Origin of the sequence: Microbacterium sulfonylureivorans, from assembly GCF_003999995.1 — a bacterium.
Taxonomy (GTDB): Bacteria; Actinomycetota; Actinomycetes; order Actinomycetales; family Microbacteriaceae; genus Microbacterium; species Microbacterium sulfonylureivorans.
The window spans coordinates 565,356-621,213 of the sequence record NZ_RJAD01000002.1 but is presented as its reverse complement, the minus strand read 5'-3'; the positions used below and the strand labels follow the sequence as shown (position 1 = coordinate 621,213).

Sequence of the window (55,858 nt, the reverse complement as noted above, 5' to 3'; positions counted from 1 at the left end):
AACCAGACGATCGCCGAGGTCGAGACGGCCAAGGCCGTGGTCGAGCTGCCGTCGCCCTACGCGGGCACGGTCACCGCCCTGCACGCGGGCGCAGGCGACGTGGTCATGGTCGGCTCGGTGCTGATCTCGTTCGACATCGGCGGCGATGACGCTCCGGCGCCCGCTCCGGCGGCGGAGTCGGCGGAGGAGTCGGCCAAGGCCGAGCCGAACCTCGTCGGATACGGCGCCGCGCCGCGCGGCAGCGCTCGGCCGCAGCGCCGATCGCGCGCCGCGGCCGGAGCGCACGTGTCGTCGTCATCCGACACCGCGGTGCTCGAGGCCGCGCCGCACGATGCCATCCATCTCGCCGAACCCGATCGGCCGCTGGAGCGCCCGCGCTCGACGCCCCCGGTGCGACTGCACGCGAAGCAGCTCGGCGTCGATCTCGCGCTCGTCGAGGCGACCGGAGCGAGCGGGCTCATCACGCGTTCCGACGTCGACGCCTACGCGACGCGGGTCGGGGCATCCCTGACCGCTGCGGTGCCGACTGCTCAGCCGGAGCCCATCTCGGATCTCCGCCAGCCGTCGACCCCGGGGGAGCGCACGACGCGCACGCCGATCCGCGGGGTCCGCAAGCACACTGCGGACGCGATGGTGCGCAGCGCCTTCACCGCGCCTCACGTGACCACGTTCCTCACCGTCGACGTCACGGCGACGACGGAGCTCATCGCATCTCTCAAGGCCGACCGTTCGCTCCAGGAGCACAAGATCGGCGTCATGGCCGTCGCCGCGAAGGCCGTGTGCCTCGCTCTGGCGCGGCACCCTGGCCTGAACTCGCGCTGGGATGACGCCGCGGGCGAGATCGTGGAGCACCACTACGTCAATCTCGGGATCGCGGCGGCGACCGGGCGCGGCCTCGTCGTGCCGAACATCCGCGACGCGCAGGATCTCACGCTCGTCGAGCTCGCCGACGCCATCCGCGGCCTCGCCGAGACGGCGCGCGCGGGCAAGACCTCGCCCGCCGAGATGATGGGCGGTACGTTCTCGATCACGAACGTCGGCGTCTTCGGCGTCGATGCCGGCACGCCGATCCTCAACCCGGGCGAAGCGGGCATCCTCGCTGTCGGCGCCGTGCGCCGGCAGCCGTGGGAGCACCGCGGCGAGATCGCGCTGCGCGATGTCATGACGCTCGCTCTGTCGTTCGACCACCGCCTGGTCGACGGCGAACAGGGGTCGCGGTTCCTCGTCGACGTCGCGGACGTGCTGCGCGAGCCCGGGCGCGCGATGCTGCTGCGCTGACCCGCACACGATCCACGGTCGAAGGCCGGGCGGAGCATCCGTCCGGCCTTCGCCGTCCTCAGACGCACCCGAGTCAGTCGCGCTTGGGATAGAACAGCCCGAGCCCGTGCTTCTGGAGGGCGGCGTACGCCTGCGCGTACGTGATGGGCTCGGGATGCCCCGGTTCGGCATAGCGCGCGAGGAGCAGCCCGAGCATTCCGCGTCCGGGCGGACTCAGTGGCTTGTCCTTGTGCTCGCCCTGCTCGAGGTCGCCGAGCGAGTCCTCGTGCGGATTGGGCGGCACGTACATCGGGTGCACCACCGGCCAGGTCGACGGGTCGCGGGGCGTGTCGAGGTTGACGACGGCGAAGAGGTCATTGGCCTCGGCATCGCGTCGCGTCAACGGGCGGAGCCCGTGAAGGCGGGTCAGCGTCGCCACCACGGCAGCGTGGTGGTACTCGTCGTGCACGATCGTTCCGGCGCGGGTGTACGCCGAGACGGCGATCGTCGGCACGCGCAGCCCCAGGCGGTCGAAGCCGAACCCCATCTCGCCGGGCGCGTCGTCGGCGATCGGGGGCGTCGCGGCAGGCGGGGCGACGTGGTCGTATGTGCCGCCGTGCTCGTCGAAGGTGATGAGCAGCAGCGTGTTGAGCGCGTTCGACCCGTCGGGCGATGCGCTGTCCTTCACGGCGTTGTAGATGTCGGCGATGAGCTTCTCGCCGGCACGGACGTCGGAGACCGCGGAGTCGAGGACGAGCTCGCCGTCGACGTCGCTCGCACGGTAGATGCCGACCGGCGGGTGGAAGTCGTTGTGGTTGTACACGAGCCGCGGCTCGATGAACGCGTACGCGGGAAGCGTCCCGGCCCTCGCCTCGTCGTAGAACTCGGACATGTGTCCGAAGCGCCCGGTGCGCCAGAACCGCTCGAGCGCAGGGGCGTGGAGGATGCCGGTGAGGGAGACGAGCTGGATCTCGTCGAAGTAGACCTTCCAGGAGATGCCCGCCTCCTCGAGGCGGTTGAAGATCGTCGGCGCAGCCTCGGCGTCGAGCCACTTGATGTACCCGCCGTCGTGGCGGTTGGTGACGAACCCATGCGAGGTCGACGCGTGGAAGAACGAGCGGTTGCAGTACGTCTGCGAGGGCACGGCTGCGAACCATGCGTCGAAGACCGCGAATCCCTTGGCCAGTGTCGAGAGCACCGGGAGCTGCTCGGGGGAGAAGCCGCCCATGATGTGGCCGACCTCGTCGAGCGTCGGCTTCCCGCCCCGGCGCTCGCGGACGAAGCTGTTCCAGTAGTCGCGGACGAAGCCCTCGTTCGTCGGCTTCGTCCTCGGGGGCGGAGCGTTGAAGGGCGGGGACATGTCGCCGATCCCGACCGTGGCGTTCGACGGCGGGTCCACCCTCCCGAAGAGCTGGGTGTTGACGTGGGGGAACTCCTCACCCGGGTCGGGGTTGGGACGGCCCATCACCTCGTCGGTCGGTCCGCTGTACGTGTGGGCGGCGATCCGGTCGCCGGACGGCGCGATGTTCGCGTAGTCGCCGAAGGCGAGACCGTCGAACGTCTCGCCTTCGGGCACGGTGTCGGGGGTGTAGAGCCAGCCCAGCAGGTTGTCGAAGGACCGGTTCTCTCCCATCACCACGACCACGTGGTCGAACCCCGGTTCGGATCGTGCCGGGAGGGCGGCGAAGTCGACCGAACCCTCGCGGAGGCCGGCTTCGTGGCCCATCGACGCCCCCGCGGCTGCGCCGACGCCTCCGCCGACGACGAGACCGGCCGCGGCGATGCCGCCGAACTTCAGGAAGTCGCGCCGCGAGCTCGCCTCGTCGGAGGCCGTCTCATCGGCACGACGACCGCGGGGCGCGTCGGAGCCGTCAGCGCAAGCCGCCCCGTCTTCGTCGCTGTCCCGGCCGGATCCCGGCATGGTCCGACCAGATTAGGGCACTCGGGACGCGATCAGTCGGTCAGCGCCGCCAACGCCATCGATTCGAGGATGCCGCGCACCGTTCCGTCCGTCGGATGGGTGCGGAGTGCCCGGACGCTGTGGGGCGTGGAGTTGATGAGTCCGAAGCACGCGTGCGCGCGCACCCGCAGCTCGCCGTCGGGGCGGCCGGGGTGGAGCGCGGACAGGATTCCGATCCAGACCTCGACGTACTCGCGCTGCAGGCGCCGGACGGCGTGCCTGTCCTCGTCGGCGAGGCTCGCGAGATCGCGGTCCTGCACGCGGATGACGTCGGCATCGGTGAGGGCGAAGTCCACGTGAAAGGCGATGATCGCCTCGAGCTGCGCCAACGGCGTGCCGCCGTCGGCCACCACGCGCTGTCCGCCGGCGAGGAGCCGCTCGCTCACGCCGACGAGGATCGCGCCGAGGAGCGCCTGCTTGTTCGCGAAGTGGCGATACAGGGCCGGGCCGCTGACGCCGACCGCCGCACCGAGGTCTTCGAGGCTCACACCGCTGAAGCCGCGGTCGGCGAACAGACGCGCGGCCTCGTGCAGGATCGCCGCCTGGCGGTCGGCCTTGGCGCGATCGCGCTCGGTGACACCGCTTGTCATCTCAGTTAATCCTCGCTAACCTGGACTCCAGTTAGTGAACACTAACCAATTCGGTCCCGCCGACTCAACAGGCGTGACCCGATCGTGACGTGACCCGACAGGGCCGCGCCGAGACGCCGCACGTGAGCGCCGCGTCCGAACAGCATCGACGGAGATGACATGGGTACGCTGACGACCGCGGCCGTGCACGACGACGCCTTCGCGCGGACGCGAGAGGCGCAGGCACAGCTCGCCGCCGGCCTTCGGGAGCGACTCGCCACGGTCGCGCTCGGCGGGCCCGAGGCATCCCGCACCCGTCACGTCGCGCGCGGCAAGCTGCTGCCGCGCGACCGTGTCACCCGGCTCCTCGACGAGGGGAGCCCGTTCATCGAGGTCGCGCCCCTCGCCGCCGAAGGGCTCTACGGCGGGGATGCCCCGGCAGCGGGCGTCATCGCGGGCATCGGGCTCGTGCACGGCCGGCAGGTGATGGTGGTGTGCAACGATGCGACGGTCAAGGGCGGCACGTACTATCCGCTCACCGTGAAGAAGCATCTCCGCGCCCAGGAGATCGCGTTCGAGAACCGGCTGCCGTGCGTCTACCTCGTCGACTCCGGCGGCGCGTTCCTTCCGATGCAGGACGAGGTCTTCCCCGACCGCGACCACTTCGGCCGCATCTTCTTCAACCAGGCGCGGCTGTCGGCCGCCGCCATCCCGCAGATCGCGGCCGTGCTCGGCTCGTGCACCGCGGGCGGAGCGTACGTGCCCGCCATGAGCGACGAGACCGTGATCGTGCGCAATCAGGGCACGATCTTCCTCGGCGGACCGCCCCTCGTGAAGGCCGCGATCGGCGAGGTCGTGACCGCCGAGGAGCTCGGTGGGGGAGAGCTCCACGCGAGGCGCTCGGGGGTCGTCGACCACCTCGCCGAGGATGACGAGCACGCGCTCGAGATCGTGCGAGACATCGTCGCCACGCTGCCGCTGCCCGCAGCACCCGCCTGGGACGTGGTGGCGAGCATCCCACCCGCCGTCGACCCGTCCGATCTGTACGGCGTGGTCCCCGTCGACGTGAACCAGCCGTACGACGTGCGCGAGGTCATCGCCCGGCTCGTGGACGGCAGCGAGTTCCACGAGTTTAAGCGCGAGTACGGCGAGACATTGGTCACCGGCTTCGCCCGCCTCCACGGTCACCCGGTCGGCATCGTCGCGAACAACGGCGTGCTGTTCGGCGAGTCGGCGCAGAAGGGCGCGCACTTCATCGAGCTGTGCGATCAGCGCGGCACGCCGCTGCTGTTCCTGCAGAACATCTCCGGGTTCATGGTCGGACGCGACGCCGAGGCCGGGGGGATCGCGAAGGACGGGGCCAAGATGGTCACCGCCGTGGCGACGACTCGGGTGCCGAAGCTCACGGTCGTGATCGGCGGTTCGTTCGGCGCGGGCAACTACTCGATGTGCGGCCGGGCCTACTCGCCCCGGTTCCTCTGGACATGGCCGGCGAGTCGCATCTCGGTCATGGGCGGCCCTCAGGCGGCATCCGTCCTCTCCACCGTCAAGCGCGACCAGATGGAAGCCCGCGGCGAGGACTGGTCCGAGAGCGCGCAGGCCGAGTTCGAGGCCCCGATCCGCGCGCAGTACGAGGAGCAGGGGAGCCCCTACTACGCCACCGCCCGGCTCTGGGACGACGGCGTCGTCGACCCGCTCGACACCCGTGACCTCCTGGGACTCGCGCTCGACGTCGTCTCCCGCACGCCCCTGCCCGAACCGCGCTTCGGCGTCTTCCGGATGTGATCCCCGTGACCGACCTCCCACCCCCGCCCTTCTCGACGGTCCTCGTCGCCAATCGCGGCGAGATCGCCCGTCGCGTCATCCGCACGCTGCGGCGGCTCGGCATCCGCTCCGTCGCCGTCTACAGCGATGCCGACGCCGACGCGCCCCACGTGCGCGAGGCCGACGTCGCCGTCCGCATCGGACCGGCCGCGGCATCCGCCTCCTACCTCTCCATCGACGCGGTGATCGCCGCCGCCCGCGAGACGGAGGCGGACGCGATCCACCCCGGGTACGGCTTCCTGTCGGAGAACGTCGCGTTCGCCCGCGCCTGTGCCGACGCGGACATCGTGTTCATCGGCCCGGGGGAGCGTGCGCTCGAGGTCATGGGCGACAAGATCCGCTCGAAGGAGCACGTCGTCGCCCACGGCGTCCCGACCGTCCCGGGGTTCAGCGCAGCCGGGATGACGGACGCCCGCGTCGCCGAGGCGGCCGCAGCGACCGGCTACCCGCTCCTCGTGAAGCCGTCCGCCGGCGGCGGGGGCAAGGGGATGCAGGTCGTCCGCTCGGCGACCGAGCTGCCCGAGGCGCTCGCGACGGCGCGGCGCGTCGCCGCGGCCGCGTTCGGCGACGACACGCTGCTGCTCGAGCGTCTCATCGAGCGCCCCCGCCACATCGAGGTGCAGGTGCTCGCTGACGTCCACGGGAGCGTCGTCCACCTCGGCGAGCGCGAGTGCACGCTCCAGCGCCGGCATCAGAAGGTCATCGAGGAAGCGCCGTCGCCGGTGGTGGATGCCGCGACCCGCGCGCGCCTCGGCGCCGCCGCGTGCGCCGCGGCGGCCAGCGTCGACTACCGCGGGGCAGGAACCGTCGAGTTCCTCGTCGCCGGCGACCGCCCCGACGAGTTCTTCTTCATCGAGATGAACACGCGTCTGCAGGTGGAGCATCCCGTCACGGAGCTCGTGACCGGCGTCGATCTCGTCGAGCAGCAGCTGCTCGTCGCCGCCGGGCGGCCGCTCGCCCTCACGCAGGACGACATCCGCCTGGACGGGCACGCGATCGAGGCGCGCGTGTACGCCGAGAGCCCGGAGCGCGGCTTCCTCCCCGCGACGGGCGCCGTGCTCGCCTGGCGGCCCGCCGACGACGTGCGGACGGATGCCGCGGTGGAATCCGGCAGTGTCGTCTCGGCCGACTACGACCCGATGATCGCGAAGGTGATCGCGCACGGCGCCGACCGCGACGAGGCGATCGAGCGGCTCGACGCCGCTCTCGCCGACACCGTGCTGCTCGGCCTCGACACGAACATCGGCTTCCTGCGCGAGCTCCTCGCCGACGAGGGCGTGCGAGCGGGCGCGATGGACACAGGGCTCATCGATCGGATGCCGCCGTACACGTCGCCCGAGCCAGGGCAGGCGGCGCTCGGCGCCCTTGCCTTCGCCGGCGAGCTGGCCCGGGTCAGAGCCCGCCCGCCCGCCCGCTCCGCCGCCGGAGGGATGTGGCTCGCCGGTTCGGGCTGGCGTGCGAGCGCCGCGCCGGTCGGCCGCTCGGTCGCGGTCGAGTCCGAGAACGGCGCGATCGTCGTCGTCGCCGCTCCCGACCTCCCCGCTGCGCCGCTCATCACCATGGAGTCGCGACCGCGCGAATCCGCCGAGCCCGGCGGCGACGCTCCCACCCGCGGAGGGCGATGGGGCTCGCGCCCGGCCGGACGCGCGCTTGCCCGCGGGGTCATGGTCGCGACCGATGGCGACGGCTGGACCTGGGTCCACGCCGAAGGCGCCACCCATCGCCTTCGTCCCCTCACGCGTCGGCAGGCGATGGAGAAGCGCCTCGCCGCGCGCGAGCGCGACACCGCTGCGACGGACCCTGAGCTGCGTGCGCCGATGCCGGGCGCCGTCGTCGCTCTCCACGTCTCCGACGGCGCGACGGTGGCAGCGGGCGACCGCATCGTCACGATCGAGGCGATGAAGATGGAGCACCCGGTGGTCGCCCCGCACGCAGGCGTCGTCCGCCTCGATGTCGCCGCGGGGAACCAGGTGCGCCGCGATCAGGTGCTCGCCCACGTCGCCGCCCCGGCAGAACCCGCCCACGAGGCATCCGAAACCCCCTCCTGAGAACCCGAGGAAGCCATGGACCACTTCAACCTGACAGACGACGAGCGCGAGCTCGCCCGCATGGTGCGCGACTTCGCCGACGAGGTCGTCGCCCCGCAGGCCTACGAGGCCGACCGCACCAAGACGCTGCCGATGGACGTCGTCGCCCAGATGGGCGACCTCGGCCTCTTCGGCCTGCCGTTCCCCGAGGAGTACGGCGGCCAGGGCGGCGACTACTTCGCACTGTGCCTCGCGATCGAGGCGCTCGGCCGCGTCGACCAGTCCCTCGCCATCACGCTCGAGGCAGGCGTGAGCCTCGGCGCGATGCCGGTGTTCCGCTTCGGCACCGAGGAGCAGAAGCAGGCGCTGCTTCCCGACCTGCTCGCGGGGAAGGCGCTGGCCGGCTTCGGTCTCACCGAGCCCGAGGCGGGCTCCGACGCCGGAGCGACGCGCACCACGGCGAAGCTCGACGGCGGGGAGTGGGTGATCAACGGCTCGAAGCAGTTCATCACCAACTCGGGCACCGACATCACGCGCTTCGTCACCGTCACCGCGGTCACGGGGGAGCGGGACGGCCGCAAGGAGATCTCGACGATCATCGTGCCCTCGGGTACACCCGGCTTCACGGTCGAACCCGGGTACGACAAGGTCGGCTGGCACGCCTCCGACACGCACCCGCTGACGTTCCAGGACGCGCGCGTCCCCGAGGCGAACCTGCTCGGCGAGCGCGGCCGCGGCTTCGCGAACTTCCTCCACATCCTCGACGAGGGCCGCATCGCGATCGCGGCTCTCTCGACCGGTGCCGCGGAGGGATGCCTGGAGGCCGCCGTCGACTACGCCAAGAAGCGCATCGTGTTCGGAGACGCCCTCTCCACACGCCAGGGCATCCAGTTCCTTCTCGCGCGCATGCAGCTCCGCGTGCACAACGCCCGCTTGGCGTGGCACCACGCCGCGCGCCTGCGCGACGCCGGCAAGCCGTTCAAGACCGAGGCCGCGATCGCGAAGCTCACGGCGAGCGATGCCGCGATGGACAACGCCCGCGACGCCACCCAGGTGTTCGGCGGCAACGGGTTCATGAACGAGTACCCCGTCGCCCGCCACTACCGCGACTCCAAGATCCTCGAGATCGGCGAGGGCACCACCGAGGTGCAGCTGCTCGTCATCGCCCGGGCGCTCGGAGTAGCGTGACGGGTGTGGACGGCACGGACGAGGCGCGCGAGATCGTTCAGCGCGGGCTGTACTTCGACGAGCTCGAGGTCGGCGCCCGCTACGCCCATCGACCGGGTCGCACCGCGACCGAGGCCGACAACGTTCTCTTCTCGTCATTGACGATGAACACCCAGGCGCTCCACCTCGACGCCGCCTTCGCCGGGGGTCAGCCGTTCGGGCAGCGGCTGATGAACTCGATGTGGACGCTCTCGACGATGGTCGGGGCATCCGTCTCGCAGATCACCCAGAGCACCCTCGTGGCGCAGCTGGGTCTCAGCGACATCGCGTTCCCCGCTCCGCTGTTCCACGGCGACACGTTGTACACCGACACAGAGGTCGTCGACAAGCGCCTGTCGTCGTCGCGGCCCGGTCAGGGGATCGTGACGCTCCGGCACACCGGGCGCAACCAGCACGGCGACGTCGTCGCGACCGCCACTCGGGTCGCGCTCATGTGGTGCGCGCCCGCCGAGCCGGCTCCGGATGCTTCGTCCCCGGCCGAAGGAGAGTCATGACGTCCTCGCACGGACGCTTCGCCCTGGGCCCCGCGATCCTGTTCTGCCCCGCCGATCGTCCGGAGCGCTTCGCGAAGGCGCTCGAACGCTCGGACGCGGTGATCCTCGATCTGGAGGACGCCGTCGCCCCGCCCGCGAAGGCGGCCGCGCGGGGTGCGCTGATCGAGTCCGAGCTCGATCCCGACCGCGTGATCGTGCGCGTGAACCCTCCCGAGACCGACGACTTCGCGTCGGACCTCGCGACCCTCTCGCAGACCGACTACCGGCGGATCATGGTGGCGAAGGCGGAGTCGCCCAAGCGCCTGCGCAAGATCGATCAGCGCTTCGACATCGTCGCGCTGTGCGAGACGGCGAAAGGCGTCGCGCAGGCCGATCGCATCGCCGCGCTCGACAATGTCAGCGCGCTGATGTGGGGGGCCGAGGATCTCGTCGCGAGCATCGGGGGCACGTCGAGCCGCACGCCGAACGGTCGCTACCGTGACATCGCCCGCTACGCCCGCGCCCGCGTGCTGCTCGCAGCAGGAGCGAGAGGCAAGGCCGCGATCGACGCCGTGCACCTCGACATCGACGACACGCAGCGCCTGGCCATCGAGGCCGCGGATGCTGCGGCATCCGGATTCGCGGCGACGGCGTGCATCCACCCGAGCCAGGTCGCGATCATCCGCGACGCCTACCGGCCGAGCGCCGAGTCCCTCGCGTGGGCGAACGGCGTCCTGGCCGCCGCCGAGGGCGAGCGGGGCGTGTTCACGTTCGACGGGCGCATGGTCGACGAGCCGGTGCTCCGGCATGCCCGGGCGGTGCTGCGACGAGCGGAGCGATGACCGGCGGGTCGGACGAGCTCGCCGAGCGGGGTCAGTCGTTCGCCGCCACCCGCTGAGCGGCGATCTCGCGTGCGACCCGCCCGATCAGGTCGTACGGCACATCCCGGGTGTGGGGGAAGACGACGGAGTCCTTCTCCGCACGGTACGGGGCGATCTCGGATTCGAGCGGCTCGGGGAGGGCCGGAACGGGGTAGAGGCCGATGTGCTTCTTCCACCCGGCGAGGTGCAGCGCGTACCGTCCGCCGAGCATGACGGCGGCGATGCCGTACCGGACCTTCTCCTCGGGCCGGGCGCCCGATGCGGTCGCCACGGCGTCGACGATCTCGCCCCGGACCCTGTTCAGTCGCTGCGCGACCTCGGGCGGGAATCCCGCGATGTACTCGTCGACGGTGGTGGGACTCGGCATGAGGCAGAGCCTAGGCGACGGCCCCCGCGTACGACAGCAGACGCAGGCGATCCCGCTCGTAGAGCATCTCGTGCGCGGACCCGTTCGCCAGGCGCTCGCCCTCTGGTGGCAGCTCGCCGCCCGACGCGTGTCGGATGAGCTCGCGGATGAGTCCGCCGTGCGTGACGACGACGAGGGATGCCGCCGCCGGCGCCGTCGCGCGACGATGATCGCGTACGGCGCGGCCGAGGGCGGCGAGCGCGCGCTGCCGCAGGACGGGCCACGGCTCGGCGCCGGGAACCTCGGCGTTGCCCCAGCCGCCGAAGCGCTGGAACATCTCGTCGGCGTCGAGTCCCTCCGCCTCTCCGTACGCGCGCTCACGCAGCCCGGGATAGATCCGCGGCGAGGCGGCCCCGAGCACGTCGGCGATGATCTCCGCCGTCTCACGGGCCCGTGACAGGTCGCTCGCGACGACGGTGATCGGAGCCGCGGCATCCCGCGCCTCGCGCAGCGCGGTGCCGGCGGCTCGAGCCTGGTCCCGGCCCGTGTCGTTGAGGGGGATGTCCGTCGAGCCCTGGATGCGTCGCGCGAGGTTCCAGTCGGTCTCGCCGTGGCGGATGAGCGTCAGCGTGGTCACCCCCCGAGCCTACGGGGACGGCGCTGTCAGGCCGCTGTGGACAGGGCGTCGGCGAGGGCGCGGAGGACCTCGCTCGTGCCGGCATCGATCTTCACCGTCGCGCGCGCATCCGCGCGCGTCTCGCCGCGATTGACGATGACGACCGGGAGGCGTCGCCGGCGGGCCCGCTCGAGGAGCCGGATGCCGGAGTTGACGACCAATGACGAGCCGGCGATCACGAGCCCTTCGCTGGTCTGCACCAGCTGCTCGGCCTCGCGGAACTTCTCGGCGGGGATGAACTCGCCGAAGAAGACGACGTCGGGCTTCAGCATCCCTCCGCAGACGGTGCACTCGGGTATCACGAACCCGTCGGTGCTCTCGGGGAGCACATCGCCGTCGGGGCCGAGCGGGACGTTCTCGGGTGCGACGATCCACGGATTGTCGGACTCGACCCGGTGCGCGAGGTCGCGCCGGTCGAACACCTGCCCGCAGTGGGTGCAGAACACCCGGCGCATCGTGCCGTGCAGCTCGACGACGCGCCGGCTTCCGGCGCGCACATGGAGGCCGTCGACGTTCTGCGTGACGACACCCGTCGCGATGCCGTGCTGCTCGAGATCGGCGAGGGCCCGGTGGCCGGCGTTCGGCTCGGCCGCGGCGAACGCCCGCCAGCCCAGATGACTGCCCACCCAGTATCGGCGGCGGGCCGCATCGCTCGCCAGGAACTGCTCGACGGTCATCGGAGTGCGCACGGGGGCGCCCTTGCCGCGGTAGTCGGGAATGCCGGAGTCCGTCGACACACCCGCGCCGGTCAGCACCGCGATGCGGCGGCCGGCGAGCGCCGAGGCGGCTCTCGACACGGCTTCGATCGCTCCGGCGTCGAGTTCGGTCACGGTGGTCACACGATCACACCCCTTCGGGGGAGAGTGTAGGCCGCGCGGTTTACCGGGATGTTACGGGCCGTGCGAGAGTGGACGCGTGGCGATCGAACGGATCACGTCGGCGGACGACACGCGGCTGGCCGACTACCGCGATCTGACCGATGTCGCGCTCCGCCGCATCCTCGAACCGGCGGGCGGGCTGTACATCGCCGAATCGTCGAAGGTCATCGGCCGGGCCATCGCGGCCGGCCACACGCCGCGATCGATCCTCGTGCAGGAGAAGTGGCTGCCCGACCTCGAGCCCGTCCTCGCCTCGCACCCCGCGACGCCGGTCTACGTCGTCGACGCGTCGATCGCCGAGCGGCTCACCGGGTACGCCGTGCACCGGGGCGCCCTCGCGGCGATGCACCGCCCCTCGCCGCGACCGGTGGGGGAGGTGATCGCGGATGCCCGGCTCGTCGTCGTCCTCGAAGACCTGGTCGACCACACCAACGTCGGGGCGATCTTCCGCGCCGCTGCGGGGCTCGGCGCGGACGCCGTGCTCGTCAGCGCGCGGTGCGCCGACCCCCTCTACCGGAGGAGCGTGCGCGTGAGCATGGGCACCGTGTTCCAGGTGCCGTGGACGCGGCTGCCGACGTGGACGGAGGCCCGCGGCATCCTCCACGACGCCGGATTCCACCTCGCGGCGCTCGCGCTGTCGGACGACGCCGTCGCACTCGACGCGTTCCGCGAGGCCGTGCCGGGACGCGTCGCGCTGATGCTCGGCGCGGAGGGTGACGGGCTCAGTCGCGCCGCCCTGGCCGCAGCAGACACGGTCGTGACGATCCCGATGGCAGGCGGCGTGGACTCGCTCAACGTCGCCGCGGCCTCCGCGGTGGCGCTGTGGGAGCTGCGGGTGCGCTGATCCCTCGGCGGCTCAGGCCGGGCTGCCCGGCTTCACGGCCGGATCGCTGCCCGGTGCGATCGTGATCACGGGGAGCGGGTCGGGTCGCTTCGCGGTGATGTCGTCGCCGGACGACTGGTGGCGCAGGCGCCGGAGCACCCACGGCACGAGGAACTCGCGCGCCCACACGAGATCGACCGTTCGCGCCTCGCGCCACGTGCGTCGGGGGAAAGGGTCGGGCTGCATCGGCTGGAGATCGTTGGGCACGTTGAGGGCGCGGAGGACCATGCGCGCGATCTCATGGTGGCCGAGCCGGTTGTAGTGAAGGCGGTCGTCGTCGAAGAAGCGCATGTCCTGCACCTCCTTGAGCGCCCACTGGTCGGCGACGATGCAGTCGTGGCGATCGGCGATCGCCCGGATGTTCTCGTTGTAGATCGCCACCTTGCCGCGGATGCCGCGGAACACGGGCGTGAAGTTGGTGTCGATCCCGGTGAACACGACGACGGTCGCGCCGTCGCTCCCGAGGCGCACGACCGCGTCTTCGAACAGCTGCGCCACCGCGTCCGGGTCGGAGCCGGGGCGGATCACGTCGTTGCCGCCCGCGGAGAACGTCACGAGGTCGGGCTTGAGCGCCAGTGCGGGCTCGACCTGCTCGTCGACGATCTGCCCGATCAGCCGGCCGCGGATCGCGAGGTTGGCGTACGCGAAGTCGTCGACCTGCGTCGAGAGCACCTCGGCGACCCGGTCGGCCCACCCGCGGTGGCCCCCGGGCGTCGACGGGTCGGGGTCGCCGATTCCCTCGGTGAACGAGTCGCCGACGGCGACGTACCGGCGCCAGGGGTGCGGGTGCGCGTTGGGAATGTACGGAGTGCGGTTGTCGTCGCTCGGTGTCATGATTCCTCGGTTCGTGGCCGGGTCCAGGCTATCGCGGGCCTCGGACGGCAGCGGATGCCCGCGCCCGGGGTGCCGCGGCGGTCGCATGTCGCCGTGCTCGTTTAGGGTGGTGAGTCGTTGTGCGCGGCAGTCGGGGAGGTGCGATGGACGACGAGGCGGTCCTCGACGCCACCCGTGAAGAAGCCCACTTCGGCAGCTTCGCCGCGGAGCATCTGTCGCCGACGTACCCGCAGCGAGCACCCTGGGGAACGGCCCAGCGTCTGCGTGCGTGGCAGGCCGAGGCCCTCGACCTGTACTTCGAGCTCGACGGTCCCGACGGACCCGGCGGCGGCCCTCGCGACTTCCTCGCCGCGGCGACGCCGGGCGCCGGCAAGACGACGTTCGCCCTCCGCCTGGCCAGCGAGCTCCTGCGCCGGCGGATCATCGACCGCATCGTCGTCGTCGCTCCGACCGAGCACCTCAAGACGCAGTGGGCGGATGCCGCGGCCCGCGTCTCGATCCGTCTCGACCCTGCCTTCAGCAACCGTCACTCCGTCCCGGCGAGGCAGTACCACGGCGTGGCGGTGACCTACGCGCAGGTGGCGGTGAAGGCATCCGTCCACCAGCGCCTGATCATGGACGCCCGCACGCTCGTGATCCTCGACGAGGTGCATCACGGCGGCGACGCGCTGAGCTGGGGCGACGCGCTGCGCGAGGCGTACGCCCGGGCGACCCGTCGGCTGCTGCTGTCGGGCACGCCGTTCCGCAGCGACACGGCCCCGATCCCGTTCGTCGAATACCATCCCGACGAGCACGGCATCCGCCTCTCGCGCACCGACTACGCCTACGGCTACCGCCGCGCCCTCGAGGACGGCGTCGTCCGCCCCGTGATCTTCATGGTCTACGCCGGGCAGATGCGCTGGCGCACCAAGACCGGCGACGAGATGGAGGCGCAGCTCGGTCAGGACAACACGAAGGACATCACGTCGCAGGCGTGGCGAACCGCGCTCGCCCCCGAGGGGGAGTGGATCCCCGCCGTGCTGCGATCGGCCGACCGGCGCCTCACCGAGGTGCGCGAACAGGTTCCGGATGCCGGAGGCCTCGTGATCGCGACGGATCAGACCGCCGCGCGCGCCTACGCCGAGATCCTCCGCGAGATCACCGGCGAGGCGCCCACGGTCGTGCTGTCGGACGAGGCCGAGGCCTCGTCGCGCATCGAGACGTTCTCGAAGGACGAGAGTCGTTGGATGGTCGCCGTCCGCATGGTGTCGGAAGGCGTCGACGTGCCGCGCCTGGCGGTCGGCGTCTACGCGACATCCGCCTCGACTCCGCTGTTCTTCGCCCAGGCGATCGGGCGCTTCGTGCGGGCCCGCCGTCGCGGCGAGACGGCGAGTGTGTTCCTGCCGAACGTGCCTCAACTCCTGGCCCTCGCGAACGAGCTCGAGCGGCAGCGCGACCACGCCCTCGACCGCGAGAGCGACGGCGACGAGTGGAACGCCGAAGAGGACATGATGGACGCCGCCGAGCGCGAGGACAAGGCGTCCGATGCGCTCATGGAGGAGTTCGAATACCAGGCTCTGGGTTCGCGCGCTCACTTCGATCGGGTGCTGTTCGACGGCAAGGAGTTCGGGCAGCTCGCGGTGCCCGGCACGCCCGAGGAGGAGGAGTTCCTGGGTCTCCCGGGCCTCCTCGAGCCCGAGCACGTTCACGAGCTGCTGATGCAGCGCCAGGCGCGCCAGGGCCGCCATCGACGCGTGCGCGAGGAGCGCGAGTCGCACGCGCCGGAGGGCGAGGAGCCCGCGCTCCCGCAGGCGCTGCATCGGTCGCTCAAGGAGCAGCGCCAGCTGCTGAACAGTCTCGTGGGGCTCTACGCCCGGCAGTCGGGCGAGGCGCACGGGCTCGTCCACGCCGAGCTGCGCCGCATCTGCGGCGGCCCTGCGGTGTCGCACGCGACCGTCGCCCAGCTGCAGGCGCGCATCGACGTGCTCCGCAAGCGCGTGCACTCCTGATCCGCCGGTGTGCGGACCCGGCGTGGGCGGTCGGGTTCGGAACCCCGAAATGCTGTCAATCCGCGTCTCGGCGGGCTGCGGCATCCGCTCGATGACTAGCGTTGACGCGTTCCTCTGATCCCCCGCCAGGAGGCCTCCCGTGAGCGTGCCCGTCGCCCCCACGTCCCGCGACCGACGTCGCTGGGCGCGATATCTCGTGAACGAGCGCGCGGAGGCGCGCGTCTACCAGGAGCTCGCGGCGCGTCGGGAGGGGGAGGAGCGACACATCCTGCTCGCCCTCGCCGAGGCCGAGGGGCGGCACGAGGCGCACTGGCTCGCTCTGCTCGGCGGCGAGCCCGCTCGCCTGCCCCGTCCCGACATCCGCACGGTGATGCTCGGCTCGATGGCGAAGCGCTTCGGCTCGATCTTCGTCCTGGCCCTCGCGCAGAACGCGGAGGCGCGGTCTCCGTACGACGACGAGCCCTTCGCGACGCCCGCCATGGCCGCCGACGAGAAGATCCATCACGAGGTCGTGCGGGGGCTCGCCGCGCGTGGCCGGCGGCGCCTGTCAGGGACGTTCCGCGCTGCCGTCTTCGGCGCGAACGACGGACTCGTGTCGAACCTCGCCCTCGTCATGGGCGTCGGGGCGACTGGTGTCTCGGCGCAGTTCGTGCTCTTCAGCGGCATCGCCGGCCTCCTCGCCGGTGCGCTGTCGATGGGGGCGGGCGAGTTCGTGTCCGTCCGCTCGCAGCGGGAGCTGCTGGCATCGACCGAGCCGAGCGGTTTCGCAGACCACGTCCTGCCCGATCTCGACCTCGACGCCAACGAGCTCGCCCTCGTCTACCGCACGCGCGGGATGCCCGAGGCCGACGCCCTCGCACGCGCACGACGGGTCGTGGCGACCGCGCAGGCGGCCGATCGTTCCGAGCCCTACCGGCTGCCTGCGGAGGCGTCGGACGAGCACGAGGTCATCGGAGCGGCGTGGGGAGCGGCGCTGTCGAGTTTCCTCTTCTTCGCGTCCGGGGCGATCATCCCGGTGCTGCCCTGGATCTTCGGCCTCTCCGGGCTCCCTGCGGTCGTCGTGGCACTGGTGCTCGTCGGGATCGCCCTGCTCGCGACGGGTGCCGCAGTCGGGCTCCTCTCGGGCGGGCCGCCCCTCCGGCGCGCACTGCGCCAGCTCGCCATCGGGTACGGAGCCGCGCTCATCACGTACGCCCTGGGTCTGCTCTTCGGCGTGTCGGTCGGATGACGGCCACGATTCTTGAAGAGCGCCAGAGTCTGGTAATGTCGTTCCTCGGTTGCGAAACCGAAATCCACCTGCGCGGGTGGCGGAATAGGTAGACGCGCTAGCTTGAGGTGCTAGTGCCCTTTAACGGGCGTGGGGGTTCAAGTCCCCCCTCGCGCACAGTACGAAGAAGGCCCCCGGAAGGGGGCCTTCTTCGTTGAGAGGATAGGTTTGTCGGCATGTCTTCTTCCGACGTCGAGCTCCCCGAAGTCGCCGCCGTCGCGCGTGATCTGATCCGCTTCGACACCACGAACCACGGCGGGGGCCGCGCCGCGGGCGAACGCGAGGCGGCCGAGTACGTGGGTGCGTACCTGTCGAACCTCGGACTCGAGCCCGAGTTCTACGAGCCGATCCCGCGCCGCACGAACGTCATGGCGCGCGTCCCCGGGCGCGACCGGAGCAAGCCGGCCCTCGTCCTGCACGGGCACCTCGACGTGGTGCCGGCGATCGCCGAGGACTGGAGCGTCGACCCGTTCGAGGGCGTCGTCCGCGACGGGATGCTGTGGGGCAGGGGCGCCGTCGACATGAAGGACATGGACGCCATGATCCTCACATCGGTGGGGGCCATCCTCCGCTCGGGGGACCGGCCCGAGCGCGACCTCGTCCTCACCTTCTTCGCCGACGAGGAGAACGGCGGCGTCGAAGGCTCGGCGCTGGTCGTGCAGAACAAGCCCGAGTGGTTCGCCGGGGCCACCGAGGCCATCAGCGAGGTCGGCGGGTATTCGATCGCGGTCGGAGATCGTCGGGCCTACCTCCTGCAGGTCGGTGAGAAGGCCCTCATCTGGATCAAGCTCGTGGCTCGCGGCCGTGCCGCGCACGGGTCGAGCTTCCACGGCGACAATGCCGTCACGAAGCTCGCGGCCGCCGTCGCCGCCCTCGGCCGGACCGAATGGCCGGTCACCCTCACCGATACGACGCGCGAGATGGTGGATCGCCTCGCCGCCCTGACCCGCGGCACGGGCGACGCCGACACGGTCGCAGCAGCGACGGGTGCGGCATCCGGCTTCCTCCGCTCGACCCTGCGGACGACCACGAACCCCACAGGACTGGTCGCCGGCTACAAGCACAACGTCATCCCCGACCGCGCCGAGGCGCTCATCGACGTGCGCGTGCTCCCCGGCACGGAGGACGCCGCCCTGGCCGACATCCGGCAGATCGTGGGCGACGACGTCATCGTCGAGATCGTGCACCAGGACATCGGGCTCGAGGTGCCGTTCTCGGGCGACCTGGTCGACGCGATGGTGTCGGCGCTCGGCCGCCACGATCCGGGCGTTCCGGTCATCCCGTACCTCATGGGAGGCGGCACCGACAACAAGGCGCTGGCCTACCTCGGCATCGCAGGCTACGGCTTCGCGCCGCTGCGGCTTCCCGCCGATCTCGACTTCACCGGCATGTTCCACGGGGTCGACGAACGCGTTCCGATCGACGCGCTGGTGTTCGGCCAGGGCGTGCTGACAGACCTCCTCCGCACGTACTGAAACCCCGGGTTGCCGCAGCGGCATCCCGAAGCGAAAGGCGCCCATGCTCTTCGAGGCGATCATCCTCGGCTTCGTCCAGGGACTGACCGAATTCCTGCCCGTGTCCTCCAGCGCGCACCTGCGCATCCTGGGGGAGTTCCTGCCGTCGGCGCAGGATCCCGGAGCGGCGTTCACCGCCATCACCCAGATCGGCACCGAGGCCGCCGTGGTGCTGTTCTTCTGGCGCGACATCGCGAGGATCATCAGCCACTGGTTCTGGGCGCTCCTCGGACGCATCCCGCGCAACGACCCCGACGCGAAGATGGGCTGGCTCATCATCGTGGGCAGCATCCCGATCGTGGTTCTCGGGCTGCTCTTCCAGGACCAGATCGAGACGACGTTCCGCTCGCTCTGGCTCATCGCCGGCATGCTGATCTTCTTCGGCGTGCTGCTCGGCATCGCCGATCAGGTCGGCGCGAAGAAGCGCAAGCTGCAGGACATCACGGTCCCGCACGGCGTGATCTACGGCTTCGCGCAGTCGCTCGCGCTCATCCCGGGCGTCTCGCGTTCGGGCGGCACGATCACCGCCGGACTCTTCATGGGCTACGAGCGCTCCGCGGCCGCGCGTTACGCGTTCCTGCTGGCGATCCCCGCGGTGTTCGGAAGCGGCTTCTACCAGCTGTTCAAGAGCTGGGACGAGCCGGGCGTCTTCACCCTCGGCGAGACCGCCGTCGCGACGGTCGTCGCCTTCTTCGTCGCCCTGGGCGTCATCGCGTTCTTCATGAACTGGATCTCCAAGCACAGCTTCCTGCCGTTCGTCGTCTACCGCGTGGCGGTGGGCTCGACGCTGCTGGTGCTGCTCAGCATGGGTGTCATCGAGGCGTACTGACGCCTCGACCGCGCTGACGACGGTGGATGCCGCTACCGGCGCGGGTCGTCGCGGCCGGGCTTCGTCGGTCCGTCGCCGCCGCGGCGCAGGTAGCGCTCGAACTCCTGGGCGATGGCGTCGCCGGAAGCCTCGGGGGAGTCCCACGTGTCGCGCGTGCGCTCGAGCTGGCGGATGTACTCCGTCATCTCCTCGTCGTCGGCCGCGGCCGCGTCGATCGACGCCTCCCATGCGGCGGACTCGGTCGCGAGGTCGCCGCGGGGCACCGTCGCGCCCGTGAGGTCCTCCAGGCGGTCGAGGAGGGCCAGCGTCGCCTTCGGCGAGGGCGTGTGGCCTGCGACGTAGTGGGGAACGCTCGCCCAGAGGCTGGCGGAGGGGATCCCGGCGGTGTCGGCCGCGTGGCCGAGCACGCTGAGGATGCCGACGGGGCCCTCGTACGTGCTGCGCTCGAGCTCCAGAGCGGTGCGGAGCGCCTCGTTGTCGCTGCCGGCGAACACCGAGATCGGGCGGGTGTGCGGCACGTCCGACATCATCGACCCGATCGAGAGGAAGCCGGTGATGTCCTCGCGCAGGGCGACGTCGATGAACTCGGTGGCGAAGGCTTGCCATGCGCGAGCGGGCTCCACCCCGGTCAGCAGCCACAGCTGCGTGCCGCCGCGGGTCGTGCGGGTGGGCCTGAGGAGGGATGCCTCCGGCCACTGCAGCGTCCGCTTGCCGTCGCCGTCCGTCGCGATCTGCGGCCTCGTGTACTGGTAGTCGAAATAGAGCTCGGGGTCGACGGAGAACACCGTCTCGTACGTCCCTCCCTCACGCAGCTGCGTGATGGCGGACGACGCGGCTTCGCCGGCGTCGTTCCACCCGTCGAACGCGGCGATGAGCACTCGGCGTCCCAGTCCGTCCACGAGACCTCCTTCACCCGCCGTGCGGGTTCCTTCCAGGATAGGCCCGGTGCGGTCCGTCGGGTCGAGGCCGACCGCGCGCCTCCGCACGCGGGCGCCTCCGGCGGGGACGCGACGCCGCGCTGGGTAGCATGGACCGGTGAGCGCCCCACCACTGTCCGCCGTCCTGTGGGACATGGACGGAACCCTCGTCGACACCGAGCCTTACTGGATGGCGGCCGAGACGCCGCTCGTCGAGAGGTTCGGCGGAACGTGGTCGCACGAGCAGGCGCTGAGCCTGGTGGGACTGGGCCTGGAGGATTCGGCCCGCATCTTCCAGGAGGCGGGCGTCCGCATGGGCGTCCACGCCATCATCGACCACCTGACAGACGACGTGATGGGCCAGCTCTCCGTCACCGGGGTCCCTTTCCGGCCGGGCGCGCGCGAGCTTCTCGCGAGCCTGCGCGACGCGGGGATCAAGACCGGCCTGGTCACGATGTCGATGAGGCGCATGGCGCAGACCGTGGTCGACCTCATCGACTTCGAGGCGTTCGACGTCGTCATCGCCGGCGACGACTCGACGCGCCCCAAGCCCTTCCCCGACCCGTATCTGCAGGCGTGCCAGGCGCTCGGAGTGACGCCCGCCGAGGTCGTCGCGATCGAGGACTCGCCCAACGGGCTGCGCTCCGCGGTCGCGTCGGGCGCGGCGACGATCGGCGTCCCGCTGATGGTCTCGATCGCCGGAGCCGGCGCCCACACCGTGTGGCCGACCCTCGAGGGCCGCACCGCGCAGGACGTGGCATCCTTCCACGCCGAACACCGTGCCAAGGAGGCCGCCCGATGACCGAACGACCCAGCGGACCGTTCCGCCTCGGAGACCGCGTGCAGCTCACCGGACCCAAGGGACGCCTGCACACCATCACCCTGCGCGACGGCGGCGAGCTGCACACGCACCACGGGGTGCTCAAGCACTCCGACCTGGTGGGGCAGCCCGACGGCTCCGTGGTCGCCAACAGCGGCGGGCACGAGTACCTCGCCCTGCGTCCGCTGCTGCGCGACTTCGTGATGTCGATGCCGCGCGGCGCGGCCATCATCTACCCGAAGGACGCGGCGCAGATCATCGCCGAGGCCGACGTCTTCCCCGGCTCGGTCGTGGTCGAGGCCGGCGTCGGGTCGGGAGCGCTGTCGCTCTGGCTGCTGCGCGCGATGGGCGCTGAGGGCCGGCTGGTCTCGTTCGAGCGCCGGCCCGAGTTCGCCGACGTCGCACGGGCGAACGTCGAGACGTATCTCGGAGAGTCGCCCGCGAACTGGGACGTCGTCGTCGGCGACCTGGTGGAGGCGCTTCCGGATGCCGTGGCCCCGGCGTCGGTCGACCGTGTCGTTCTCGACATGCTGGCGCCCTGGGAGTGCATCGACGTCGTCGCTGATGCGCTGACGCCCGGCGGCGTCGTGCTCTGCTACATCGCGACCGCGACGCAGCTGAGCCGCGTGGCGGAGTACATCCGGGCGACGGGACTCTTCACCGAGCCCGATGCGAGCGAGACGATGGTTCGCGGCTGGCATGTCGAGGGCCTCGCCGTGCGTCCCGACCATCGCATGATCGCGCACACCGGATTCCTGCTGTGGGCGCGTCGGCTGGCTCCGGGTGCGGTGCCGCCCGAGGTGAAGCGTCGCGCGTCGAAGTCGAGCTACGGCGACGAGGACGTCGAGCTGTGGACGCCTGGAGCGGTCGGCGATCGTCAGATCACGGACAAGAACCTCCGCAAGCGCGTGCGCGAAGCGCAGCGCGCCGCTGACGGCGCACGGCTCGCAGCGGGCGCGACCGGCGATGCCGCGACGGGCGAGGGCGATCCTTCCGCCTAGACTGTTCCGGTGCGCAAGATCCCCGCTGCCCTCGCGATCCTCGGGCTCGCGACCGTCGGCCTGGCCGGCTGCTCGCTCCCCGGTTCCTCCGACTGCCCCCAGCCGGCCTCCGATGCGGAGCTGCTCGAGCTCGCCCCGGTGAGCGGAGAGTTCGGAGAGGCGCCCGAGGTCGACCTCTACACGCCCTTCCACACGACCGACGGCTCGTGGGCGACCGTCGAGCAGGGCGGCGGAAGCGTCCCGATCACGCGCGACGACCAGCTCGTCGTCCTCGACTTCACCATCGTCTCGGGCGAGACGGGCGAGACGGTCTACGCATCCTCCTATTCGGGAGACCTCTCGAACGTCGTCAGCATGACCGAGGTGGTCCCGACCTTCCCCACCTGGGACTCCGCTCTCGAGTGCGCCACCGAGGGTACGAGGGTCGTCGTGTCGATGGCCCCGGGCGACATGGAGGCCGAGGCCGCCGCGAGTGTCGGCCTGGCAGAGGACGAGACGGCCGTCGCCGTGATCGACGTGCGCAACGTCTACCTCGGCGCCGCCGACGGCGCCGACCAGTTCAACAGCGGCACCGGGCTTCCGACGGTCGTGCGCGACCCCGACGGCCGCCCCGGCCTGATCATCCCCGACGGCGCGGCTCCGACCGATGTCGTCGTGCAGACCATCAAGAAGGGCGACGGTCCCGTCGTCGAGGGCGACGTCCCGGTGCGCGTGCACATGCTCGGCGTGTCGTGGGACGACAAGGAGCAGGTCAAGACGACGTGGGACACCCGCGCGGAGTCGCTCCCGCTCGACGGCGATCCCGTCCTCTCCGAGGCGCTCGTGGGCCAGACGGTCGGATCGCAGGTCATGGTCGTGGTGCCCGCCGATCAGACCGGCACGGATCAGGCGACCGTGTTCGTGTTCGACATCCTGGGCCTCGATCCCGCGACCACCCAGTAGTCGGCGGTTCGGCCGCTCGGGCGGTCGCTCCGGTTCTGCGACTCTAGGATGAGGGAGTGCCCGCCAACGCCCCCGCGAAGTCTCCGCCCGAAGAGAGGCTGGTCAACCTCGTCGTCGCCCTGATGGCGACCGACCAGGGACTGACCAAGGACACGATCCTCACGTCGGTCGCAGGCTATCGCGAGCAGAGCGAGTCGGGTGCGTCGAAGGATGCGCTCGAGAAGATGTTCGAGCGCGACAAGGAGAGCCTCCGCGGGCTCGGCGTCCCCATCGAGACCATCGGCGACTGGGCCGATCCCGACGACCTCCGCGAGGCGCGCTATCGCGTTCCGACAGCCGAGTACGAACTGCCGGAGGACATCGAGTTCACGCCGGCGGAACTGGCGCTGCTCAACCTCGCGGGCGGGGTGTGGAGCGAGAGCTCGATGTCGGATGACGCGCGCAGCGGACTGCGCAAGATCCGAGCGCTCGGCATCCCCGTCGACGAGCCGATCATCGGCTACTCGCCTCGGATCAGCCTCCGCGATCCTTCCTTCCCTGTGCTGCAGCAGGCGATCGAGCAGAGTCGCGTGGCGAAGTTCCCCTATCTCAAGCCGGGCGAGAACGCGCCGCGCACCCGCCGGACGCAGCCGCTCGCGCTCGTGGAGTACGAGGCGCGCTGGCACGTCTTCGGCATCGATCTCGACGCCGAAGGGGATCGGACGTTCCTCCTGTCCCGCATCGTCGGGCCGGTCGTGCTGACCAGGGAGTCGTTCGACCCGTCGCTGCGCGAAGGAGCGGGGGAGCGCGCGCTTCGCGGACTGGAGGAGGTCGCGGCGCGGAGCACGTCGCTGCTCGAGGTCAACCCGGGTACCGAGGCGGCGCTGCGTCTCGCGCGGCGCGCATCCCCGGCCGACCAGGGCATCAGGGTGCCCTTCGTCGACATCCACATCTTCGCCGACGAACTCGCCTCGTACGGACCCGAGGTGAGGGTCGTCGAGCCGGTCGAGCTCCGCGACCAGGTGATCGAGCGACTGGCCGCCGCCCGCGAGCTGAACGGAGGTGCGTCGTGAGCGCCCGTCGCCCGCTTGTCGCGACCGATCGCGCCGCGCTGATGCTGCAGCTCGTGCCGTATCTCATCGGCAAGGGCGAGGTGTCGATCGCCGAGGCCGCGGACGAGTTCGACGTGAGCCCCGAACAGATGCGCTCGATGGTCGAGAAGCTCACCGTCATCGGCCTGCCGGGTGACGGCGGCTACTGGCAGATGGCGAACGACCTGTTCGACATCGACTGGGATCTGCTCGACCAGCGCGAGATCATCGTCATCACGAACTCCGTCGGTCTCGAGCGCTCACCGAAGCTGACCGCGCGCGAGGCCGCGGCGCTGCTCGCGGGTCTTCAGCTCGCGCGGACGATCCCGGGCGTGGGCGACACCGACCTGTTCGCGGGTCTCCTGGCCAAGCTCTCCCGCGGGGCCTCGAGCACCCCCGCCGAGGTCATCGTGGCTCCGGGACCGGTCGACACCGTGCGCGATGCGGTCGCGAGCGCGCTCCGCCGCGGAGTCGCGGTCTCGTTCACCTACAAGGCACCGGATGCTGCGCCGACGACGCGCACGGTCGATCCCGTCAAGGTTCACATCGCGGACGGCCAGTGGTATCTGCAGGGCTGGTGCCACCTGCGGGAGGCCATGCGCACGTTCCATCTCGACCGGGTGAGCGACCTCGAACTGACGGACATCCCCATCACGCACGCGGGGGAGCCCGCCGCGGGCTGGTTCGAGTCCGGCGAGGGCGACGTGGTCGCTCGCATCCGCTTCCCGGAGACCGAGGGCCGACTCCTCGGCGACTACCTCGACCGTGCCACGGTCGAGACATCCGGTGACGTCTCGGTCGCGACGATGCGCGTTGCCGACGAGTTCAGCCTGCGGCGGCTCGCGGCGCGCCAAGGCGGCGCGGTCGAGATCCTCGAACCGGCGGCGGCGCGACGGGCGGCGGCCGAATGGGCCGAGTCCGGCCTGGCTCAGTACCGCTGACGCATCACCAGGAGTTCGCCTCGCAGACACCGCCGCGTCTGCCGGAGGGTTACACTGAATCCGGACCCGCCGAAAGGAAATCGACATGCTGCAAGGCCTCACAGGGTGGCACTTCCTGATCATCCTCGCTGTGATCCTGCTGCTGTTCGGCGCGGCGAAGCTGCCGGCGCTGGCCAAGAGCATGGGTCAGTCCGCTCGCGTCTTCAAGGGTGAGATGAAGGCGATGAAGGACGACGACACGTCCAAGACCGACGTCACGTCGGCCGGAACCGCCTCTTCCGTCGAGGCCCCTTCCACAGAGGTGCGCACCGACGCGGGCGGAACCACCGAAACCAAGTCCTGACTCCGCCGTGGAGACGGCGGAACCGCCGCGCGTAGGAGCATCCCCGACGCGGCGTGAAAAGCGCATGTCGCTGGGCCAGCATCTGGTCGAGCTTCGCAAGCGCCTGATGTGGGCGGCCCTCGCCCTCATCGTCGGCATGGTGGTGGCGTTCTTCATCACGGACTGGGTGATCGTGCTGATCACCGAGCCACTGCGCGTGGTCGCCGAGACCAAAGGTCAAGAGGGCAAGGTCGAGCTGATGTTCGACACCGTGACGTCGGGCTTCGACCTCCGATTGAGGATGTCCTTCGCGATCGGCATCCTGATCTCGGCGCCGATCTGGATGTGGCAGATCTGGGCGTTCGTCATGCCCGGGCTCACCCGCAAAGAGGTGCAGTACACGATCGGCTTCCTCGCCGCAGCGATCCCGCTGTTCTTCGCCGGATGCTACGTCGGCCTGGTGATCATGCCGCACATCGTCGAGCTCATGGCGACGTTCGTTCCCGAGGGCGCCGCCTCGTTCTATCAGGCGGCGTACTACTACGACTTCGTCTTCAAGCTGCTGATCGTGGTCGGAGTCGCGTTCGTGCTGCCGGTGTTCCTCGTCGCCCTCAACTTCGCAGGCGTGATGTCGGGTCGCGCGATCCTCAAGGGATGGCGCGTCGCGGTCATCGTCGCCGTCGTGTTCTCGGCGCTCGCGACCCCTTCGGCAGACGTCGTGAGCATGCTGATGCTCTCCGGCATCATGGTCGTCCTCTTCTTCGCCGCCGCAGGCGTGTCCCTGCTGTTCGATCGGCGCAGGGCCAAGCGCGATGCGCTGATCCTGCCCCCCGAGGCGAGCGTATGACGGACGCCGGTCACGCCGAGCGGTACGCGCGAGCGCGTGCGTCCGCCGACCTCGACCGGAGTCATCCGATCACCGCGTCGTTCGCGGCCTCCCAGCGGTTCACCCTCGACGACTTCCAGGTAGCGGGCTGCCGCGCCCTCGAGGAGGGTCGCAGCGTCCTGGTCGCCGCGCCCACGGGGGCGGGCAAGACGATCGTCGGCGAGTTCGCGGTGCACCTCGCGATGCGCGAGCCGGCGGTCGACGGTCATGGCGACAAGGCCTTCTACACGACGCCGATCAAGGCCCTGTCGAACCAGAAGTTCCGCGAGCTGCAAGACGTCTACGGCGTCGACGAGGTCGGACTGCTCACCGGCGACACGAACATCAACGGCAACGCGCGCATCGTCGTGATGACCACCGAGGTGCTCCGCAACATGCTGTACGCGGACTCGCCGGCGCTCCGAGGCCTCCGCTACGTGGTGATGGACGAGGTGCACTATCTCGCCGACCGCTTCCGGGGCGCCGTGTGGGAGGAGATCATCATCCACCTCCCGCCGGCGGTGAAGCTCGTCTCCCTGTCGGCGACCGTCTCCAACGCCGAGGAGTTCGGCGACTGGCTCGACACGGTCCGTGGCGACACCGAGGTCGTCGTGTCGGAGACGCGGCCGGTGCCGCTCGAGCAGCACGTCCTGGTGCGGGGCGATCTGCTGCCGCTCTTCGACGACCGCGCCGGGATCGCGACCGCGCAGGTCAACCAGGAGCTGATGCGGATCCGGTCGTTCAAAGGCGCGAACTTCGAGCGCAACAGTCGCGTGCAGGCGGGCAACAGTGCCCGGCACGCGGGGTACGAAGCATCCCGCCGCCGCCCGAACCGCGGCGGCAAGCGCCCAGTGCGGGCGGCGAACGTGCAGCGGATCGAACGCCTCGACCGGCCCGACGTCGTCGAGCTGCTCGCCAGGGCGAACCTGCTGCCGGCGATCTTCTTCATCTTCAGCCGTGTGGGGTGCGACGCCGCCGTCCAGCAGGTGCGCCGCTCGGGCGTTCGGCTCACGTCGCAGGAGGAGCGGCTCGAGATCCGCGGCATCGTCGAGGAGCGCACGCGCTCCCTCCATGACGAAGATCTGGCGGTGCTCGGCTACTACGACTGGCTCGACAACCTCGAGCGCGGCGTCGCCTCGCACCACGCGGGCCTGCTGCCGGCGTTCAAGGAGGTCGTCGAGGAGCTCTTCCAGCGGAAGCTGGTCAAAGTCGTGTTCGCCACCGAGACCCTCGCCCTCGGCATCAACATGCCCGCGCGCACCGTCGTGCTCGAGAAGCTCGAGAAGTTCAACGGCGAGGCCCGTGTGGCCATCACGTCGGGGGAGTACACGCAGCTCACCGGACGCGCCGGCCGACGCGGGATCGACGTCGAGGGGCATGCCGTCGTCCAATGGACGGAGGGACTCGATCCCCAGGCCGTCGCCGCGCTCGCGTCTCGACGGACGTACCCGCTCAACTCCAGCTTCCGACCGACCTACAACATGGCCGTCAATCTCATCGATCAGTTCGGCCGCGCCCGAGCCCGCGAGATCCTCGAGTCGTCGTTCGCGCAGTTCCAGGCCGACCGCGCCGTCGTCGGGCTCGCCCGCCAGGTGCGGGAGCAGGAGGAGTCCCTCGCGGGCTACGAGAAGGCGATGACCTGCGATCGCGGCGACTTCACGGAGTACTCCGCGATCCGCCGTGATCTGAGCGACCTCGAGAAGCTCAACCGCAAGGACGCGAACGCCTCGCGGTCGACCCGAGACAAGCGCCACCGCGAACTCGGGGTGCTCCGGCGGCAGATGCAGCGGCATCCCTGTCACTCGTGCCCCGACCGCGAGAACCACGCCCGGTGGGGCGAGCGCTATTGGCGTCTCAAGCGCACGATCGACAAGATGCGTCAGCAGATCGACACCCGCACGGGCACGGTGGCGCGCATCTTCGACCGCGTCGTCGATGTGCTCGGAGAGCTCGACTACGTGCGCATCGCCGATGACGGTGCGACGAGCCTGACTCCCGCGGGGCGCACGATGCGACGCATCTACGGAGAGCGGGATCTGCTCGTGGCCGAGTCGCTGCGTCAGGGACTGTGGAACGAGTTGGATGCTGCGTCTCTCGCCGCTCTCGCGTGCTGCGTGGTCTACGAACCCCGGCGCGACGACGGCGGCCCCGGCGAGCGTGGCCTTCCACGCGGGGCGTTCCGCGCGGCGTTCACCGAGACGCTCGAGCTGTGGCAGCGTCTCGACGACCTCGAGCAGGAGCACCGGCTGCCCGGGTCCGAGCCGATCGCGGCCGGACTCGCCCAGGCAATGCACTCCTGGGCCCGCGGCGCCCCGCTCGAGCGCGTCCTCGTGGAGGCCGACATGGCGGCGGGCGACTTCGTCCGCTGGTCGAAGCAGACCATCGACCTGCTCGACCAGCTCTCGATCGTGGCAGACGCTTCGCTGGCGTCCACGGCGCGGAAGGCCCTCGAGTCCGTGCGCCGCGGCATCGTCGCGTACTCGGCCGTCTGACAGCGGCCGCCCAGTCTCGGCCGCTTAGGGTATTCACGTGCCTCTCGCCGCCGCGCCGCGCCCGCTCCTGCCCCTGTGGGCCGCCGTGCTCGTCTCGATCGTGGGCGGCGTCGTCCTCGACCTGGCCTATCCGTCGCTCGGCTGGTGGCCGCTCGCGTTCGTCGGGGTGGGGCTCTCGCTCATCGCGCTGATCGGCCGCTCGGCGTGGAGCGCCCTCCTGGTCGGCTTCGTGTTCGGCGCGACGTTCTACCTCGTCCACATCATGTGGATCACGCGGTACCTCGGGCTCGTTCCGTGGTTCGCCCTCGCGGGCCTCGAAGCGATCTTCATGGCGGTCGGATCGATCCTGCTGACGCTGGTGTACCGATGGATGCCGCGCCTGTTCCCGTCGCGCTGGGCAGCGCTGATCGCGACGCCGCTCCTCGTCGCCGGGATCTGGACCGCACGGGAGCTGTTCATGGGGTCATGGCCGTACACGGGGTTCCCGTGGGCGCGCATCGGGATGAGCCAGTCCGAGAGCCCGCTCGCCCAGGTCGCGTCGTGGACCGGCGTGGCGGGCCTCACGTTCCTGATGGTGGCCTTCACCGCCGCCGCGATCGAGTGGGTCCGGATCGGTCGGCTCCGCGACCTCAGAACGGCCCTGCCCGCGCTCAGTGCGGCTGCCGTCCTCCTGCTGGTCCCCGCCTTCCCCACGACGGCCGCCGGCACGCTGACGGTCGGCAGCGCGCAGGGCAACGGGCCGTCCGGCTACTTCGATCCTCGCGAGCGCAACGACGTCCTGCGCGCGCAACTGGAGGCATCCGCTCCTCTTCTCGGCGAGGATCTCGACGTGCTGCTCTGGCCCGAGGGCGGGCTCGACTCCGACCCGCTCACGAACGAGGGCACCGCGCGCACGCTCGACGCGCTGTCGGAGCGGGTGGATGCTCCGCTCATCGTCAACGCCGCGACGACGCGCGGCGACGACACGTTCAACACGTCGATGCTGTGGGTCGCGGGCGAGGGCGCCGTGCAGATCCACGACAAGACCAACCCGGTGCCCATGGGGGAGTACGTCCCTGACCGATGGTTCTTCGAGGCGCTGGCTCCAGACCTCATCGGCCTGATCCAGCGCGAGTACACGCCGGGCACCAACCCGCCGTTCTTCGACCTCGAGGGCATCGGGGTGGGGCTCGCGATCTGCTTCGACGTGATCTACGACGAGGTCATCTGGACCGGCGCGCAGGACGGCGCACAGGTGTACATGTTCCAGACCAACAACGCCGACTTCCGCGACACCGACGAGAATCTGCAGCAGCTCGCCTTCGCGCGCATGCGTGCGGTCGAGACGGGGCGATCGGTGGTCAACCTCTCGACCGTCGGAACGAGTCAGGTCATCGCGCCGGACGGAACCACGATCGACGGACTTCCGGCCGGTGAGGCAGGGCACATGCTCACCGAGGTCCCGCTCCGTACGGGCCTGACGCCCGCGGTGCTCGCCGGGCCGTGGGTCCAGGCGGTCCTGGGATGGGGAAGCCTCATTCTGCTCGTCGGGCTCGGCATCGCCGTCGGCGTCGGCACGCGCAGGGATGCGAAAACGCCGGCCCCCGCGGGGACCGGCGTCGCACAGGCTGACTGAGTCGTCAGGCGCTGATCTTGTCGAGCGAGACGTCTTCGCCGGCGCCGCGACGCGCGCGGACGTAGGCGAGACGCTCTTCGAGGAGCTCTTCGAGCTCGGGGAGCGTGCGGCGCTCGAGCAGCATGTCCCAGTGGCTGCGGGGGACCTTGTCGCCCGAGTGGTCGACGGTCGCGGTGCCCTCGCCGACGCGCCGGAGCGCCTCTGCACCACACGTGCGGCACTCCCACGCCGGGGGAACCTCGGCGTCGGCCGCGAAAGTCAGGTTGGTGTCACGTCCGCACACCGTACACGTGTACGTGTGCTGTGCACGCTCATGGAACACGACGCCCTCTTCGCTCTGTAGGCTCTGGGCGCCGAGCCGGATGCCGCGCAAGCTGCGGTCTGCCATTTTGTGGTCCTCTCGTCGCTGTACAGGTATAACGAAGCCACCTGTGCGGATCATCCGAACGGCGGCTGTTCACCTCCCATTCACAGTGGATGCACAGCGGGGATGACGTATCCGCGCGTGCGCGGCCGAGCGGCCGTCATCCCAGCGTGCGCAGCGCCAGGTCGGCCCGATCCGTCACGATGCCGTCCACTCCCAGCGCGACGAGTCTCCCCATGTCGGCCGGGTCGTTCACCGTCCAGACGTGGACCTCCACACCATGCCGATGCGCGGCGGCGATCAGACGGGGAGTGACCACGCGCAATCGTCCCTGACGCTCCGGCACCTGCAGGGCGTCGACGCCGGCGAGCGCCCGTCGCACGAGGCGGTCGGACCGCATCGCGACGGCGGCAAGCAGTCGGGCGATCGTCGCCGATCCTGCGGAAGTCGCAGGGATGATCCCCGTGCCCGCGGCGGCAGCCGCGACCGACAGGGCCATGCGCCGGCGCTCGTCGGAGAAGCTCGTGAGGAGCACACGTTCACCGTGACGGGCGACGGCGCGCCCGACGGGCTCCGCCGCGGCGGCGGCCTTCACATCGAGGTTGAACTTCACGGTGGGGAACGCGTCCAGAGCCTGATCGAGGGTGATGAGGCCGCCGCGGCCCGACATCAGGCTCTCGAGCTCGGAGGACGAGACGTCGGCGACGAGCCGGGGATCGCCGGTGACGCGGGACAGATCGTCGTCGTGGAACAGCACGACGACTCCGTCCGCGGTCAGATGGCAGTCCGATTCGACGTATTCAGCACCGGCGGAGTGGGCTCCGGCCACGGCGGCGAACGAGTTCTCCTCGACGCCGTGCGCGGCATCCTCCGCCGTCACCAGTCCCCGGTGGGCGAGGACCCTCGGCGTCCGGGCGCCCTCGAACCAGGGGTGGGTCACGGAGTGGGAGGCTCGACAGCCGGGCGGGTCTCCTGCGGCCGGCTCCTCGCCGCGCCGTCGACGGTGGCGCCGAGGAACGACCCGCTCAAGCCCTTGAGCGCCTCGGTGAACTCACTCGGGATGATCCAGAGCTTGCTCGACGCGCTGTCGGCGATCTTGGGAAGCGTCTGCAGGTACTGGTAGGCGAGGAGCTTGTCGTCCGGATCGCCCGCGTGGATGGCGTCGAAGACGACCTGGATCGCCTCGGCCTCGCCCTGGGCGCGGAGCACAGCGGCCTGCTTGTCGCCCTCGGCCTTGAGGATCTCGGCCTGACGCTGGCCCTCGGCCGTCAGGATCGCGGACTGCTTCGTGCCCTCGGCGGTCAGGATGAGCGCACGACGGTCGCGCTCCGCGCGCATCTGCTTCTCCATCGAGTCCTGGATGCTGTGCGGCGGGTCGATCGCCTTGAGCTCGACGCGCCCGACGCGGATGCCCCACTTGCCCGTCGCCTCGTCGAGGACGAGACGGAGCTGGCCGTTGATGTTGTCACGGCTGGTGAGGGCCTCTTCGAGGTTCAGACCGCCGACGACGTTGCGGAGCGTGGTCGTGGTCAGCTGCTCGACCGCGCCCAGATAGTTGGCGATCTCGTAGGTCGCCGCGCGCGCGTCTGTGACCTGGAAGTAGACGACGGTGTCGATGGAGACGACGAGGTTGTCCTCGGTGATCACCGGCTGCGGCGGGAACGAGACGACCTGCTCGCGCATGTCGATCAGCGGGCGCAGGCGGTCGATGAACGGCACGAGGAGGTTCAGTCCCGGCGACAGAGTCTTGTGGTACCGCCCGAGCCGCTCGACGATGCCTGCGCTCGCCTGCGGGATGATCCGGATCGAGCGGACGATCACCACCAGGACGAAGATGAAGACCGCGACGGCAAGGAGCCACGCGATGGTCGTGGGGATGATGGCGTCGACGTCGCTCATGCGCGAGGGTCCTCCGGGGGGGATGCGATCGGGTCGGTGGCGCGGACGACGGCGGTCGCGCCGTCGATGCGGATGACGTTGACCGGGATGCCGGGCTCGAGCTCGCCGGTCTCGGTGCGGGCCGTCCACAGGTCGCCGTTGGCGAGCTTCACCTGGCCGCCATGGGCGCTGACGGTCGACACGACGCGACCGCGGAGGTCGATCAGCGCATCGACGTTGGACGGAGTCGGGTCTTCGCCGCGGCGGAGGCGCCGCAGGAGCGGCGGGCGGAGGAAGAGGACGAGCACGGCGGCGACGGCGGCGGCGACGATCACCTGGAGCCAGATCGGCGCCCCGAGGAGATCCGCCCCGAGGCCGGCCAGGCCGCCGATGCTGAGCATCAGGAAGGTGAAGTCGAGCGTGAGCATCTCGATGACCAGGAAAGCCAGGATCAGCACCAGCCATCCGATCCACGCCCACTGCTCGACGGTCTGGATGAACTCCACGCTGCGCCTCCTTTTCCTTCGAACCTAGCAGGTAGGGTCGAGGGCGTGACTGAGACATCCACCACGCTTCCCGCCGGCTCGCTGAGCGGCAGAACCGCCCTCGTGACCGGCTCCTCGCGCGGCATCGGCGCCGACACGGCGCGCTATCTCGCCGAGGCGGGGGCGAACGTCGTCATCAACTTCCGCAACAAGGCGCCGCGCGCCGAGAAGCTCGCCGCACAGCTCCGCGAACTCGGTGTGGAGGTCCTCGTCGTGGGCGCCGACCTGACGGACGGCGAGTCCGTCCAGGCGATGTTCGACGAGGTCGGTCGCACCTTCGGCGGGCTCGACATCCTCGTGCTGAACGCGTCGGGAGGCATGGAGTCGGGCATGGCCGAGGACTACGCGCTGCAGCTCAACCGCGACGCGCAGGTCCGGGTGCTGGAGACCGCGCTGCCGCTCCTCCGCGACGGCTCGCGTGTGGTGTTCGTGACGAGCCACCAGGCCCACTTCATCCGCACGACGCCCACGATGCCCGAGTACGAGCCGGTCGCGCTGTCGAAGCGCGCCGGCGAGGACGCCCTCCGCGAGCGCATCCCCGCGCTCGCCGAGCGCGGGGTGGAGTTCGTCGTCGTCTCCGGCGACATGATCGAGGGCACGATCACAGCGACTCTGCTGGAACGCGCCAACCCCGGCGCGATCGCGGCCCGCCGCGACGACGCCGGCAAGCTCTACAACGTGTCGGAGTTCGCGGCCGAGGTCGCCGCAGCGGCACTCGACCCGGTGCCCGCCGACAACACCCGTCTGGTCGGCGACACGAGCTCGTTCGCGGGGGAGTGAGCGTGCGCGCCCACGACATCGAGAAGCTCGTCTCGGTCGGAAGGCCCGTCATCGCGCCCGACGGCTCGTTCGCCGTCTTCGCGACCTCGCGCCCCGATCTCGTCGCGAATCGCGGCGTCGGCCAGCTCTGGCGTGTCGATCTCCCGGGAGGCACGCCTCGGCGCCTGACGCGTGGCACGGCGGACGTCGGTCCTCGCCTGTCTCCGGACGGTCGCACCGTCGCGTTCGTCCGCGGCGACGCCAAGAGCAAGCCGCAGGTCTGGGTGATCCCCGCGGCAGGCGGCGAGCCGGTGCAGGCCACAGACGCCGTCCTGGGCGTCGAGGGCTTCGCGTGGTCGCCCGACGGGCGCACGATCGCGTTCGTCGCGCGCGTGCCCGAGCAGGGTCGCTACGGCAGCGTGGAGGGGCTGGATGCCTCGGCCGAGGCTCCGCGGCGCATCACAGGCATCCGGTGGCACGCGAACGGCCTCGGGTATCTGGCCGACCGCCCGGCCCACGTCTTCGTCGTGGCGGCGCCGACGACCGACTCCGAGCCGTTCTACGAGCCCGCGCCCGCGGTGCGCCCGGAGGGGGAGACGCCCCCGAAGAAGCAGCTCGTCGCCGCCGAGGCGCGGCAGCTGACGACAGGATCCGCCTCGTACGCCGGGCTCGTCTTCACCGCCGACGGTGCCGAGGTCCTGGCCGCCGTCGACGAGATCGAGCCCGCGAAACGCGATCTCCGCACGCGCGTCGTCGCGATCGCCGTCGACGGATCGGGCGAGCGAGAGGTGCTCGGCGTCGCGGCGGGACTGTCGCTGTACGGTCTCGAGGTCGCCGGGGACGGTGCGATCGCCCTCCTCGGCCACGAGGTGGGCGACGAAGGCATCGACTTCATCGCACCCGGAGTCGGGCTGTGGCTGCTCGACGATGGCGGACCGCGACGACTGACCGACGCCGAGTCGATCGATCTCGGCGAGGTCGGCAGCCACATCACCCCTGTCGGAGACGACTTCCTCGTGCAGGACCGCACGCGCGGGCGCGTGCGCCTCGTCCGGGTGTCGCGCGCAGGGGAGCTGACGGAGGTCCTCGGCGGCGACGTAGAGGTCGCGGGTCATGCCGCCGTCGGCGGTCGGATCGTCGTCGCCGCCGCGCGGCCCGACTCGTATGGCGAACTCCTGGTCGTAGAGAACGGTGAGGTGGGCGCGCTGACCGCGTTCGGCGCCGGGGCCGCGGCATCCGGAATCGTCGCTCCTCGCGAGCTCACCGTCGACGGCCGAGACGGCTACCCGGTGCACGGCTGGGTCGCCACGCCTGAGGGCGACGGGCCCTTCCCGGTGATCCTGCAGATCCACGGCGGGCCGTATGCCGCATACGGCATTCACCTGTTCGACGAGACGCAGGTCCTCGTGGACGCCGGGTATGCCGTCGTCTACAGCAACCCCCGAGGGTCCGCCGGCTATGGGCGCGCGCACGGGCGCAGCATCCGTCAGGCGATGGGCACGGTCGACTTCGCCGACGTGATCGACTTCCTCGACGGGGCGGTCGCGGCCGACGAGCGGCTCGACGGCGATCGCGTCGGCATCATGGGCGGCTCGTACGGCGGCTACCTCACCGCCTGGGTGATCGCGCACGACCACCGGTTCGCGGGCGCGATCGTGGAGCGCGGGTTCCTGGATCCGGCGACGTTCCAGGGCACCAGCGACATCGGCACGTTCTTCGGCGACGAGTACGTCGGCGTCTCTGCCGATGACATCGCGCGGCAGAGCCCGATGGCGGTCGTCGATCAGGTCACCACGCCGACGCTGGTCATCCACTCGGAGCTCGACTTCCGCTGCCCGCTCGAGCAGGCTACGCGCTACTACGCCGCGCTCAAGCGGAGCGGGACGGAAGCCGAGATGCTGGTCTTCCCCGGCGAGAACCACGAGCTCACCCGATCGGGGCAGCCGCGTCATCGCGTCGAGCGGTTCGACGCTGTCCTCGACTGGTGGACGCGCATGCTGCCCGTGGCATGAGGCCGCTCAGCGCATGAGGAAGGGCCCCGGGATTCCCGGGGCCCTTCGACATCGGCGTCAGCGGATCAGGCCGTCTTCCGCCCGAAGGTGAAGGCACGGACCACGTTGATGATTCCGAGGACGATCAGCGCGATGCCGAGCAGCCACCAGAGCACGACGGCGCCCCACAGCGGCGAGAACACCAGGTAGAGACCGGCGATGATGCTGACGATCGCGAAGAAGATCGACCATCCCTTCGATGCGGCGTCGCCGAGCGTCGACAGTGCGACGATGCCCTCGACGATCCACAGGATGCCGACGAGGATCGCGATGAAGACCGCGAGCCAGGCCGCGGCCTGCGTCGAGTTCACGAGCGCGATCACACCGGCGATGATGAAGAGGATGCCGAGCGCGATGTGGCCGACTCGCGCCCATCCGCCCTTGTTCTTCGAGAAGATCCCGAGACCGGCGTAGACGAGGCCCGCGGCGATCGCGTACAGCGCGATCACCCAGGTGACGACGACGGCCGCCCCGACGGGCTGGAACACGATGAAGAGTCCGGCGATGACGGCGAGAACGCCGCCCACGCCGAGCGCAGTGCGGATGCCGTTGACGGCCGACTTCTCGGCCGCGGATTCTGTGGACATGCGAGGTGTCCTTTCTGGGAGTTTGCTGTTAACGGGCGGCTAAAGCCTAGACCCCAACTCGAAGAACCCGGTGCTGAACACTGTGTGTCGCGTGACGTGCTCCGAAGTGTCCATTCTGTTCTCGCGCTGGACGGCGGGTGCGCGTTACGGTGATCGTGCGCAGTCCCGACCAGGGGAGGTACACGATGGCAGTCTTCTCGAGGGGCTTCGGCGCGCGACGCCGCGAGAGCGATCCGCAGCTCCCGCCGGGTCAGTACCTGACGGACGACTTCCCGGTGCTCTCCGCCGGCCCGACGCCGCGCATCGACACCGCCGAGTGGTCGTTCTCCGTCCGAAGCGAATCAGGCGACGACGTGTCGTGGTCCTGGGACGAGTTCCTCGCGCTCGGCCCGGAGGACGTCTCGACCGACATCCACTGTGTCACGCGATGGTCGAAGCTCGGCACCTCGTGGCGGGGGGTGTCCCTCGACGCGGTGTTCGACCACGTCGAGACGGATGCGTCGTTCGCAATGGCCCACTCGTACGGCGGTTACACGACCAACCTCGCGCTCGACGACCTGCTCGGAGGGAAGGCGTGGGTCGCTTTCGAGTTCGACGGCGAGCCGCTCGACCCCGAGCACGGGGGCCCCGCGCGCCTTCTGGTGCCGCATCTGTACTTCTGGAAGAGCGCCAAGTGGGTGCGCGGCCTCACGCTCATGGATCAGGACGAGCCGGGCTTCTGGGAGCAGAACGGCTATAACATGCACGGCGATCCGTGGACCGAGGAGCGGTATTGGTGACCGTCGGCGGGTGGCGGGCCGCGCGCATCGAATCCGTCGAGGATGCGACGCCGAGCGCTCGTGTCCTGCGTCTCGCGGTCCCCGGCTGGCCGGGGAGCGACGCGGGGCAGCATGTCGACATCCGCCTGACCGCAGAGGACGGATACCAGGCCGAGCGGTCCTATTCGCTCGGCTCCTACGGGGACGGCGAGGCGATCGAGCTCGCCGTCGACGAGATCCCCGACGGCGAGGTCTCGCCGTACCTCGTGCGCGACGTGATCCCCGGCGACGAGCTCGAGGTCAAGGGCCCCCTCGGCGGCTACTTCGTCTGGCGCCCCGGGGGAGCCGGCGCTGTGCAGCTCGTCGCCGGCGGTTCGGGGATCGTGCCGCTGATGGCGATGGCGCGTGCCGCGCGGGATGCGGGGGCCGCGGCATCCTTCCGGCTGCTCTACTCCGCGCGTCGAGCCGAAGACGCGATATATCGCGAGGAGCTCGACGGAGCGTCCGGATCCGGGGGAGTGGCGGTGACCTGGGCCTTCACACGGGCGGCGCCGGACGGGTGGACCGGCAGGGTCGGTCGTCTCGATGACCAGGCGATCCGGGCGGCGGTGTGGGATCCGGCGCGCGAGCCGACCGTCTACGTGTGCGGGCCGACGGGGTTCGTGGAGCACGTCGCCGACGCGCTCGTGCGACTCGGGCATCCGCCGCAGAGGATCAAGACCGAACGGTTCGGAGGCGCATGATGCGTGCGGAGAATGCGACGGCAACCGTCGACGGCAATGCCCTGGCGGGGCTGCTGTCCGATGTGTTCGCGGGCGACGCCACGACACTCGTGGGCGTGTGCGGCGGCTGCGGTGCGGCGGCACGGCTCGCCGAGACCGTCGTCGAGCTGGATGAGGCCGGGGCGATCGTGCGCTGCCGCTCGTGCACGCACACGCTCCTCACGGTGCTGCGTGCCGGCGGCGGCATCCGGATCGTTTTCGGCATGCTGCGGGAGCTCTCGCGGGACTGAGCGGATCAGCCGAGCAGCAGCGTGACGCCGATCAGCACAGGCAGGCAGCCCACTGTCGTGAGGAAGACGGTGTCGCGCGAGATCGTCTCGCCGACGTCGTACCGCTGTGAGTAGTTGAACACGTTCTGCGCGGTGGGGAGAGCGGCCAGGACGACCACGATCAGGACGTCCTGCGCGCCGAGTCCGAAGACGAACTCCGCGACGACCCACGCCAGGAGCGGCATCGCGACGAGCTTCAGCGCCGTGGCGAGGATCACGTCACGCCGCCGTCCGGACGGGGCGAGGACGCGCTGGCCCACGAGTGACATGCCGTAACTGATCAGCAGGACCGGTACGCACGCGTTCGCGACCACCACGGCGGGTTCGAGGACGACCGGCGGGAGGTCGAGGCCGGTCACCGATACGAGGGTTCCGAGCACCGAGCCGAGGACGATCGGGTTCGTCGCGGTTCGTGCGATCGAGCGCCACAGCGTCGCGCGACCGAAGGTCACGGCATCCAGGATCGCCATCGTGATCGGTGTGAAGATCAGCAGCTGGAGCAGGATCACCGGTGCGGGATATGCGGCGCTTCCCAGCAGGTACAGCGACAGCGGGATGCCGATGTTGTTGGAGTTGACCTGTCCGGCGCTCAATGCGCCGATGACGGTCTCGCCGACCGAGCGCTTCCACGCGAACCGGGCGATCAGCGTGTAGGCGGCGATGATCGTGACCGCGGTGATCGCCGACACCGGCAGGAGCGCCGAGAACAGCGTGCGGACGTCGGCCTGGGCGAGCACGACGAACAGCAGGAACGGCGACAGCACGAAGAACGTCAGGCGGGCGAGCACCGGGCGACCGTGCTCGCCGAGGAGGTCGATGCGGCCGATGATCCACCCGACGAGGATCGCCACGCCCACGACGACGAACCCGGTGAGCGACTCCCACATGATTCGAGACTAGAGATCTCGGCGGGCTCGGACCGAATCGAGCTCCCGCGGGGCGGCGTTCGTTCCGGTCAGTGGGTCGCGCGCCGCTTGGTCGATGTGAGGAGTGCGCTGCCCAGGAGCGTGACCAGGACGCCGATCGCGAGCAGTCCGGTCACACTGCCCTGGCCTGTCGCAGGGAGGCCGGGCGCCGGGAGCGAGGGGGACGGGGAGGGTTCCGTCGGGAGGAGCATCGTGAAGGAGGCATCCGCGTCGTCGCTGGTGACGGTCGACTGGTCGGGAGCGAGAGCCGAGGCGGTGGCGGTGTTGTCGACGTGACCGGAAGCGACATCCGCGGCCGTCGTGACGTAGGTGGCCGTGCAGGTCACGGTGGCGCCCGGCGCGAGGACGTCGGAGGGGCAGAGGGGAAGCGGCGGCGTGCCGGTGCCGGTGAACGCGGTCTCGGTGATGGTGAGGAAGGTGAGCGTCGCGGTGCCGGAGTTGGTGACCTCGAAGGCGTAGTCGACGCTGCTCCCGGCGCCCGTCACGGTCATCGGGGCGACGGTCTTGATGAGCTCGAGGGCTGTGGTGGGAGCGATCGCGATCGTGACGGTGTCATCGGCCGAGGAGATGCTGACGCCAGAGGGGGGAGTGCCCGTCGCCGCCGCCGTATTGAACAGCGTGTCGGTGGGGGCTCGGGTGGCGGCCGCATAGAGTGCGGGACTGCCGTCGATGTCGTCTTGGGTCGTGGTGTACGTGGCAGTGCAGCTGATGCGGGACCCGGGTGGAAGTGCAGCGGACTCGGCCGCAGGGCACCGGATCGCCGAGAAGGCACCCGTGCCGGTGAAGGTGCCTTCGGCGATGGAGACGTCGCGGATGGTGACATTGCCGCTGTTGGTCACCACGAAGGTGTAGTCGATCGACTGACCGGATGCGGTGACGGTGGCGCGACTCGACGTCTTGTCGATGGCGAGCGCCGGAGCGGCGACGAATGCGATCTGCACCGGCGAGGGCATCGCCGAGGTTCGAGGGCCGACAGGTGGCGCGGCGGTGGCCATGGCGGAATTGGCTATTGAGCCGGAGTCGATATCGGACTGGGTGAGGCTGTAGTCGGCGGTGCAGGTCACGTCGTCGCCCGGCGCGAGGCTTGCTGATCCGGCGGGACAGGCGATCGTCAGTGGTCCGCCCGTGCCGGTGAAGGTGAGCTCTTCGACGGCGATGTCCGTGAGGGTGACATTGCCGGTGTTCACCACGACGAAGCTGTAGCTGACCACCTCGCCGGCGCGGGTGAAGCCACCCGGTCCGGCGGTCTTGACGATCGACAGCGAAGGGACGGCCGCCACGGTGACGACCGCCGTGGAAGGCGCCGATTCGATGTCGTCGTCGGCGGGGCTCACTGCGACGGCGGTCGCGCTGTTCTCCACCGTGCCCTGGTCGACGTCCTGCTGGGTGAGCGGGTAGGTCGCTGTGCAGGTGACGGTGGCTCCGGGGATCAGGGTCGTCGTCGGGCAGGCCGCGAGGGAGACCACCCCGGATCCTGTGAAGAGGGCCGGCTCCTCGGCCACACCGACCTCGGTCAGTGTCACATTCCCGGTGTTGGTGATGAGGAACGAATAGGCGACGAGGTCTCCGGCAGACGTGAAAGGCCCGTCGCTGGCTGACTTCTCGATCGTCAGGGCAGGTGTCGCGGGCGCCGGCGTGGCGACGCTGGACTGGTTCGAAACGACGACTGCGCCGTCAGGGTCGACACCCCTCGCCGTCGCGGCATTGTCGACACCGCCCTGATCGATGTCGGGCTGCTGCAACGTGTACGTGGCAGTGCACACGACTTGGCTGCCGGGCATGAGCACGGGGGCGAAAGCGCAGGTGAATGTGGAGACGGGTCCGACTCCCGTGAACTGGTCCTCGGTCAGGGAGAGGTCCGTGATCGCGACGTTGCCGGTGTTCGTGATCACGAAGGCATAGGAGATGACGGCGCCCAGAACGTAGCCTGGCTCGTCCGAGGGCGTTGCGGATTTCACCAGCGAGAGTGCGGGCTGGAGGGGGATCGCCACGGTGGATGTCGCGGACGGACCGTCCGGAACGGTCGCGGTGTTCTGCAGGACGCCGTCGCCGGCGAGCGTGAGCTCCACGGAGTACGAGACGGTCACGGATGCCCCGGCTGCGAGAGGTCCCGTCCAGCTGAGGGTGCTCGCGGAATATGTCGGTGGCGGTGCGCCTCCTGACGCGGTGGCGTCGCCGTTGTACGCGGCATCATCGAGGATCCCGGCGAGATCGTCCGAGAAGGACGCAGGCTGGGCGACGGTGTACGCCGTGCCGCCGATGTTGCTGAGTGTCACGGCGTAGGTCACGGTGTCGCCCGCCTTGGACGCCGTCGTCGCGGTGGTCGTCTTGTCGATCTGCAGCTGCGGGGGAGCGAAGAAGGTGACGGTGGCGCACACGTCGGGCGGGTCGAGGCCGACGAGCGGAGAGAGGTCGCTAGCGCAGTTCTGGTAGCTCTGCGGAGCTTCGAGGGTCGGTGTGGTCGCGGTCGTGACGTCGACGGTGAACGTGCAGAACGCCATGCCGGTCGTGAGATCGCCCGCCACCGAGATCGTGCTCGCGCCGGACGTGGCGGTGACGCTCCCGTTCGCGCACGTGGATGAGGCGTTGGAGGGGCTCGCCACGACGAGACCGGGTTGGAGTGTATCCGTCGCCGACCACCCCAGCTTCGACGCCAGCTCGTCGGTGTTGGTCACAGTCAAGGTGAGCCTCGACCGACCGCTGATGTCGGGCATCGAGAACGACTTGTCGAGCGAGGGGGTGACGTCGAGGATGCGGATGTCGTCGAACGCCCCGTCATTGCCCGCGCCCGTTCCGGTGAGATTTCGCATCACGATGCCGATCGAGCTCGACGTCGTGACGAACGAGGCGGACGCCGGGAACGAGCCGCCTCGGTATGGCTGAGTGGAGCCGCCGGTGATCGGACCGGTGCTCAGGACCTGTGACCGGGGATCCGAGCACGGATCGATGACGCCGCCGAGGGGCGTCTCGACGGCGGGGGAGCCGCTCCTCACATGGAATTGGAGTCGCGGGTGGTAGCTGTAGCAGTTCGTCGCGGCGGCGTTGACGGAGAACGTGAGATAGCGGGATGGTGTGGCGAGCTGGATCGGTGTCACCGTCTCGAACTCGATAGCGTTGTTTGCGGCGTTGTTGTACGTGTAGGCGGCGTTGATGCTGTTGGTGCCGGCGTCAGCTGAGCCGTTGATGGTGCCGAGCGCATACGCGAGTTTGCGGAGCGAGGCGTATCCGATCGCCTCGTTGCCGCACGAGCCGGGACTCTGCGTATTCGTCGTGGACATGATGAAGCCATTGCAGTTCGGGTACGACGCCCATGCCGGATCGGCCGTGTACGTGCCGCCGACGCTCGAGACGTAGCTGGTCAGCAGGAGCGGGAAACCGCTGTCCGGAGCGTTCTCGAACCCTTCGTCGTACACGACCGTCGGGGGAGCGGGTTCTCCAGGGTCGCCGGGCGCGGCGACGGCCGGTGTCGACGCATCAGGGGGCGCAGGCAGAGCAGTGGCGAGGGCGCCGATCAGCGCGCCCACGACGATCACCGCCCAAGCACGCGTGCGAGGCTGTACCCCCGGGCTCGACGCTGTGCCCATTCCCACCCCCTTCAGGGACCACCGGCGACGGTCTCCCACGAGTATCGGGAATTCTCGCAGGCAGCGGATGCCGCGGCAATCACTCGATCGGGGTGATGAGCGCTTCGCGAGGTCGCGCCCTGTCACCATGGGGAGGTGGAACAGGAACTCTCCGGCGGCAACATGGACCCCGTGATGCGAGTCGACGACACCGTTCGGAGAGTCGCGGGTCCGTGGACGCCGGCTGTGCATGCGTGGCTCGACGCGTGTGAGGCCGCGGGGATCGCCGGAGTGCCCAGAGCGCTCGGAATCGACGAGCGCGGCCGCGAGATCCTCACGTATCTCGACGGCGCCGTGCTCGCGGACGCGGAGCCCGACGTGCGGTGGTCCGAAGGAATCCTCGGAGCGGCCGCCGGCCTGCTCCGGAGCATCCACGACGCGAGCGTGCCGCTGGTCGCCGATACGGGACTGTCGTGGCGATCACCTCGGCACGCGCCCGCCCAGGTGATCTGCCACAACGACTTCGCCACCTACAACCTGATCGTGCGCGCCGGTGCGCTCGTCGGCGTCATCGATTTCGACTTCGCCTCGCCGGGGTCGCGTCTGTGGGACCTCGCATACCTCGCGTATCGGATCGTCCCGTATGCGGAGGATGCTGCGGACAGCGATCAACTCGATCGCGAACGCAGACTGCGGTTGCTCATCGACGCCTACGGCATCTCATTCGCGCCCGACGATGTGCGGGCTGCCGCGGCCGGTCGTCTCGACGAACTCGCGGCGTTTACTCGCGGGCGCGCGAGAGAGACAGCGCGAGTGGACTTCCTCGATCATGCGGCGATGTACGAGCGGGATGCTGCGCGCCTGCGTCATCTCGGACCATTCGGGTAACGCCGATAATGCACATTATGTCAATTCACGGGAAGATGACGCGAGCGGCCGCCCAGGGCTGTCGGGCGCTGGTCCCTCCCCGCGGGTCCAAAGACCCGGTCGCGACGATGTCGCGGCCGTAGCGTGTGAGCGGCTGCCGACCTGGCGCCCTGCGACAGGAGTCGACATGGATACGCTCACCGACCGATATGTCTGGGCGGTTCTCCGGCGTGTTCCGCACGAACGACGCACGACCGTGGACCGGGAACTGAGATCGGAGATGGCGGCGCGGATGGCGGCCAAGGTTGCGGCAGGCACCGAGACGGGAGCTGCGGAGGCGCAGACCGTGGGCGAGTTCGGGGATCCGGATCGAAGAGCCGCAGATGTGTCCGACCGACCCGCGTATCTGATCGGGCCGACGTACTTCTTCGACTACCGCCGCCTGATGATCATCGTGCTCTCTGCAGTCACGCCGAGCGTCTTCGGCGCGCTTCTGCTCGTTCAGGCGATCGCCGGGGCCGATGTGTGGCGCGCTGTGCTGTCGGCCCTGACCGTGGCCATCACGGTCGCCGTGCAGGTCGGTTTCTGGATCACGGTCGCGTTCGCCGTGGTGGAGCGAACCTCCAGGGGCCGTCGGCGCCGGCCGAGTGCGTGGGATCCTTCCGATCTTCCGGAGGTGCCCACGGCGAACGTCGGTCTCGGGGAGACGATCTTCGCGCTGCTGGCCTACCTGCTCTTCATCGGGCTCATCGTGTGGCAGCAGAACATCTGGGTGGTGGAGACGGCCGGCGGTGAGGGCATCCCCGTGCTCGATCCTGCGCTCTGGTCGTTCTGGCTCCCCTGGTTCATCGTGCTGGCGGTGCTGGAGATGGCGTTCGCGCTCGTCCTGTATGCGACGGGACACTGGACGTGGGCCCTCGCGTGGATCAACGTCCTGCTCAATCTCGCGTTCACCGTGCCGGCCGTGGCGCTCATCGCGACGGATCAGGTTCTCAGCGCGCAGTTCCGCGAGGCGTTCGCCGAGGTCGTTCCCGCACTCGAGATCTTCCTCCGGGTCATCCCGTTCATCATCGTGGGCGTCGCGATCCTGGATGTGGTCCAGGGATTCCGGAAGGCATACCGCGCAGTCAGCCCCGCCGTGGGCTCGTAGCCCGGCAGCGACGGAATGAACCCGGATCGGGATGCGGCGCCAGGATCGCGTCGCTCCGCAGGCGTCTGACGGCAGGAATCGGCGCGCGCCAGGTGGCAGACTGCCGGGATGTCCTCATCGGAAGACCTGATCCGTCTCTGGCCGGCCGCCGGCGTCCGCGTGCGCAGCGGAGACCTCGAGCTGCGCTGGATCGACGACGATCTGCTGCTCGAGTTGGCGGAGCTCGCGGCGCGCGGCGTCCACGCGCCCGATGCCATGCCGTTCGAGCACCCGTGGACGCGCGGCACCCCCGATGAGGTAGCCCGCAGCGTCCTCGCCTATCAGTGGAAGATGCGGGCAGAGGTCTCCCCCGCGAAATTCGTGCTCGAGCTCGGGGTGCTCATCGACGGAGAGCCGGTCGGCGTTCAAGGGCTCGTCGCGCACGAGTGGCCCGTGCTCCGGCGCGTGACCACCGGCTCTTGGCTCGGGCTCGCCCATCAGGGGCGCGGGATCGGCCGACGGATGCGTGTGCTGGCGCTGCATCTCGCGTTCGCCGGTCTGGCCGCCCGCGAGGCGGCGACCGGTGCGTTCGCGGACAACCCCGCCTCGAACGGTGTCACGCGGCGCTTGGGGTACGAGGAGAACGGATCGGTGCTGGTCTCCCGCGAGGGCGTGGCCGCGCTCCACCACAACTTCCGGATGACGCGGGAGCAGTGGGGGCGACTGAGAGAGCAGCACGCCACGATCCTCGGCTCCCCCGTCGCCATGGACGGGGTCGACGCGCTTCGGGGCTTCCTCGGCGCGCCGCCGGCCTAGCTCGGAGCTCGGTGCGCCGGGCCTCATCCTTCCGGAACAGCGGAAGCGGGGCGCGCCCTGAGGCTCGCCCCGCTGCGGGTGGTCTGTGCTGCCGTGTGTCAGAGACCTGCCACGTCGTCGGGAGCGCTGGTCGACCGGCGTGTGACCCGCTCGTTGGACGTCGGGTCGACGGCGGTGTGCGTGACCGACTCGGTCCGGCGGCGGCGCGCCATCAGGACGATCCCGACGAGGAAGATCACCAGTCCGGCGCCCATCAGGATGTAGCCGATCATGTCGAGGTTCACCCACTCGACCTCCACGTTCACGGCGAACGCCAGGATGGCGCCGATGGCGAACAGTGCGATTCCTGCTCCGATGCTCATGCGAGGTTCCTTTCCGGGGGCACGGCGATCGGCCCTCCCCTGTTCTCGGGGCGCGGTGTCCCCGAGAGAACACCCTCTCGCACCGCCCGTGGCTCAGGCAGGGGGTTGACAAGGGTCGGATGCCTCGGCAAGGCCGCGCCGAGGCATCCGATGTTTGTACTGTTGCTCTCATCCCGACCTGGAAGGAGCCTCGTGACCTCTCGTGGCCTTGCCGTCTCACCGGCCGTGCAGTCCGCTGTCGAAGACGGGCGCCCGGTGCTGGCGCTGGAGTCGACGATCTTCACCCACGGCCTCCCCCGCCCTCGCAACGTCGAGGTCGCCCTCGATGCGGAGGAACGCGTGCGGTCCCTGGGCGTGACGCCGGCGACGATCGGCATCGTCGACGGGCGGCCGACCGTGGGGCTGACCGAGGCGGAGATCGAGCGGCTCTCGAACGCCGACGGCGTGGTGAAGGCCAGCCTTCGCGACGTCGCTGTCATCGCGTCCAAGGGTCTCAGCGCGGGAACGACGGTGGCGGCGACGGGCTACCTCGCCCATCGCGCCGGGGTGCGGGTGTTCTCGACAGGCGGTCTGGGCGGGGTGCATCGCGATGCGCAGCAGACCTTCGACGAGAGCGCGGACCTCGGCACCCTCGCGTCCCTCCCCTTGATCGTGGTCAGCGCCGGTGTGAAGTCGATCCTCGACATCCCGCTCACGCTCGAGCGACTCGAGACGCTCAACCTCGCGGTGATCGGGTATCGCACGACGGACTACCCGGGCTTCTACATCGCCGACTCGGGCCACGACATCGACTACTCGGTAGACTCCCCCGCCGACATCGCCGGCATCGCGTCCGTGCGCGACGAGCTCGGGATCTGTTCGACGATCCTCGTCGCCAATCCCGTGCCCGCCGACCGTCAGCTCGACCCCGCGCTCCACGACGACGTGCTCACCCGCGCACTCGCCGCCGCCGCGGCGGCGGGCATCGCCGGCCACGACACGACCCCGTTCCTCCTCGACTTCATGCAGCGCGAGACCGGCGGCCGCAGCCTCGACGTCAACGTCGAGGTGTACCGCGGGAACGTCGAGCTGGGTGCCCGGATCGCCCTCGCCGTCGCCGGCGGCGACCGATGATCATCGTCATCGGCGACCTCGTCGCAGACCTCATCGTGCTCGGAGGCTCGTCGCTCGAGCGGGGCACCGACAACCCGGCCGAGGTGCGGATCACCCGCGGCGGCAGCGCCGCCAACGTGGCGGTGGCGGCCGCGCCGCGGCATCCGGCGCGCTTCATCGGCCGGGTCGGCGACGACACGATCGGACGCGCCCTCGTCGCCGAGCTCGAAGCAGCAGGGGTCGACGTCCGCGTGCAGCGCGGCGGACGCACGGGCGCGATCGTCGTGCTCGTCGACGCTGTCGGAGAGCGCACGATGATCACCGACCGGGGGGCATCCGCCGAGCTGGGGGCCATCGACCCGTCCTGGCTGGACGGCGCCCGATGGGTGCACCTCCCGCTGTACGGCTTCGCGGCGCCCGCCTCGCGGGATGCGCTGACGGATGCCGCGGCCACCGCGGTCCGTTCCGGAGCGCGGATCAGCCTCGACCTGTCGAGCGTCGCGACGCTGCGCGAACTCGGGGGCGATGTGCTGCAGCGGATCGTGCGGACCGTCTCGCCGGCCGTGGTGTTCGCCAACGAGGACGAGTCCCGCACGGCCGAGGAGCTCGGACTCGACCTCGGCGACGCGGTGTCGGTCGTCAAGCGCGGCGGCGACCCGGTGCTCGTCTCGCACGACGGCGAGCGGTTCGACGTGGCGGTCGAACGCGTCGACGACGTCCTCGACTCCACAGGAGCCGGCGATGCGTTCGCCGCCGGATACATCGCTCATGCGCTGTCCGGTGCCGGCCCGCGCGAGAGCGCCCGCGCGGGCAGCGTCCTTGCGATGGGCGCGCTGCGCCGGGCGGGCGCTCTCTGACGCGATCAGGCGGGCTGCATCGACTCGAGCACGTCTTCGATGTCGTCGATGAACGCGTTGTAGCCGGCGATCGTGGCCGCGACCTGCTCGTCGCTGAAGTCGGAGCGGTCCTGACTGATCGTGAGCTCCGTCCCGCCGTCCACCTCGACGAGATCGAACAGGACGGGGAGACCGACGTCGTCGCCGGGCTGGTCGGTGAGCGTCATCGCCAGGTGCGACGGCGGCTCGACGACCTGGTACTCCCCCGCCCAGTCGATCCGGTTGCCGTCGGGCAGGTGCATCACGGCACGGAAGGCGCCACCCGGTCGGACGTCCATGGTCAGGGACTCCTGCGGAACCTCGACGGCGGCCGTGCCGAACCACACCGCGAAATGCTCGGGCCTGGTGATCGCCTCGAAGACGAGCTCGCGCGGTGCGCGGAGGGTGCGGGTGATCGTGAAGTAGTCAGCCATGGGGATTCTCCTTGTCGGTGAGGTCGTGCGTGGGTGAGAGCTGCTGAAGGGCGTTGAGGTACTGATCGAGGGCGTCGACGCTGTCCTCCCAGAAGTGGGCGTAGTCCTCGATCCAGCGGGATGCCGAGGCCAGCGGTCGCGCGTCGAGTCGCGCCGGCCGGTATTGCGCGTCCTTGCCGCGGGTGACCAGCCCCGCTCCCTCGAGCACGCGGAGGTGCTTCGAGACAGCGGCGAACGTCATGTCGAACGGTGCCGCCAGCTCGCCGACCGTCGCCTCTCCCCCACTGAGCCGCGTGAGGATCGCGCGGCGCGTGGGGTCGGCGAGGGCCGAGAATGTGCGACTGAGCTGATCGGTCATTGCGGCTCACCTCCTGTGTTCAACTGATCGGTACAGTACCAAGTGGTTGAATACGTGTCAAGGATGTCGGGATCGCCGATACGGTGTGGCCATGGCACGCGTCATCTTCCACACCGCCACCACGCTCAACGGCTATCTCGCCGACGACGAGGACTCGCTCGCCTGGCTCTTCGCCGTGCCCGGCGCCGATCAGGCCGAGAACGACTTCGGCCGTTTCCTCGACGGCGTGGGCGCGCTGATCATGGGATCGACGACATACGAATGGGTCGTCGATCACGAGAAGCTGCTCGACAGTCCGGAGAAGTGGTTCTATTCGGGCAAGGCGTCGTTCGTGATGAGCTCGCGCGAGCTGCCCGTCGTCGCCGGAGCCGACATCCGCTTCCGCACCGGAGACGTCTCCGCCCTCTGGACGGAGCTCGTGGCGGCGGCCGGAGATCGAGACATCTGGATCGTCGGCGGCGGAGACCTCGTCGGGCAGTTCGCCGATGCCGGCCTCCTCGATGAGATCCGCGTATCGATCGCCCCCGTCACTCTCGTGTCGGGTCGCCCGCTGCTCCCCCGCCGACTGGAGTCAGACCGCCTGACCCTGGAGTCGGTGGGGCGCGCCGGGCAGTTCGCCGAACTCGTCTACTCGGTGCGGAAGCCCGAATGAGCGACCGCTGGCGCGGTGTCGTCGCCGCCCTCCTCAATCCCGATCTGCGCGCTGTGCTGGCCGAAGTGATCGCGGCGGACGAGCTGAGCGACGCACGCCGTGCGCGGGCGCTCGCGCGACTCGTCGAGTCCGGGCTCGTGCGCGAGGGCGAAGACGGGCCCGAGTTCGACGAAGCGTCGGTGCGGGGCATCCTCGCGGCCGATCCGCCGGCGAAGAAGTCCGGACCGGCTCGATTCCTCGACGGGTCGGGCCGCATCGACCGGTATCCGGTGCAGGATGCCGACCGGCTGGAGCTCCTGCGCTGGGTCGCCGCGCGGGCGTTCGAGCCCGGCGAAGTCCTGAGCGAGCGTGCGACGAACGAGCGGCTCGGACGCTTCGCCGATGATGTCGCCGGATTGCGTCGCGCTCTCGTCGACGCGGAGCTTCTCGAGCGCACGAGGTCGGGGTCTGCGTACGCGCTCGTCGAATCAGCTGACTGACGGACCCACTTCGAACCACTCGCCGTGCTTCGGCTCGCGCCCGTCTCCGGATGACGTGCCGGTCAGGCGGCGCTGGATCCACGGTCCGACGTGCTCGCGGTAGTAGGCCGTGCCCCGTGCGACCGCAGGGGGAAGCGGGGGCAGGGACCACCACGCCGCCGGCGGCTCCTGGCCGAGCGCCGTCAGCACCCGTGCGGCGACCCGGTGGTGGCCGCGTGCGTTCATGTGCAGCCGGTCCTCCGACCAGTACGGCGGGCTCGACAGCTCCTTGTCCGGCCAGTTGAAGGCCCGCACGATGTCGGTGCGGTCGGCGAACTTCGAGGAAACCGCCGCCGAGAGCAGATCGCCTCGTCGCTGGATCACCCGACTGAGCGGCAGCTGCGCAGAGGGATTCGCCCCGGACAGGAGGATGAGGGTCACACCCTCCTCATCGCATCGATTCAGCACGTGCGTGAAGGCGTCGACCACTCGCGACACGCTCGTGCGCGGCCGGAGCATGTCGTTGCCTCCGCCGTTGAAGGAGAGATGGGTCGGCTGCAGCGCCAGAGCCGGTTCGAGCTGCTGCTCGACGATCGGCTGGACGAGCTTGCCGCGGATGGCGAAGTTCGCGTATTCGACGGGCTGGGCCGAGGCATCCGCCCAGCCTTGTGCCACAAGATCCGCCCAGCCGCGCACGCGACCGTCGGGGAGTTCGTCGCCGACGCCCTCGGTGAACGAGTCGCCGATGGCGACATACCTCACGGCTGCCATCGTCCCAGCCTAAGCGCGGCGGGCCACCCCGTATGCGCGGCCCCACCTCGATGCGGGAGGTGTCAGCGGTCGTCGAGTGCCATCCCCCGCTTGTCGACGAGTCCCCAGGCCGCTGCGGCGGCCACCACGAAGAAGGCGGCGAACACGACGAACAGCGTCGGGGCGCCGCCGAGGGCGAGCAGCACCGGTACCAGGAGCGGGGCGATGATCGACGCGATGCGTCCCGCTCCGGCGGCCCAGCCCGATCCGGTGGCGCGCAGCGACGTGGGGTACATCTCCGGCGTGACCGCGTACAGCGCGCCCCACGCGCCCAGGTTGAAGAACGACAGTGCCATGCCGGCCGCGATGACCCCCGCTTCGCTGCCCACGGTTCCGAACGCCACGGCGGATGCAGCGGATCCGACGAGGAAGACCGACAGGGTGAGGCGCCGGCCCCACACCTCGATCAGCCATGCAGCTGTTGCGTACCCGGGAAGCTGCGCGAGGGTGATGATGAGCGTGAACCCGAACGAGCGGACCAGGTCGTACCCCTGGGCGACGAGGATCGACGGGATCCAGATGAACGCTCCGTAGTAGGAGAAGTTGACGCAGAACCACACGAGCCAGAGGCACGCCGTGCGCAGCCGGAACTCGTGCGACCACAGCACGGCGAGCCGCGACCCGACGGTGGACGACGCCGCCGGCTGCATGTCGACGTCGATCGCGACAGGGTCGGATGCCGCGCTCCCGGCCGACTCCTCGAAGGAGCGCACGACCGTCCCGGCCTCTTCGTGCCGGCCGCGACGCTCCAGCCAGCGCGCGGATTCGGGCAGACCCCACCGAACGAAGAGGGCGTACGCGGCGGGGATCGCGCCGAGCGCGAACGCCCAGCGCCACCCCGCGTCCGACGTCGGGATGACGAAGTAGCCGATGAGTGCCGCGGCGGTCCAGCCGACGGCCCAGAAGGCCTCGAGGATCACGATGAGGCGACCGCGGATCCGCGCGGGTGCGAACTCGCTCACATACGTCGAGGCCACCGGCAGTTCGGCGCCGAGCCCGAGGCCGACGAAGAACCGCAGCACCAGCAGGGCGACGACCCCGCCGACGAGGGCACTGGCCCCGGTCGCGACGCCGTACACCAGCAGGGTCAGCGCGAAGACGGATCGCCGTCCGAACCTGTCGGCGAGCAGGCCGCCCACGCTCGCACCGATCGCCATGCCGACGAACCCGATCGACGCGATCCAGGCCGTCTCGTAGGGCTGCAGCTCCCACTGCGCCGCGAGGGCCGCGATCACGAACGAGATCAGCCCCACGTCCATCGCGTCCAGAGCCCAGCCGAGGCCGGAGCCGGTCAGCACCCGCACGTGCATGCGGGTGAACGGCAGCCGGTCGAGGCGCTCCGAGAGCGTCGCGGCCGCGCGGGTGTCGGCATCCGTCATAGCGTCATGGTACGGATGCCGCGACCGCTCCGGCACTACGACAGCAGATCGCGCACCAGCGGCGCCACCTTCGTGCCGTACAGCTCGATCGACCGCATCATGCGGGCGTGCGACAGGGTGCCCGTGGAGAACTTCATGTCGAAGCGCTGCGCTCCGAGCGTGCGGACGGTGTCGGTGATCTTGCGCGCGACCGTCTCGGGCGAGCCCACGTAGAGCGCTCCCTCCGGACCGGTGTCGCGCTGGAACCGCATGCGGCTGTAGGGCGGCCAGCCGCGCTCGCGCCCGATCGTGTTGTTCATGGCCTCGAAGCCCTCATAGGCCTCGTCCCACGCCTGCTGGTCGGTCTCGGCGACGTGCCCCGGCGAGTGGATTCCGACCGGCAGCGGCTCTCGGTCGAACGTCGTGAGCGAACGCCGATAGAGGTCCGCGAACGGGCGGAACCGGTCCGCGGGCCCGCCGATGATCGCCAGCATGAGCCCGTAGCCGTACCGCGCGGCGCGTACGACCGACTCGGGAGTGCCGCCGACGCCGACCCATGCTCGCAGTCCGTTCTCCGTCTTGGGGAAGACGTCGGCGTCCTCGAGGGGCGCACGCATGGTTCCCTGCCACGTCACCGGCTTCTCGTCGAGGAGCCGCGAGAAGAGATCGAGCTTCTCGTCGAACAGGGCCTCGTAGTCCCGGAGGTCGTAGCCGAACAGGGGGAACGACTCGATGAACGACCCGCGGCCGAGGATCACCTCGGCGCGGCCGCTGGACACGGCGTCGAGCGTCGCGAATCGCTCATAGACCCGGACAGGATCGTCGCTCGAGAGCACCGTCACGGCGGTGCCGAGGTGGATCCGCTCGGTGCGGGCGGCGGCCGCGGCGAGCACGATCTCGGGGCTCGAGATCGCGAACTCCCGCCGGTGGTGCTCCCCCACCCCGAAGAACGACAGGCCGACCTGGTCGGCGAGCACCGCCTCGTCCACGACGTCGCGGATGGTCTGAGCCGCGGTGCGGAGTTCACCGGACTCGTCCCGGGTGATGTCTCCGAAGGTGTCGAGGCCGAGTTCCACGGCGGCGAGGTCGGTCATGGGAGGTCCTTTCCATGCATGCGCATGAATCGCGCACCGGGTGGAACCGCGGTGCGCGGCACGGCATTCCCGAGTCGACACCGCGGGCGTACCGTGGCGGCATGGCAATCTTCGCCGATCGCGCCCATGCCGGCCGCGAGCTCGCGGAGGCGCTGCGAGCCTGGAGCGGCGAGGACGCCGTCGTGCTCGGCATCCCACGAGGAGGAGTGGTGGTCGCCGCGGAGGTCGCCCGCGCTCTCGGACTGCCGCTCGCCGCAGCCGTCGTCCGCAAGCTCGGCGCGCCGTCGCACGAGGAGTTCGCCGTGGGAGCCGTCGCCGACGACGTGCGGGTCGTCAATGACGACGCCGTCCGGGCAGGCTTCGTCACGAGCGAGCAGCTCGCGTTCGTGGAGGACCTCGAGCGTGTCGAGCTGCGGCGTCGAACAGCGCTGTTCGGGGCATCCGGTGCCGACTTCGCCGGGAAGACCGTGCTCGTCGTGGACGACGGCGTCGCGACCGGCGCGACCGTGACGGCGGCGTGCCTGTCGCTGCGCGCTCACGGTGCGACCCGGATCGTGCTCGCGGTGCCGGTTGCGCCCGCGGACTGGCGGCCGGATCGCGACACCGCGGACGACTACGTCTGCCCTCACCGGGAGCGAGACTTCTGGGCGGTCGGCCAGTATTACGACGACTTCACCCAGACGAGCGACGCGGAGGTCGTGGAACTGCTGTCCCACGACCTCCGCGACGGTCACGTCGAACCGTGACTCAGCGCGACAGCGCCGACCGGAGGGTGTCGAGCCCCACGCCGCCGATGTCGAGGGCGCGCTTGTGGAACTGCTTGATCGAGAAGTCCGCGCCCTCGCGCTCGGCGACCTCGTCGCGCAGCTGCTCCCAGATGCGCTGACCCACCTTGTAGGACGGCGCCTGACCGGGCCAGCCGAGGTAGCGGTTGACCTCGAACTTCACGAACTCGTCCGACATGTTCACGTTGTGGCGCATGAAGTCGAGGGCGAAGTCGGCGTCCCACGTGCCCTTCCCATCCGGCCGGGGCTTCTCGAGGTGCACGCCGATGTCGAGCACGACGCGGGCCGCGCGCATGCGCTGTCCGTCGAGCATTCCCAGGCGGTCGGCCGGGTCGTCGAGGTATCCGAGCTGCTCCATGAGGCGCTCGGCGTACAGCGCCCAGCCCTCGGCGTGACCCGATGTGCCGCCCAGCAGGCGACGGTACGAGTTGAGCTGCGCACGGTTGTACACCGCCTGTGCGATCTGCAGGTGGTGGCCCGGAACGCCCTCGTGGTAGACCGTGGTGAGTTCGCGCCAGGTGTCGAAGTCCTCGACGCCCTCGGGCACCGACCACCACATGCGGCCGGGGCGCGAGAAGTCGTCGGTCGGACCGGTGTAGTAGATCCCCCCCTCCTTGGTGGGGGCGATCATGCACTCCAGCTTGCGGATCGGCTCGGCGATGTCGAAGTGGGTGCGGCCGAGTTCGGCGACCGCCCGGTCGCTCGTCTCCTGCATCCACTTCTGCAGGGCGTCGGTGCCGTACAGCTTGCGGGCCGGGTCCTGCTCGAGGAAGGCGACCGCCTCTTCGACAGACGCGCCCGCCTTGATCTCGTTCGCGATCGACTCCTGCTCGGCGACCATGCGCGCGAGCTCCTCGACACCCCACTCGTAGGTCTCGTCGAGGTCGACGGTCGCGCCGAGGAACCGGCGCGAGTGCACGGCGTACAGCTCGCGTCCGACCGCGTCCTTCTCGGTCGCGGATGCAGCGGCGTCGTCGGCGAGGAATCGCGCCAGTTCGTCGTAGGCGACGCGGGCGGCGTTCGCGCTGTCGGCCAGCTCGCGCGCGAGGGATGCCGGCAGCTGGCCTTCGGCGGGTGCGGCGTCGGCGGCGAACGTGGAGAAGAAGCCGCCGTCCTCGGTGTAGCGGCCGATCTGGGTAGCGACCTCGACCACCTGGCGGCGCGCGGGCACGATGCCCTGGGCGATCCCCTCACGGAGGGTCGTGAGGTACCCGTCGATGGCCTCGGGCACGGCCTTGAGGCGCGTCGCGATGACCGACCAGTCGTCGGGCGTCGCCGTCGGCATGAGGTCGAACGCCGAGCGGATGTCCTGCGCGGGCGAGGCGATCACGTTGATGTCGCGGAGGTACCACTTCTCCGCGTGGAGGTCGATGCCGACCTGGATCTCTCGCGCAAGGTCTTCCTGGGTGACGACGTCGATGTCGTCGACCGGGGTCGCGGCGGCGAGAGCCGCGAGCGTCTTGCGGCCCTCCTCGACGAGACGGTCCTGACCTGCGGGGCTGTAGTCGCCGAACCGGTCGTTGTACTCGGACCGGCCGATGTACGTCGCGAGTGTGGGCTCGAGCTCGGCGAGGGTGTCGACCCATGCATCAGCGATCGTGTCGATCTGCGTGGGTGTGCGTGTTTCGTCAGTCATGCCACCGAGCCTAGGTTTCGCGGCCGCGACGCGCCAACCGGCGGATCAGTGCCCCGCTTCGTTCCAGTCCGGTCCGCGGCCGATCTGCACGTCGAGAGGCACCGAGAGGGCCGCAGCGTCGCCCATCCGCTCGCGCACGATCCGCTCCGCGGCATCCCACTCGCCGGCGGCGACCTCCACCACGAGCTCGTCGTGGATCTGCATCAGCACCCGCGACCGCAGCCCGTGCGTG

General features: G+C 70.1%; 55 protein-coding genes and 1 tRNA gene (2 of these 56 only partly in view). 34 read left to right on the top strand and 22 right to left on the bottom strand.

What is annotated here, in order from left to right:
• Window positions 1-1,278 carry the 3' portion of a dihydrolipoamide acetyltransferase family protein gene (locus tag EER34_RS12475; RefSeq protein WP_127475662.1) on the top strand. It extends 81 nt beyond the left edge of the window, so only the last 1,278 of its 1,359 coding nucleotides appear in the window; the start codon falls outside the window, past its left edge; it ends in the stop codon at window positions 1,276-1,278.
• Between the two features lie 73 nt (window positions 1,279-1,351).
• On the opposite strand, the gene EER34_RS12470 is transcribed toward EER34_RS12475, so the two are convergent.
• Window positions 1,352-3,178, bottom strand: coding sequence for an alkaline phosphatase family protein (locus EER34_RS12470; protein ID WP_127475267.1), 1,827 nt, complete (start codon window positions 3,176-3,178; stop codon window positions 1,352-1,354).
• A 32-nt stretch (window positions 3,179-3,210) separates the two neighbouring features.
• Entirely contained in the window at window positions 3,211-3,807 is a 597-nt protein-coding gene (locus EER34_RS12465) for an SACE_7040 family transcriptional regulator (RefSeq protein WP_127475265.1), read from the bottom strand.
• Between the two features lie 159 nt (window positions 3,808-3,966).
• Between EER34_RS12465 and EER34_RS12460 the strand changes: the two genes are divergently transcribed.
• Genes EER34_RS12460 through EER34_RS12440 form a run of 5 tightly spaced genes read left to right on the top strand, consistent with a single transcriptional unit; the run spans window position 3,967 to window position 10,179 of the window.
• Entirely contained in the window at window positions 3,967-5,571 is a 1,605-nt protein-coding gene (locus EER34_RS12460; protein ID WP_127475263.1) for a carboxyl transferase domain-containing protein, read from the top strand.
• Window positions 5,568-7,658 carry an ATP-binding protein gene (locus EER34_RS12455; protein WP_127475261.1) on the top strand — a complete coding sequence of 697 codons (2,091 nt, stop codon included), beginning with the start codon at window positions 5,568-5,570 and terminating at the stop codon, window positions 7,656-7,658. Before EER34_RS12460 ends, EER34_RS12455 begins: the two co-directional genes overlap by 4 nt.
• Before the next feature lie 15 nt (window positions 7,659-7,673).
• Window positions 7,674-8,825, top strand: coding sequence for an acyl-CoA dehydrogenase family protein (locus EER34_RS12450; protein ID WP_127475259.1), 1,152 nt, complete (start codon window positions 7,674-7,676; stop codon window positions 8,823-8,825).
• Window positions 8,822-9,358, top strand: coding sequence for a MaoC family dehydratase (locus tag EER34_RS12445; RefSeq protein ID WP_205791584.1), 537 nt, complete (start codon window positions 8,822-8,824; stop codon window positions 9,356-9,358). The genes EER34_RS12450 and EER34_RS12445 overlap by 4 nt, the downstream gene beginning before the upstream one ends.
• Window positions 9,355-10,179 (top strand): HpcH/HpaI aldolase/citrate lyase family protein, encoded by an 825-nt coding sequence (locus EER34_RS12440; RefSeq protein ID WP_127475255.1) that lies wholly within the window; start codon window positions 9,355-9,357, stop codon window positions 10,177-10,179. Before EER34_RS12445 ends, EER34_RS12440 begins: the two co-directional genes overlap by 4 nt.
• A 31-nt stretch (window positions 10,180-10,210) precedes the next feature.
• Here EER34_RS12440 and EER34_RS12435 read toward each other — a convergent pair whose 3' ends face one another.
• The 3 genes from EER34_RS12435 to EER34_RS12425 are packed head-to-tail and all read right to left on the bottom strand — an operon-like array spanning window position 10,211 to window position 12,079.
• Window positions 10,211-10,585: an iron chaperone gene (locus EER34_RS12435; protein WP_127475253.1), complete on the bottom strand. Its 375-nt coding sequence runs from the start codon at window positions 10,583-10,585 to the stop codon at window positions 10,211-10,213.
• A gap of 10 nt (window positions 10,586-10,595) precedes the next feature.
• The gene (locus EER34_RS12430; RefSeq protein WP_127475252.1) at window positions 10,596-11,201 is read right to left on the bottom strand and encodes a histidine phosphatase family protein; all 606 of its coding nucleotides are present in this window, start codon (window positions 11,199-11,201) and stop codon (window positions 10,596-10,598) included.
• Between the two features lie 26 nt (window positions 11,202-11,227).
• A complete protein-coding gene (locus tag EER34_RS12425; protein WP_127475250.1) occupies window positions 11,228-12,079 on the bottom strand; it encodes a Sir2 family NAD-dependent protein deacetylase in 852 nt (283 codons plus the stop codon).
• A gap of 76 nt (window positions 12,080-12,155) precedes the next feature.
• Here EER34_RS12425 and EER34_RS12420 point away from each other — a divergent pair, with 76 nt between their 5' ends.
• Window positions 12,156-12,962 carry a TrmH family RNA methyltransferase gene (locus tag EER34_RS12420; protein WP_127475249.1) on the top strand — a complete coding sequence of 269 codons (807 nt, stop codon included), beginning with the start codon at window positions 12,156-12,158 and terminating at the stop codon, window positions 12,960-12,962.
• 12 nt (window positions 12,963-12,974) lie between these two features.
• Here EER34_RS12420 and EER34_RS12415 read toward each other — a convergent pair whose 3' ends face one another.
• Window positions 12,975-13,835, bottom strand: coding sequence for an SGNH/GDSL hydrolase family protein (locus EER34_RS12415; protein WP_127475247.1), 861 nt, complete (start codon window positions 13,833-13,835; stop codon window positions 12,975-12,977).
• A 143-nt stretch (window positions 13,836-13,978) separates the two neighbouring features.
• Between EER34_RS12415 and EER34_RS12410 the strand changes: the two genes are divergently transcribed.
• The 5 genes from EER34_RS12410 (at window position 13,979) to EER34_RS12390 (ending at window position 19,433) form a co-directional block, all read left to right on the top strand.
• On the top strand, window positions 13,979-15,823 hold the full coding sequence (locus EER34_RS12410) for a DEAD/DEAH box helicase (protein WP_127475245.1): 1,845 nt from the start codon (window positions 13,979-13,981) through the stop codon (window positions 15,821-15,823).
• Window positions 15,824-15,962: 139 nt separating this feature from the next.
• The gene (locus tag EER34_RS12405) at window positions 15,963-17,051 is read left to right on the top strand and encodes a VIT1/CCC1 transporter family protein (RefSeq protein WP_127475244.1); all 1,089 of its coding nucleotides are present in this window, start codon (window positions 15,963-15,965) and stop codon (window positions 17,049-17,051) included.
• A gap of 70 nt (window positions 17,052-17,121) precedes the next feature.
• Window positions 17,122-17,207 (top strand) — tRNA-Leu (locus EER34_RS12400).
• A gap of 59 nt (window positions 17,208-17,266) precedes the next feature.
• Window positions 17,267-18,565, top strand: a complete 1,299-nt coding sequence (locus EER34_RS12395) for a M20/M25/M40 family metallo-hydrolase (protein WP_127475242.1) — start codon at window positions 17,267-17,269, stop codon at window positions 18,563-18,565.
• Between the two features lie 43 nt (window positions 18,566-18,608).
• Window positions 18,609-19,433, top strand: coding sequence for an undecaprenyl-diphosphate phosphatase (locus tag EER34_RS12390; RefSeq protein ID WP_127475240.1), 825 nt, complete (start codon window positions 18,609-18,611; stop codon window positions 19,431-19,433).
• Between the two features lie 32 nt (window positions 19,434-19,465).
• Here the strand turns inward: EER34_RS12390 and EER34_RS12385 are convergent, their stop codons facing one another.
• Window positions 19,466-20,332 carry a PAC2 family protein gene (locus tag EER34_RS12385; protein ID WP_127475238.1) on the bottom strand — a complete coding sequence of 289 codons (867 nt, stop codon included), beginning with the start codon at window positions 20,330-20,332 and terminating at the stop codon, window positions 19,466-19,468.
• A gap of 172 nt (window positions 20,333-20,504) precedes the next feature.
• Between EER34_RS12385 and EER34_RS12380 the strand changes: the two genes are divergently transcribed.
• The 9 genes from EER34_RS12380 (at window position 20,505) to lnt (ending at window position 30,418) form a co-directional block, all read left to right on the top strand.
• Window positions 20,505-21,152 (top strand): HAD family hydrolase, encoded by a 648-nt coding sequence (locus tag EER34_RS12380; protein ID WP_164743562.1) that lies wholly within the window; start codon window positions 20,505-20,507, stop codon window positions 21,150-21,152.
• A complete protein-coding gene (locus tag EER34_RS12375; protein WP_127475235.1) occupies window positions 21,149-22,171 on the top strand; it encodes a tRNA (adenine-N1)-methyltransferase in 1,023 nt (340 codons plus the stop codon). The genes EER34_RS12380 and EER34_RS12375 overlap by 4 nt, the downstream gene beginning before the upstream one ends.
• 9 nt (window positions 22,172-22,180) lie before the next feature.
• Window positions 22,181-23,113 carry an FKBP-type peptidyl-prolyl cis-trans isomerase gene (locus tag EER34_RS17515; RefSeq protein WP_164743550.1) on the top strand — a complete coding sequence of 311 codons (933 nt, stop codon included), beginning with the start codon at window positions 22,181-22,183 and terminating at the stop codon, window positions 23,111-23,113.
• A gap of 56 nt (window positions 23,114-23,169) precedes the next feature.
• A complete protein-coding gene (locus EER34_RS12365) occupies window positions 23,170-24,165 on the top strand; it encodes a helix-turn-helix transcriptional regulator (RefSeq protein WP_127475233.1) in 996 nt (331 codons plus the stop codon).
• Window positions 24,162-25,124, top strand: coding sequence for a helix-turn-helix transcriptional regulator (locus EER34_RS12360; protein WP_240642307.1), 963 nt, complete (start codon window positions 24,162-24,164; stop codon window positions 25,122-25,124). The genes EER34_RS12365 and EER34_RS12360 overlap by 4 nt, the downstream gene beginning before the upstream one ends.
• Window positions 25,125-25,209: 85 nt before the next feature.
• Window positions 25,210-25,467, top strand: a complete 258-nt coding sequence (tatA, locus tag EER34_RS12355; protein ID WP_127475232.1) for a Sec-independent protein translocase subunit TatA — start codon at window positions 25,210-25,212, stop codon at window positions 25,465-25,467.
• A gap of 64 nt (window positions 25,468-25,531) precedes the next feature.
• Window positions 25,532-26,293 carry a twin-arginine translocase subunit TatC gene (tatC, locus tag EER34_RS12350; RefSeq protein ID WP_127475230.1) on the top strand — a complete coding sequence of 254 codons (762 nt, stop codon included), beginning with the start codon at window positions 25,532-25,534 and terminating at the stop codon, window positions 26,291-26,293.
• Entirely contained in the window at window positions 26,290-28,803 is a 2,514-nt protein-coding gene (locus tag EER34_RS12345) for a DEAD/DEAH box helicase (RefSeq protein WP_127475228.1), read from the top strand. Before tatC ends, EER34_RS12345 begins: the two co-directional genes overlap by 4 nt.
• Window positions 28,804-28,840: 37 nt before the next feature.
• The gene (lnt, locus tag EER34_RS12340) at window positions 28,841-30,418 is read left to right on the top strand and encodes an apolipoprotein N-acyltransferase (RefSeq protein WP_127475226.1); all 1,578 of its coding nucleotides are present in this window, start codon (window positions 28,841-28,843) and stop codon (window positions 30,416-30,418) included.
• Window positions 30,419-30,422: 4 nt separating this feature from the next.
• Here the strand turns inward: lnt and EER34_RS12335 are convergent, their stop codons facing one another.
• From EER34_RS12335 to EER34_RS12320, 4 genes are all read right to left on the bottom strand, one after another.
• Window positions 30,423-30,806, bottom strand: a complete 384-nt coding sequence (locus EER34_RS12335) for an RNA polymerase-binding protein RbpA (RefSeq protein ID WP_127475224.1) — start codon at window positions 30,804-30,806, stop codon at window positions 30,423-30,425.
• Between the two features lie 136 nt (window positions 30,807-30,942).
• On the bottom strand, window positions 30,943-31,722 hold the full coding sequence (locus EER34_RS12330) for a glycerophosphodiester phosphodiesterase family protein (RefSeq protein WP_127475223.1): 780 nt from the start codon (window positions 31,720-31,722) through the stop codon (window positions 30,943-30,945).
• A complete protein-coding gene (locus tag EER34_RS12325) occupies window positions 31,719-32,681 on the bottom strand; it encodes an SPFH domain-containing protein (protein ID WP_127475221.1) in 963 nt (320 codons plus the stop codon). Before EER34_RS12325 ends, EER34_RS12330 begins: the two co-directional genes overlap by 4 nt.
• Window positions 32,678-33,166, bottom strand: coding sequence for an NfeD family protein (locus tag EER34_RS12320; RefSeq protein WP_127475219.1), 489 nt, complete (start codon window positions 33,164-33,166; stop codon window positions 32,678-32,680). Before EER34_RS12320 ends, EER34_RS12325 begins: the two co-directional genes overlap by 4 nt.
• Before the next feature lie 45 nt (window positions 33,167-33,211).
• Here EER34_RS12320 and EER34_RS12315 point away from each other — a divergent pair, with 45 nt between their 5' ends.
• Complete coding sequence (locus tag EER34_RS12315) at window positions 33,212-33,985, top strand: SDR family oxidoreductase (RefSeq protein WP_127475217.1); 774 nt, start codon at window positions 33,212-33,214, stop codon at window positions 33,983-33,985.
• A gap of 2 nt (window positions 33,986-33,987) precedes the next feature.
• On the top strand, window positions 33,988-35,976 hold the full coding sequence (locus EER34_RS12310) for a S9 family peptidase (protein ID WP_127475215.1): 1,989 nt from the start codon (window positions 33,988-33,990) through the stop codon (window positions 35,974-35,976).
• Window positions 35,977-36,041: 65 nt separating this feature from the next.
• On the opposite strand, the gene EER34_RS12305 is transcribed toward EER34_RS12310, so the two are convergent.
• A complete protein-coding gene (locus EER34_RS12305; RefSeq protein WP_127475213.1) occupies window positions 36,042-36,602 on the bottom strand; it encodes an HdeD family acid-resistance protein in 561 nt (186 codons plus the stop codon).
• 185 nt (window positions 36,603-36,787) lie between these two features.
• Here EER34_RS12305 and EER34_RS12300 point away from each other — a divergent pair, with 185 nt between their 5' ends.
• Genes EER34_RS12300 through EER34_RS12290 form a run of 3 tightly spaced genes read left to right on the top strand, consistent with a single transcriptional unit; the run spans window position 36,788 to window position 38,372 of the window.
• The gene (locus EER34_RS12300; protein WP_127475212.1) at window positions 36,788-37,381 is read left to right on the top strand and encodes a sulfite oxidase-like oxidoreductase; all 594 of its coding nucleotides are present in this window, start codon (window positions 36,788-36,790) and stop codon (window positions 37,379-37,381) included.
• Window positions 37,378-38,103 (top strand): FAD-binding oxidoreductase, encoded by a 726-nt coding sequence (locus EER34_RS12295; RefSeq protein ID WP_127475210.1) that lies wholly within the window; start codon window positions 37,378-37,380, stop codon window positions 38,101-38,103. The genes EER34_RS12300 and EER34_RS12295 overlap by 4 nt, the downstream gene beginning before the upstream one ends.
• Window positions 38,103-38,372, top strand: a complete 270-nt coding sequence (locus EER34_RS12290; RefSeq protein WP_127475208.1) for a DUF6510 family protein — start codon at window positions 38,103-38,105, stop codon at window positions 38,370-38,372. Before EER34_RS12295 ends, EER34_RS12290 begins: the two co-directional genes overlap by 1 nt.
• Window positions 38,373-38,377: 5 nt before the next feature.
• On the opposite strand, the gene EER34_RS12285 is transcribed toward EER34_RS12290, so the two are convergent.
• Together EER34_RS12285 and EER34_RS12280 are read right to left on the bottom strand one after the other, a co-directional pair.
• Window positions 38,378-39,298, bottom strand: a complete 921-nt coding sequence (locus tag EER34_RS12285; RefSeq protein WP_127475206.1) for an AEC family transporter — start codon at window positions 39,296-39,298, stop codon at window positions 38,378-38,380.
• A gap of 68 nt (window positions 39,299-39,366) precedes the next feature.
• A complete protein-coding gene (locus EER34_RS12280; RefSeq protein WP_164743549.1) occupies window positions 39,367-42,921 on the bottom strand; it encodes a DUF7507 domain-containing protein in 3,555 nt (1,184 codons plus the stop codon).
• A 135-nt stretch (window positions 42,922-43,056) separates the two neighbouring features.
• Between EER34_RS12280 and EER34_RS12275 the strand changes: the two genes are divergently transcribed.
• The 3 genes from EER34_RS12275 (at window position 43,057) to EER34_RS12265 (ending at window position 45,712) form a co-directional block, all read left to right on the top strand.
• Window positions 43,057-43,788 (top strand): phosphotransferase, encoded by a 732-nt coding sequence (locus tag EER34_RS12275; RefSeq protein ID WP_127475203.1) that lies wholly within the window; start codon window positions 43,057-43,059, stop codon window positions 43,786-43,788.
• Between the two features lie 271 nt (window positions 43,789-44,059).
• Window positions 44,060-44,917, top strand: a complete 858-nt coding sequence (locus EER34_RS12270) for a hypothetical protein (protein WP_164743548.1) — start codon at window positions 44,060-44,062, stop codon at window positions 44,915-44,917.
• A 108-nt stretch (window positions 44,918-45,025) separates the two neighbouring features.
• Entirely contained in the window at window positions 45,026-45,712 is a 687-nt protein-coding gene (locus EER34_RS12265) for a GNAT family N-acetyltransferase (protein WP_127475200.1), read from the top strand.
• Between the two features lie 98 nt (window positions 45,713-45,810).
• On the opposite strand, the gene EER34_RS12260 is transcribed toward EER34_RS12265, so the two are convergent.
• Window positions 45,811-46,074, bottom strand: coding sequence for a DUF6458 family protein (locus EER34_RS12260; RefSeq protein WP_127475198.1), 264 nt, complete (start codon window positions 46,072-46,074; stop codon window positions 45,811-45,813).
• A gap of 192 nt (window positions 46,075-46,266) precedes the next feature.
• On the opposite strand from EER34_RS12260, the gene EER34_RS12255 reads away from it, so the two are divergent.
• Window positions 46,267-47,187: a pseudouridine-5'-phosphate glycosidase gene (locus EER34_RS12255; RefSeq protein ID WP_240642306.1), complete on the top strand. Its 921-nt coding sequence runs from the start codon at window positions 46,267-46,269 to the stop codon at window positions 47,185-47,187.
• On the top strand, window positions 47,184-48,023 hold the full coding sequence (locus tag EER34_RS12250; protein ID WP_127475195.1) for a carbohydrate kinase family protein: 840 nt from the start codon (window positions 47,184-47,186) through the stop codon (window positions 48,021-48,023). Before EER34_RS12255 ends, EER34_RS12250 begins: the two co-directional genes overlap by 4 nt.
• A gap of 5 nt (window positions 48,024-48,028) precedes the next feature.
• Here the strand turns inward: EER34_RS12250 and EER34_RS12245 are convergent, their stop codons facing one another.
• Window positions 48,029-48,475: an SRPBCC family protein gene (locus tag EER34_RS12245; RefSeq protein ID WP_127475193.1), complete on the bottom strand. Its 447-nt coding sequence runs from the start codon at window positions 48,473-48,475 to the stop codon at window positions 48,029-48,031.
• Complete coding sequence (locus tag EER34_RS12240) at window positions 48,468-48,833, bottom strand: ArsR/SmtB family transcription factor (protein WP_127475191.1); 366 nt, start codon at window positions 48,831-48,833, stop codon at window positions 48,468-48,470. Before EER34_RS12240 ends, EER34_RS12245 begins: the two co-directional genes overlap by 8 nt.
• A gap of 91 nt (window positions 48,834-48,924) precedes the next feature.
• Here EER34_RS12240 and EER34_RS12235 point away from each other — a divergent pair, with 91 nt between their 5' ends.
• Both EER34_RS12235 and EER34_RS12230 read left to right on the top strand, forming a co-directional pair.
• A complete protein-coding gene (locus tag EER34_RS12235; protein WP_127475189.1) occupies window positions 48,925-49,485 on the top strand; it encodes a dihydrofolate reductase family protein in 561 nt (186 codons plus the stop codon).
• A complete protein-coding gene (locus EER34_RS12230; protein ID WP_127475187.1) occupies window positions 49,482-49,964 on the top strand; it encodes a DUF2087 domain-containing protein in 483 nt (160 codons plus the stop codon). Before EER34_RS12235 ends, EER34_RS12230 begins: the two co-directional genes overlap by 4 nt.
• Here EER34_RS12230 and EER34_RS12225 read toward each other — a convergent pair.
• The 3 genes from EER34_RS12225 to EER34_RS12215 all read right to left on the bottom strand — a co-directional run bounded on the left by EER34_RS12225 (window position 49,953) and on the right by EER34_RS12215 (window position 53,205).
• Window positions 49,953-50,714, bottom strand: coding sequence for an SGNH/GDSL hydrolase family protein (locus EER34_RS12225; protein WP_205791582.1), 762 nt, complete (start codon window positions 50,712-50,714; stop codon window positions 49,953-49,955). The genes EER34_RS12230 and EER34_RS12225 overlap by 12 nt on opposite strands.
• Before the next feature lie 62 nt (window positions 50,715-50,776).
• Entirely contained in the window at window positions 50,777-52,132 is a 1,356-nt protein-coding gene (locus EER34_RS12220) for an MFS transporter (protein WP_127475185.1), read from the bottom strand.
• A 35-nt stretch (window positions 52,133-52,167) separates the two neighbouring features.
• Entirely contained in the window at window positions 52,168-53,205 is a 1,038-nt protein-coding gene (locus tag EER34_RS12215; RefSeq protein ID WP_127475183.1) for an LLM class flavin-dependent oxidoreductase, read from the bottom strand.
• A gap of 101 nt (window positions 53,206-53,306) precedes the next feature.
• On the opposite strand from EER34_RS12215, the gene EER34_RS12210 reads away from it, so the two are divergent.
• Entirely contained in the window at window positions 53,307-53,951 is a 645-nt protein-coding gene (locus EER34_RS12210; RefSeq protein ID WP_127475182.1) for a phosphoribosyltransferase, read from the top strand.
• 1 nt (window position 53,952) lies between these two features.
• Here EER34_RS12210 and EER34_RS12205 read toward each other — a convergent pair whose 3' ends face one another.
• Window positions 53,953-55,626 (bottom strand): DUF885 domain-containing protein, encoded by a 1,674-nt coding sequence (locus EER34_RS12205; protein WP_127475180.1) that lies wholly within the window; start codon window positions 55,624-55,626, stop codon window positions 53,953-53,955.
• A 45-nt stretch (window positions 55,627-55,671) separates the two neighbouring features.
• Window positions 55,672-55,858: the 3' portion of a DNA polymerase I gene (polA, locus tag EER34_RS12200; RefSeq protein WP_127475178.1), read on the bottom strand. Its footprint extends 2,453 nt past the window's final position; 187 of the gene's 2,640 nt are visible here — the last part of the coding sequence; the start codon falls outside the window, past its right edge; it ends in the stop codon at window positions 55,672-55,674.

Bases quoted from the DNA above. Each gene is read 5' to 3' on its own strand.
- EER34_RS12345 (WP_127475228.1), top strand. From the start codon at position 26,290: ATGACGGACGCCGGTCACGCCGAGCGGTACGCGCGAGCGCGTGCGTCC.
- EER34_RS12265 (WP_127475200.1), top strand. From the start codon at position 45,026: ATGTCCTCATCGGAAGACCTGATCCGTCTCTGGCCGGCCGCCGGCGTC.
- tatA (WP_127475232.1), top strand. From the start codon at position 25,210: ATGCTGCAAGGCCTCACAGGGTGGCACTTCCTGATCATCCTCGCTGTG.
- EER34_RS12215 (WP_127475183.1), bottom strand. From the start codon at position 53,205: ATGACCGACCTCGCCGCCGTGGAACTCGGCCTCGACACCTTCGGAGAC.
- EER34_RS12225 (WP_205791582.1), bottom strand. From the start codon at position 50,714: ATGGCAGCCGTGAGGTATGTCGCCATCGGCGACTCGTTCACCGAGGGC.
- EER34_RS12415 (WP_127475247.1), bottom strand. From the start codon at position 13,835: ATGACACCGAGCGACGACAACCGCACTCCGTACATTCCCAACGCGCAC.
- EER34_RS12410 (WP_127475245.1), top strand. From the start codon at position 13,979: ATGGACGACGAGGCGGTCCTCGACGCCACCCGTGAAGAAGCCCACTTC.
- EER34_RS12390 (WP_127475240.1), top strand. From the start codon at position 18,609: ATGCTCTTCGAGGCGATCATCCTCGGCTTCGTCCAGGGACTGACCGAA.
- EER34_RS12230 (WP_127475187.1), top strand. From the start codon at position 49,482: ATGAGCGACCGCTGGCGCGGTGTCGTCGCCGCCCTCCTCAATCCCGAT.
- EER34_RS12440 (WP_127475255.1), top strand. From the start codon at position 9,355: ATGACGTCCTCGCACGGACGCTTCGCCCTGGGCCCCGCGATCCTGTTC.
- EER34_RS12300 (WP_127475212.1), top strand. From the start codon at position 36,788: ATGGCAGTCTTCTCGAGGGGCTTCGGCGCGCGACGCCGCGAGAGCGAT.
- EER34_RS12380 (WP_164743562.1), top strand. From the start codon at position 20,505: ATGGACGGAACCCTCGTCGACACCGAGCCTTACTGGATGGCGGCCGAG.
- EER34_RS12245 (WP_127475193.1), bottom strand. From the start codon at position 48,475: ATGGCTGACTACTTCACGATCACCCGCACCCTCCGCGCACCGCGCGAG.
- EER34_RS12435 (WP_127475253.1), bottom strand. From the start codon at position 10,585: ATGCCGAGTCCCACCACCGTCGACGAGTACATCGCGGGATTCCCGCCC.
- EER34_RS12210 (WP_127475182.1), top strand. From the start codon at position 53,307: ATGGCAATCTTCGCCGATCGCGCCCATGCCGGCCGCGAGCTCGCGGAG.
- EER34_RS12305 (WP_127475213.1), bottom strand. From the start codon at position 36,602: ATGTCCACAGAATCCGCGGCCGAGAAGTCGGCCGTCAACGGCATCCGC.
- EER34_RS12335 (WP_127475224.1), bottom strand. From the start codon at position 30,806: ATGGCAGACCGCAGCTTGCGCGGCATCCGGCTCGGCGCCCAGAGCCTA.
- EER34_RS12450 (WP_127475259.1), top strand. From the start codon at position 7,674: ATGGACCACTTCAACCTGACAGACGACGAGCGCGAGCTCGCCCGCATG.
- EER34_RS12240 (WP_127475191.1), bottom strand. From the start codon at position 48,833: ATGACCGATCAGCTCAGTCGCACATTCTCGGCCCTCGCCGACCCCACG.
- EER34_RS12235 (WP_127475189.1), top strand. From the start codon at position 48,925: ATGGCACGCGTCATCTTCCACACCGCCACCACGCTCAACGGCTATCTC.
- EER34_RS12270 (WP_164743548.1), top strand. From the start codon at position 44,060: ATGGCGGCCAAGGTTGCGGCAGGCACCGAGACGGGAGCTGCGGAGGCG.
- EER34_RS12290 (WP_127475208.1), top strand. From the start codon at position 38,103: ATGCGTGCGGAGAATGCGACGGCAACCGTCGACGGCAATGCCCTGGCG.
- EER34_RS12280 (WP_164743549.1), bottom strand. From the start codon at position 42,921: ATGGGCACAGCGTCGAGCCCGGGGGTACAGCCTCGCACGCGTGCTTGG.
- EER34_RS12260 (WP_127475198.1), bottom strand. From the start codon at position 46,074: ATGAGCATCGGAGCAGGAATCGCACTGTTCGCCATCGGCGCCATCCTG.
- EER34_RS12285 (WP_127475206.1), bottom strand. From the start codon at position 39,298: ATGTGGGAGTCGCTCACCGGGTTCGTCGTCGTGGGCGTGGCGATCCTC.
- EER34_RS12325 (WP_127475221.1), bottom strand. From the start codon at position 32,681: ATGAGCGACGTCGACGCCATCATCCCCACGACCATCGCGTGGCTCCTT.
- EER34_RS12470 (WP_127475267.1), bottom strand. From the start codon at position 3,178: ATGCCGGGATCCGGCCGGGACAGCGACGAAGACGGGGCGGCTTGCGCT.
- tatC (WP_127475230.1), top strand. From the start codon at position 25,532: ATGTCGCTGGGCCAGCATCTGGTCGAGCTTCGCAAGCGCCTGATGTGG.
- EER34_RS12375 (WP_127475235.1), top strand. From the start codon at position 21,149: ATGACCGAACGACCCAGCGGACCGTTCCGCCTCGGAGACCGCGTGCAG.
- EER34_RS12220 (WP_127475185.1), bottom strand. From the start codon at position 52,132: ATGACGGATGCCGACACCCGCGCGGCCGCGACGCTCTCGGAGCGCCTC.
- EER34_RS12205 (WP_127475180.1), bottom strand. From the start codon at position 55,626: ATGACTGACGAAACACGCACACCCACGCAGATCGACACGATCGCTGAT.
- EER34_RS12465 (WP_127475265.1), bottom strand. From the start codon at position 3,807: ATGACAAGCGGTGTCACCGAGCGCGATCGCGCCAAGGCCGACCGCCAG.
- EER34_RS12395 (WP_127475242.1), top strand. From the start codon at position 17,267: ATGTCTTCTTCCGACGTCGAGCTCCCCGAAGTCGCCGCCGTCGCGCGT.
- EER34_RS12460 (WP_127475263.1), top strand. From the start codon at position 3,967: ATGGGTACGCTGACGACCGCGGCCGTGCACGACGACGCCTTCGCGCGG.
- EER34_RS12250 (WP_127475195.1), top strand. From the start codon at position 47,184: ATGATCATCGTCATCGGCGACCTCGTCGCAGACCTCATCGTGCTCGGA.